Source organism: Marinobacterium sp. YM272, from assembly GCF_050908845.1.
In the GTDB taxonomy this organism is placed as follows: Bacteria; Pseudomonadota; Gammaproteobacteria; order Pseudomonadales; family Balneatricaceae; genus Marinobacterium_D.
This window is the reverse complement of record NZ_CP194171.1, coordinates 169606-225464: the sequence shown is the minus strand read 5'-3', so window position 1 is coordinate 225464 and position 55859 is coordinate 169606. Positions and strand designations below refer to the sequence as shown.

51 protein-coding genes, 1 tRNA gene, 3 other RNA genes and 1 pseudogene (2 of these 56 only partly in view) are annotated in these 55859 nt (G+C 58.7%); 32 read left to right on the top strand and 24 right to left on the bottom strand.

The window, feature by feature from the left end; translation table 11 throughout:
* The 5 genes from astA to glnK (ACQUQP_RS01105) form a co-directional block, all read right to left on the bottom strand.
* Positions 1 to 572, bottom strand: the 5' portion of a protein-coding gene (astA, locus tag ACQUQP_RS01125) for an arginine N-succinyltransferase (protein ID WP_432696987.1). The gene continues 451 nt to the left of window position 1, outside the view; only the first 572 of its 1023 coding nucleotides appear in the window; its start codon is at positions 570 to 572; its stop codon lies off the left edge, out of view.
* Positions 573 to 751: 179 nt separating this feature from the next.
* Positions 752 to 2827, bottom strand: coding sequence for a putative bifunctional diguanylate cyclase/phosphodiesterase (locus tag ACQUQP_RS01120; protein WP_432696986.1), 2076 nt, complete (start codon positions 2825 to 2827; stop codon positions 752 to 754).
* A 139-nt stretch (positions 2828 to 2966) separates the two neighbouring features.
* Positions 2967 to 3305, bottom strand: coding sequence for a P-II family nitrogen regulator (gene glnK / locus ACQUQP_RS01115; protein ID WP_432696985.1), 339 nt, complete (start codon positions 3303 to 3305; stop codon positions 2967 to 2969).
* Positions 3306 to 3482: 177 nt separating this feature from the next.
* Complete coding sequence (locus ACQUQP_RS01110) at positions 3483 to 4733, bottom strand: ammonium transporter (protein WP_432696984.1); 1251 nt, start codon at positions 4731 to 4733, stop codon at positions 3483 to 3485.
* Between the two features lie 52 nt (positions 4734 to 4785).
* Positions 4786 to 5124 carry a P-II family nitrogen regulator gene (gene glnK / locus ACQUQP_RS01105; protein WP_104004765.1) on the bottom strand — a complete coding sequence of 113 codons (339 nt, stop codon included), beginning with the start codon at positions 5122 to 5124 and terminating at the stop codon, positions 4786 to 4788.
* A 324-nt stretch (positions 5125 to 5448) separates the two neighbouring features.
* On the opposite strand from glnK (ACQUQP_RS01105), the gene ACQUQP_RS01100 reads away from it, so the two are divergent.
* Together ACQUQP_RS01100 and ACQUQP_RS01095 are read left to right on the top strand one after the other, a co-directional pair.
* The gene (locus ACQUQP_RS01100) at positions 5449 to 5718 is read left to right on the top strand and encodes an accessory factor UbiK family protein (RefSeq protein ID WP_432696983.1); all 270 of its coding nucleotides are present in this window, start codon (positions 5449 to 5451) and stop codon (positions 5716 to 5718) included.
* Between the two features lie 34 nt (positions 5719 to 5752).
* The gene (locus tag ACQUQP_RS01095; protein ID WP_432696982.1) at positions 5753 to 7258 is read left to right on the top strand and encodes a YifB family Mg chelatase-like AAA ATPase; all 1506 of its coding nucleotides are present in this window, start codon (positions 5753 to 5755) and stop codon (positions 7256 to 7258) included.
* Position 7259: 1 nt separating this feature from the next.
* Here the strand turns inward: ACQUQP_RS01095 and ACQUQP_RS01090 are convergent, their stop codons facing one another.
* Positions 7260 to 8969 carry a putative bifunctional diguanylate cyclase/phosphodiesterase gene (locus ACQUQP_RS01090; protein WP_432696981.1) on the bottom strand — a complete coding sequence of 570 codons (1710 nt, stop codon included), beginning with the start codon at positions 8967 to 8969 and terminating at the stop codon, positions 7260 to 7262.
* Between the two features lie 308 nt (positions 8970 to 9277).
* On the opposite strand from ACQUQP_RS01090, the gene rep reads away from it, so the two are divergent.
* Positions 9278 to 11293, top strand: coding sequence for a DNA helicase Rep (rep, locus tag ACQUQP_RS01085; protein WP_432696980.1), 2016 nt, complete (start codon positions 9278 to 9280; stop codon positions 11291 to 11293).
* Positions 11294 to 11366: 73 nt separating this feature from the next.
* Here the strand turns inward: rep and ACQUQP_RS01080 are convergent, their stop codons facing one another.
* Together ACQUQP_RS01080 and ACQUQP_RS01075 are read right to left on the bottom strand one after the other, a co-directional pair.
* The gene (locus tag ACQUQP_RS01080) at positions 11367 to 11798 is read right to left on the bottom strand and encodes a c-type cytochrome (RefSeq protein WP_432696979.1); all 432 of its coding nucleotides are present in this window, start codon (positions 11796 to 11798) and stop codon (positions 11367 to 11369) included.
* A 154-nt stretch (positions 11799 to 11952) separates the two neighbouring features.
* Positions 11953 to 12675, bottom strand: coding sequence for a peptidase (locus tag ACQUQP_RS01075; protein WP_432696978.1), 723 nt, complete (start codon positions 12673 to 12675; stop codon positions 11953 to 11955).
* 557 nt (positions 12676 to 13232) lie between these two features.
* On the opposite strand from ACQUQP_RS01075, the gene ACQUQP_RS01070 reads away from it, so the two are divergent.
* The 5 genes from ACQUQP_RS01070 to ACQUQP_RS01050 all read left to right on the top strand — a co-directional run bounded on the left by ACQUQP_RS01070 (position 13233) and on the right by ACQUQP_RS01050 (position 15025).
* A complete protein-coding gene (locus ACQUQP_RS01070; protein WP_432696977.1) occupies positions 13233 to 14114 on the top strand; it encodes a restriction endonuclease in 882 nt (293 codons plus the stop codon).
* Between the two features lie 304 nt (positions 14115 to 14418).
* A tRNA-Arg gene (locus tag ACQUQP_RS01065) sits at positions 14419 to 14495 on the top strand.
* A gap of 49 nt (positions 14496 to 14544) precedes the next feature.
* A non-coding RNA gene (locus tag ACQUQP_RS01060) (RtT sRNA) lies at positions 14545 to 14669 on the top strand.
* Positions 14670 to 14721: 52 nt separating this feature from the next.
* Positions 14722 to 14848, top strand: a non-coding RNA gene (locus ACQUQP_RS01055) — RtT sRNA.
* A gap of 52 nt (positions 14849 to 14900) precedes the next feature.
* Positions 14901 to 15025, top strand: a non-coding RNA gene (locus ACQUQP_RS01050) — RtT sRNA.
* 19 nt (positions 15026 to 15044) lie between these two features.
* On the opposite strand, the gene ACQUQP_RS01045 is transcribed toward ACQUQP_RS01050, so the two are convergent.
* Complete coding sequence (locus tag ACQUQP_RS01045) at positions 15045 to 15434, bottom strand: patatin-like phospholipase family protein (RefSeq protein ID WP_432696976.1); 390 nt, start codon at positions 15432 to 15434, stop codon at positions 15045 to 15047.
* A 178-nt stretch (positions 15435 to 15612) separates the two neighbouring features.
* Here ACQUQP_RS01045 and ACQUQP_RS01040 point away from each other — a divergent pair, with 178 nt between their 5' ends.
* From ACQUQP_RS01040 to ACQUQP_RS01025, 4 genes are all read left to right on the top strand, one after another.
* Positions 15613 to 15840 (top strand): hypothetical protein, encoded by a 228-nt coding sequence (locus ACQUQP_RS01040; RefSeq protein ID WP_432696975.1) that lies wholly within the window; start codon positions 15613 to 15615, stop codon positions 15838 to 15840.
* A 539-nt stretch (positions 15841 to 16379) separates the two neighbouring features.
* Positions 16380 to 18257: a TonB-dependent receptor gene (locus ACQUQP_RS01035; RefSeq protein WP_432696974.1), complete on the top strand. Its 1878-nt coding sequence runs from the start codon at positions 16380 to 16382 to the stop codon at positions 18255 to 18257.
* 65 nt (positions 18258 to 18322) lie between these two features.
* Positions 18323 to 18859 (top strand): YfiR family protein, encoded by a 537-nt coding sequence (locus ACQUQP_RS01030; RefSeq protein ID WP_432696973.1) that lies wholly within the window; start codon positions 18323 to 18325, stop codon positions 18857 to 18859.
* Positions 18859 to 20946 (top strand): putative bifunctional diguanylate cyclase/phosphodiesterase, encoded by a 2088-nt coding sequence (locus ACQUQP_RS01025; RefSeq protein WP_432696972.1) that lies wholly within the window; start codon positions 18859 to 18861, stop codon positions 20944 to 20946. Before ACQUQP_RS01030 ends, ACQUQP_RS01025 begins: the two co-directional genes overlap by 1 nt.
* Positions 20947 to 21008: 62 nt before the next feature.
* On the opposite strand, the pseudogene ACQUQP_RS01020 reads toward ACQUQP_RS01025, so the two are convergent.
* Positions 21009 to 21277: pseudogene (locus tag ACQUQP_RS01020) on the bottom strand (hypothetical protein); the annotation flags it as partial.
* Between the two features lie 128 nt (positions 21278 to 21405).
* Positions 21406 to 21687, bottom strand: a complete 282-nt coding sequence (locus ACQUQP_RS01015; RefSeq protein ID WP_432696971.1) for a hypothetical protein — start codon at positions 21685 to 21687, stop codon at positions 21406 to 21408.
* Between the two features lie 343 nt (positions 21688 to 22030).
* Between ACQUQP_RS01015 and ACQUQP_RS01010 the strand changes: the two genes are divergently transcribed.
* Together ACQUQP_RS01010 and ACQUQP_RS01005 are read left to right on the top strand one after the other, a co-directional pair.
* Positions 22031 to 22567 carry a hypothetical protein gene (locus ACQUQP_RS01010; protein ID WP_432696970.1) on the top strand — a complete coding sequence of 179 codons (537 nt, stop codon included), beginning with the start codon at positions 22031 to 22033 and terminating at the stop codon, positions 22565 to 22567.
* A gap of 204 nt (positions 22568 to 22771) precedes the next feature.
* Entirely contained in the window at positions 22772 to 23854 is a 1083-nt protein-coding gene (locus ACQUQP_RS01005; RefSeq protein WP_432696969.1) for a TRAP transporter substrate-binding protein, read from the top strand.
* Positions 23855 to 23936: 82 nt separating this feature from the next.
* On the opposite strand, the gene ACQUQP_RS01000 is transcribed toward ACQUQP_RS01005, so the two are convergent.
* The 3 genes from ACQUQP_RS01000 to ACQUQP_RS00990 form a co-directional block, all read right to left on the bottom strand.
* Entirely contained in the window at positions 23937 to 24557 is a 621-nt protein-coding gene (locus ACQUQP_RS01000) for a porin family protein (protein ID WP_432696968.1), read from the bottom strand.
* Positions 24558 to 24688: 131 nt separating this feature from the next.
* Positions 24689 to 25411, bottom strand: a complete 723-nt coding sequence (locus ACQUQP_RS00995) for an SIR2 family NAD-dependent protein deacylase (RefSeq protein WP_432696967.1) — start codon at positions 25409 to 25411, stop codon at positions 24689 to 24691.
* 23 nt (positions 25412 to 25434) lie between these two features.
* Positions 25435 to 26223, bottom strand: coding sequence for a TIGR00266 family protein (locus ACQUQP_RS00990; protein WP_432696966.1), 789 nt, complete (start codon positions 26221 to 26223; stop codon positions 25435 to 25437).
* A 210-nt stretch (positions 26224 to 26433) separates the two neighbouring features.
* On the opposite strand from ACQUQP_RS00990, the gene ACQUQP_RS00985 reads away from it, so the two are divergent.
* From ACQUQP_RS00985 to ACQUQP_RS00975, 3 genes are read left to right on the top strand one after another with little or no spacing between them, the layout of a single operon-like run.
* Entirely contained in the window at positions 26434 to 27390 is a 957-nt protein-coding gene (locus ACQUQP_RS00985; RefSeq protein ID WP_432696965.1) for an AAA family ATPase, read from the top strand.
* Positions 27387 to 28607 (top strand): DUF58 domain-containing protein, encoded by a 1221-nt coding sequence (locus ACQUQP_RS00980; RefSeq protein WP_432696964.1) that lies wholly within the window; start codon positions 27387 to 27389, stop codon positions 28605 to 28607. Before ACQUQP_RS00985 ends, ACQUQP_RS00980 begins: the two co-directional genes overlap by 4 nt.
* Positions 28604 to 30727 (top strand): transglutaminase TgpA family protein, encoded by a 2124-nt coding sequence (locus ACQUQP_RS00975; RefSeq protein ID WP_432696963.1) that lies wholly within the window; start codon positions 28604 to 28606, stop codon positions 30725 to 30727. Before ACQUQP_RS00980 ends, ACQUQP_RS00975 begins: the two co-directional genes overlap by 4 nt.
* 3 nt (positions 30728 to 30730) lie before the next feature.
* Here the strand turns inward: ACQUQP_RS00975 and efpL are convergent, their stop codons facing one another.
* From efpL to ACQUQP_RS00945, 6 genes are all read right to left on the bottom strand, one after another.
* On the bottom strand, positions 30731 to 31297 hold the full coding sequence (efpL, locus tag ACQUQP_RS00970; protein WP_432696962.1) for an elongation factor P-like protein EfpL: 567 nt from the start codon (positions 31295 to 31297) through the stop codon (positions 30731 to 30733).
* Positions 31298 to 31413: 116 nt separating this feature from the next.
* Complete coding sequence (locus ACQUQP_RS00965) at positions 31414 to 32355, bottom strand: 2-hydroxyacid dehydrogenase (protein WP_432696961.1); 942 nt, start codon at positions 32353 to 32355, stop codon at positions 31414 to 31416.
* 105 nt (positions 32356 to 32460) lie between these two features.
* Positions 32461 to 33831, bottom strand: a complete 1371-nt coding sequence (locus ACQUQP_RS00960) for an aspartate aminotransferase family protein (RefSeq protein WP_432696960.1) — start codon at positions 33829 to 33831, stop codon at positions 32461 to 32463.
* 24 nt (positions 33832 to 33855) lie between these two features.
* The gene (locus ACQUQP_RS00955; protein ID WP_432696959.1) at positions 33856 to 35343 is read right to left on the bottom strand and encodes an NAD-dependent succinate-semialdehyde dehydrogenase; all 1488 of its coding nucleotides are present in this window, start codon (positions 35341 to 35343) and stop codon (positions 33856 to 33858) included.
* A 176-nt stretch (positions 35344 to 35519) separates the two neighbouring features.
* Positions 35520 to 36518: a N(2)-acetyl-L-2,4-diaminobutanoate deacetylase DoeB gene (gene doeB, locus ACQUQP_RS00950; protein ID WP_432696958.1), complete on the bottom strand. Its 999-nt coding sequence runs from the start codon at positions 36516 to 36518 to the stop codon at positions 35520 to 35522.
* A 59-nt stretch (positions 36519 to 36577) separates the two neighbouring features.
* Positions 36578 to 37759 carry a M24 family metallopeptidase gene (locus tag ACQUQP_RS00945; RefSeq protein WP_432696957.1) on the bottom strand — a complete coding sequence of 394 codons (1182 nt, stop codon included), beginning with the start codon at positions 37757 to 37759 and terminating at the stop codon, positions 36578 to 36580.
* 253 nt (positions 37760 to 38012) lie between these two features.
* On the opposite strand from ACQUQP_RS00945, the gene dctP reads away from it, so the two are divergent.
* From dctP to ACQUQP_RS00885, 12 genes are all read left to right on the top strand, one after another.
* On the top strand, positions 38013 to 39029 hold the full coding sequence (gene dctP, locus ACQUQP_RS00940) for a TRAP transporter substrate-binding protein DctP (RefSeq protein ID WP_432696956.1): 1017 nt from the start codon (positions 38013 to 38015) through the stop codon (positions 39027 to 39029).
* 105 nt (positions 39030 to 39134) lie between these two features.
* A complete protein-coding gene (locus ACQUQP_RS00935) occupies positions 39135 to 39713 on the top strand; it encodes a TRAP transporter small permease (RefSeq protein ID WP_432696955.1) in 579 nt (192 codons plus the stop codon).
* A gap of 15 nt (positions 39714 to 39728) precedes the next feature.
* A complete protein-coding gene (locus ACQUQP_RS00930; RefSeq protein ID WP_432696954.1) occupies positions 39729 to 41015 on the top strand; it encodes a TRAP transporter large permease in 1287 nt (428 codons plus the stop codon).
* A gap of 12 nt (positions 41016 to 41027) precedes the next feature.
* Positions 41028 to 41465: a universal stress protein gene (locus ACQUQP_RS00925; protein ID WP_432696953.1), complete on the top strand. Its 438-nt coding sequence runs from the start codon at positions 41028 to 41030 to the stop codon at positions 41463 to 41465.
* Positions 41466 to 41553: 88 nt separating this feature from the next.
* On the top strand, positions 41554 to 42273 hold the full coding sequence (locus tag ACQUQP_RS00920; protein WP_432696952.1) for a GntR family transcriptional regulator: 720 nt from the start codon (positions 41554 to 41556) through the stop codon (positions 42271 to 42273).
* Positions 42270 to 43277: a hydroxyectoine utilization dehydratase EutB gene (gene eutB / locus ACQUQP_RS00915; protein WP_432696951.1), complete on the top strand. Its 1008-nt coding sequence runs from the start codon at positions 42270 to 42272 to the stop codon at positions 43275 to 43277. The genes ACQUQP_RS00920 and eutB overlap by 4 nt, the downstream gene beginning before the upstream one ends.
* A gap of 2 nt (positions 43278 to 43279) precedes the next feature.
* Positions 43280 to 44272: a cyclodeaminase gene (locus ACQUQP_RS00910; RefSeq protein WP_432696950.1), complete on the top strand. Its 993-nt coding sequence runs from the start codon at positions 43280 to 43282 to the stop codon at positions 44270 to 44272.
* A 46-nt stretch (positions 44273 to 44318) separates the two neighbouring features.
* Entirely contained in the window at positions 44319 to 44807 is a 489-nt protein-coding gene (locus ACQUQP_RS00905; protein ID WP_432696949.1) for an Lrp/AsnC family transcriptional regulator, read from the top strand.
* A 73-nt stretch (positions 44808 to 44880) separates the two neighbouring features.
* Positions 44881 to 45504, top strand: coding sequence for a guanylate kinase (gmk, locus tag ACQUQP_RS00900; RefSeq protein WP_432696948.1), 624 nt, complete (start codon positions 44881 to 44883; stop codon positions 45502 to 45504).
* A 62-nt stretch (positions 45505 to 45566) separates the two neighbouring features.
* Positions 45567 to 45779: a DNA-directed RNA polymerase subunit omega gene (gene rpoZ / locus ACQUQP_RS00895; RefSeq protein ID WP_432696947.1), complete on the top strand. Its 213-nt coding sequence runs from the start codon at positions 45567 to 45569 to the stop codon at positions 45777 to 45779.
* A gap of 99 nt (positions 45780 to 45878) precedes the next feature.
* On the top strand, positions 45879 to 48008 hold the full coding sequence (gene spoT, locus ACQUQP_RS00890; protein ID WP_432698654.1) for a bifunctional GTP diphosphokinase/guanosine-3',5'-bis pyrophosphate 3'-pyrophosphohydrolase: 2130 nt from the start codon (positions 45879 to 45881) through the stop codon (positions 48006 to 48008).
* A 158-nt stretch (positions 48009 to 48166) separates the two neighbouring features.
* Positions 48167 to 49504 carry an aminoacyl-tRNA deacylase and HDOD domain-containing protein gene (locus tag ACQUQP_RS00885; RefSeq protein WP_432696946.1) on the top strand — a complete coding sequence of 446 codons (1338 nt, stop codon included), beginning with the start codon at positions 48167 to 48169 and terminating at the stop codon, positions 49502 to 49504.
* Here ACQUQP_RS00885 and ACQUQP_RS00880 read toward each other — a convergent pair.
* Positions 49501 to 51426 carry an ATP-binding cassette domain-containing protein gene (locus ACQUQP_RS00880; RefSeq protein WP_432698653.1) on the bottom strand — a complete coding sequence of 642 codons (1926 nt, stop codon included), beginning with the start codon at positions 51424 to 51426 and terminating at the stop codon, positions 49501 to 49503. The genes ACQUQP_RS00885 and ACQUQP_RS00880 overlap by 4 nt on opposite strands.
* Positions 51427 to 51497: 71 nt before the next feature.
* Between ACQUQP_RS00880 and ACQUQP_RS00875 the strand changes: the two genes are divergently transcribed.
* Positions 51498 to 51998, top strand: coding sequence for a TIGR02444 family protein (locus ACQUQP_RS00875; protein ID WP_432696945.1), 501 nt, complete (start codon positions 51498 to 51500; stop codon positions 51996 to 51998).
* A 64-nt stretch (positions 51999 to 52062) separates the two neighbouring features.
* Positions 52063 to 52776: an FKBP-type peptidyl-prolyl cis-trans isomerase gene (locus ACQUQP_RS00870; protein ID WP_432696944.1), complete on the top strand. Its 714-nt coding sequence runs from the start codon at positions 52063 to 52065 to the stop codon at positions 52774 to 52776.
* 92 nt (positions 52777 to 52868) lie between these two features.
* Here ACQUQP_RS00870 and ACQUQP_RS00865 read toward each other — a convergent pair whose 3' ends face one another.
* Both ACQUQP_RS00865 and rsd read right to left on the bottom strand, forming a co-directional pair.
* Positions 52869 to 53840, bottom strand: a complete 972-nt coding sequence (locus tag ACQUQP_RS00865) for a WD40 repeat domain-containing protein (RefSeq protein ID WP_432696943.1) — start codon at positions 53838 to 53840, stop codon at positions 52869 to 52871.
* Entirely contained in the window at positions 53837 to 54310 is a 474-nt protein-coding gene (gene rsd / locus ACQUQP_RS00860; protein WP_432696942.1) for a sigma D regulator, read from the bottom strand. Before rsd ends, ACQUQP_RS00865 begins: the two co-directional genes overlap by 4 nt.
* 141 nt (positions 54311 to 54451) lie before the next feature.
* Between rsd and ACQUQP_RS00855 the strand changes: the two genes are divergently transcribed.
* Positions 54452 to 54853: a flagellar basal body-associated FliL family protein gene (locus tag ACQUQP_RS00855; RefSeq protein WP_432696941.1), complete on the top strand. Its 402-nt coding sequence runs from the start codon at positions 54452 to 54454 to the stop codon at positions 54851 to 54853.
* A 55-nt stretch (positions 54854 to 54908) separates the two neighbouring features.
* Here the strand turns inward: ACQUQP_RS00855 and gshA are convergent, their stop codons facing one another.
* Positions 54909 to 55859, bottom strand: partial view of a glutamate--cysteine ligase gene (gene gshA / locus ACQUQP_RS00850; protein ID WP_432696940.1) — the 3' portion only. Its footprint extends 615 nt past the window's final position; only the last 951 of its 1566 coding nucleotides appear in the window; the start codon falls outside the window, past its right edge — the gene reads right to left on this strand; it ends in the stop codon at positions 54909 to 54911.

Sequence of the window (55859 nt, the reverse complement as noted above, 5' to 3'; positions counted from 1 at the left end):
CGATCATAGTCCATGGAGAAAAAGTGCCGGCCCAGCCCCTCCCAGAACGGGTTGGTGTTCTGCTCGTCGGTAAAGCCCCGCATTTCAGCAATAACTCGGTCATCAAAGCGGGCGGGGTTTTCCGCCATGAACAGGAAACGCGACTTGGAGAGCAGAACGCCCTGGCCTTTTTGCCGGAAGTCCGGGCGGATGTAGAGGGTACAGAGCTCGGAACTGCCGGTGTAGTCGTTACACAGGTTAAGGGTTCTGAACTCGTTGTAGACGCCAAGCTCGCGGGAGGAGTGCACTAGCGTGCCAACATGATAATGGTAGAACGGCATATCGAGGCCCACCGCCGCCGTGATGCCGCAGGTGCCGGCTATTTCCCCGCTCTCGCTCTCCTCGAGCACGAACAGGTAAGTCTCTGGCCCGGGAACCGTATCTGAGCGGCGTAGGGTATCCACCGACAGACGGATCTTGGTTGCCAGAAAATCCGCGTCTGTGGGCAAGGAGGTGAATCCCGCCCCGGATTCCTTGGCTATCTGATAAAGAATCTCCAAATCGCGGTGTTCGATAGGACGGATGACAAACATGGCCGCCTCCAAGAGTCCCTGTTGTTACCAGTTTAGACGCTTGTAAAGGATTCTACCGCTTTGGATAAGTGTGTGGTTATTTTATGGAAATCGCAGGCATTATTAAAAATAACTGTTATTTAACAAGTAATTATATTTGTTGCGAGATTCTTCTGGCCTGTGGATAAATGCTGCGAAGGTTATTGGGGCTGGAGTTGGCCGGCAGGTTCGTGACTATAGCGTTCGATGACAGCCTGAACGGGCTGTGGACGATCGAACAGGAAGCCCTGTCCCATGCGACAGCCGGATGCGACCAGATACTGGCGCTGTTCTTCGCTTTCTATGCCCTCGGCCAGTACCTGCAGGCCCAGTTGGCGTGCCATCAGGATGATCGTTGAGGTGATGGCCAGGTCGTCACGATCCTCTGGCAGCCCCTGCACGAAAGAGCGGTCGATCTTGAGCACCTGTACCGGCATCTTCTTAAGATAGCTCAGCGAGGAGTAACCGGTGCCGAAGTCGTCGATGGCCAGGCTGATGCCGAGGCCTCTCAGCTTCTGCAGCAGTGTCAGCGAATGGCGGTAGTCCTCCATCATCAGTCCCTCGGTAATCTCAAGCTCCAGGGCATGGGGAGGCAGTCCGGTGTCAGCCAGTACCGATTCGATGCAGGACGCCAGCCCCTGATCGTCAAACTGACGTGCGGAAATGTTGACGGCGATATGGATATCCCGCTGCAGCTGATGGCGTACCCTGCAGCCATCACGGCAGGCCTGCCAGAGCGCCCAGCGTCCCATCTGAATGATAAGGCCGGTCTCTTCAGCCATGGGGATGAATTCGGCCGGTGAGATAGCGCCTTCCGTGGGGTGGTACCAGCGCATCAACGCTTCCATCCCGATCATCTCACCGCTCTGCAGATCGATCTGGGGCTGGTAGACCAGCTCCAGTTCGTTGCGGTCCAGCGCCCGGCGCAGGTCATGTTCCAGTGTCATCGCCCGGTGAGCAGCGGCGTTCATTTCGGCGGTGTAGAACTGGTAGGTGTTGCGGCCCACATGTTTGGCCCGGTACATCGCCAGATCGCCGTTTCGCAGCAGGCCACTGACGTCCATGGCATCGATTCCGACCAGCGTAATACCGACGCTGACGGTGACTCTGACCTGGTGCATGCGGATATCGAGCGGCTGGGCCAGGAGCTCGATGATATCGTCACAGTAGCGCCGAATGACGTCTAGGGAGCTGAGGTTGCGCAGCAGCACGGCAAACTCGTCACCGCCCAGACGGAAGACGGTATGGGGCGTGTTGATGCAGAAGCGCAGGCGATTGGCGACTGTACGCAGCAGTGTATCGCCCGCCTCATGACCCATGGTGTCGTTGATCTTCTTGAAATGGTCCAGATCGAGCAGCAGCAACGCGTTCAGCTTGTCGCCGGGACTGCCGATCAGCTCCTCGAGCTGATCCCGGAAATGGCGTCGATTGCCCAGGTCGGTCAGGGGGTCGAAGAACGCCAGGCGTTCCATCTGCTGCTGATGCTCTTTCAACTGGGTTATATCGTCGCTGACCGAGACGATATTGGTGAGTTTGCCATCCTCATCCACGATCGGAGAGATCGACTGGAAACTCCAGTAAAGCAGCCCGTCTTTCCGGCGGTTATGCAGGGTGCCGCGCCATTTGCGGTGACTCAGAACCGTCCCCCAGAGGTTGGCGTAGACCTCGTCGGGTGTATTACCGGATTTGAGGAAAGAGGGTTTGCGTCCGATCACCTCGTAGAGGTCGTAGCCGGTGATATCGCTAAAGCGCGGGTTTATATACTCGATATGCCCGCGGGCATCGGTGATGACGACTGCGCTGCCACTGTTCTCCACGGCGTTGGAAAACTGCTTGAGCTCCAGCTCACGCTTCCTGTGTATACGGTCGTCCTGAACAAGTACCAGTGCGGCGCAGACCTCTCCCTGCTGATTGTGGATCGCGGAGGCATGCAGTTGCAGATCAAGGGATTCATCACCGTAAAGGCGGTATTGGTTGAGAGAAAAGCTGGCTTGAGTACCGCTAAAAAGAACGTTCAGTTGGCTAAGAAGCTGGTTGGCGGAGGCGCTGTGTAGAAAGAAATCGTGCGTCTGGGGGAGGGATGGTGACAGTGAAATGAGGGAGGTCAGTGCCGGGTTACTGCCCTGGCATCGCCCATGGACGTCGAGGATACAGGCGCCCAGCGGAGACGATTGCAGGCTCTGCAGCGCCGCCTCTGCTTCAGCGCAAACAGTGCCTTGCTCAGGTACGTTTGCCACTTGATACTCTCATTGCTGCTTGCTGAAAGATTGAGCCCCAATCCTAACAAAGAGTCATCAAAGTGCAACAAAAATACCGTAACGAAATTAACCGTTTGCGGTAATCGGAGCCCCTGCCGGGGCCCGGCGGTCAGGACGCTCAGAGAGCGTCTGAACCGCTTTCGCCGGTACGGATACGGATAACCTGTTCCAGCGGAGATACGAAGATTTTACCGTCGCCAATCTTGCCGGTATTGGCGGTTTTGCTGATCGCCTCGATCACCTGGTCGACCATGGGGTCATCCACGGCAATCTCGATTTTTACCTTGGGGAGGAAATCGACCACATATTCGGCCCCACGATAGAGCTCAGTATGGCCTTTCTGACGACCGAAACCTTTAACTTCGGTGACCGTGACACCCTGAATGCCGATATCCGACAAAGCTTCGCGCACATCATCAAGTTTGAACGGCTTGATTACCGCTGAGACCAGTTTCATCGTCTAACTCCTAGTTAATCATTGGGTGCACCAATAAAGTGCCCGGACTCCAGTCCGGTAACTACCGAATAATTCAGTATACCTACAATAACCGGCTTTCGCATATCAGCGGGCCGGGCCGGAAACGCAAAAAAGGGAGCCCTTTCGGACTCCCTTTTCGGGTTCAGTTATCTGGCATCAGTTCTTGCTGGATGCGAACTCAGGATAAGCTTCCATACCACATTCGGAGAGGTCGACACCTTCGTACTCTTCCTCTTCGCTGACGCGGATGCCCATGACGGCTTTGATGATCAGCCATACGATCAGGCTGACAACGAAGACCCACAGGAAGATGGTCAGCGCGCCGATGATCTGGCCGGAGAAGCTGGAGCCATCGTTGGTAACCGGTACCAGCAGCAGGCCGAGCAGACCAACAACACCGTGCACGGAGATCGCACCGACAGGATCATCGATCTTCAGCTTGTCCAGGGTGATGATGGAGAACACAACCAGTACGCCACCCAGAGCACCGAAGATGGTAGCCTGCAGCGGAGTCGGGGTAGACGGCTCAGCAGTGATCGCAACCAGACCGGCCAGAGCGCCGTTCAGGGCCATGGTCAGGTCCGCTTTACCGAACAGGATGCGGGCAACGATCATGGCGGCAACCACACCACCGGCAGCGGCAGCGTTGGTGTTCATGAAGACAACGGCAACGGCGTTGGAGTTTTCAACATCGGAAGTCGCCAGAACGGAACCACCGTTGAAGCCGAACCAGCCCAGCCACAGGATGAAGGCACCCAGGGTAGCCATCGGCAGGTTACAACCCGGAATAGCGTTGATTTCGCCATTGCGGCCGTATTTGCCTTTACGAGCGCCCAGTACCAGCACACCAGCCAGGGCAGCAGAAGCACCAGCCATGTGTACGATGCCGGAGCCGGCGAAGTCAGAGAAGCCCAGATCGCCCAGGGTGTACATGCCGAAGACAGCGTTGCCGCCCCAGGTCCAGGCGCCTTCCATCGGGTAGATGAAGCCGGTCATGACGACGGCGAACAGCAGGAAAGCCCACAGCTTCATGCGCTCGGCAACGGCGCCGGATACGATGGACATGGCGGTTGCAACGAATACAACCTGGAAGAAGAAGTCTGCAGAGGGAGCATAAGTCCAGTCATCAGCAACACCGTCGCCAGTGATGCCGGTCAGGAAGTATTCGCCGCCGTACATGATGGCGTAGCCTGATACGAAGTACATGATGCAGGCGATCGCGAACAGGGACATGTTCTTCAGCAGGATTTCAGTGGTGTTCTTGGCGCGGACCAGACCGGCCTCAAGCATGGCGAAGCCAGCGGCCATCCACATAACCAAGGCACCGCATACCAGGAAGTAGAAGGTATCCAGTGCATATTTCAGCTGGGTCACGTCCCCGGCTGTTGAATTAAGAAGTTCTTCCATCTGTTTAGCCCTCCATCAGGCCGTACAACATCGTAAACAGTTAATGGATCGATCAGAGCGCGTCGTGACCGGTTTCGCCGGTACGGATACGTACGACCTCTTCGAGCGGCATGACAAACACCTTGCCATCACCGATCTTGCCGGTCTGAGCGGCTTTGCTGATCGCTTCGAGTACCTGGTCGACGATATCGTCTGCTACGGCCGCATCGATGCGCACCTTCGGCAGAAAGTCGACGACGTATTCAGCACCACGGTAGAGCTCCGTGTGGCCTTTCTGACGTCCGAAACCTTTGACCTCGGTCACCGTGATGCCCTGGACACCGATGTCGGAGAGCGCTTCACGTACATCATCCAGCTTGAACGGTTTGATGATTGCTGAAATCAGCTTCATTTCTGAATCCCCCTTGGAATATATGTAACAAGGTGTGCGCTGCTTAGGGGCGTTGCACGCCTCGGTTGTGGTCCAATTAAGCTAGATCTGTGCCACTAAGAAAAAATTCATAATAAACAATTAATTATCGGCAAAGACCCAAAACAAAACGGAGCTTTTAAGGTGCAGGTTGAAAAAATCTGGTCGATTTCTGTGCACCCTTTTTGTGCGTGCATTCTTCTGGTGCATGATAGCTCACGCCATTGCACCATGCCTGACAGGGGAGGGTTTCGCAGGTTATAGTGACGGCATGATTAAACCACTCAAAGGTAGGGTTGATTCCCGATGCATCAGAAACTGATCGACGGCCTCAATGCGCAGCTGGGGCAATTGTTTGAAGGGACCCGCGAGCTGCCGGGGCAAAAAGAGCTGCAGCAGCAGGTGCGTACCATCGTTCAGGGGACGTTCTCACGCCTGGATCTGGTCACGCGCGACGAGTTTGACGCTCAGAGCGCTGTTCTGGCACGTACCCGCGAGCTGGTTGAGAAGCTGGAAAAGCGCATCGCCGAGCTTGAGCAGGAAAAACAGTCAGGCAACGACAATCCGGCGGAGTGATCTGAGCTTCGCCCCATGACCCAGGGAAGGTGTCATGTCTTTATCCATTATTTACACCCGGGCACAGCTCGGCGTCGAAGCGCCGTCTGTTGCCGTGGAAGTTCATCTCTCCGGCGGTCTGCCGTCACTCTCCATCGTTGGCTTGCCGGAAACGGCGGTTAAGGAATCCCGCGAGCGGGTGCGCAGTGCGCTGATTACCGCCGGCTTCGATTTTCCGCAGCGTCGTATCACCATCAATCTTGCCCCGGCCGATCTGCCGAAAGAGGGCGGTCGCTACGATCTGGCGATCGCGCTGGGTATCCTCCAGGCCTCCGGCCAGCTGAAAAGTGACTGGCTCGATCAGTTTGAGGTAGTGGGCGAGCTGGCGCTCTCGGGCGCGGTGCGTCCGGTTACCGGTGTGCTGCCTGCAGCGGTGGCCTGTGCCGAGGCCGGACGAAAACTGATCGTACCTGCGGCCAATGCCGAAGAGGCGCTGATGACCGGACAGGTGCAGGTCCTGGCCACTGAGCACCTGTTGGCGCTGACCGCACAGCTCGGCGGCGACGAGGTACCGCCGCTGCGACTGGAAGCTAAACTGCCCCCGGTGACGCCGGATGTGCCCGATCTTGCCGATGTGCGCGGCCAGCTGCAGGCGCGCAGGGCGCTGGAGGTGGCGGCAGCGGGCGCTCACAATCTGTTGTTCAGCGGACCACCAGGTAGCGGTAAAAGCATGCTGGCATCGCGCCTGCCCGGTCTGCTGCCACCGATGAAACGGGATGAAGCGCTCAGTGTTGCTGCTATCCATTCGGTGGCCGGGTTGCCCGTGGAAACCGCCTGCGCCGGTATCCGGCCCTTCCGCGGGCCGCATCATACCGCCTCCGCGGTCGCACTGGTCGGTGGTGGCGGGCGACCGCGACCGGGGGAGATCTCCCTGGCGCACCAGGGCGTGCTGTTTCTCGATGAGCTGCCTGAATTTCCGCGTCGGGTGCTGGAGGTGATGCGGGAGCCGATGGAAAGCGGCGAGATTCTGATCTCCCGGGCGGCGCGCTCCACCCACTATCCGGCGCGTTTCCAGCTGGTGGCGGCGATGAATCCCTGTCCCTGCGGCTATTTCGGTGATGGTACCGACCGCTGCCAGTGCACTCCCGACCAGATAAAGCGCTATCAACAGAGGATCTCCGGCCCGCTGCTGGATCGCATCGATCTGCAGCTGCATGTGCCGGCACTGAGTCCCGAGGAACTGCTGCGCCCGGCCCGGCCGGGAGAGTCCAGTGCCGCGGTGCGTGAGCGGGTGCTGGAGGCGCGGGAGAGGCAGCTGGCGCGCCAGGGCAAGGTTAACCGGGATCTGGCGTCAGCTGAGCTGGATCAGCACTGTGCGTTGCCGGAGGAGGCACGCAGGCTGCTGGAACAGGTAATGGTGCGCCACCATGTGTCGGCGCGGGCCTGTCATCGCTTGCTGCGGGTTGCGAGGACCCTGGCGGATCTGGCCGGGGATGCGGCTATCACCAGCGAATACCTGCTGGAGGCGCTGGCGTACCGGGGAAAGCTGGTCGAGGTCTGACTCAGCCGCTCTGCATCTGGTTGGCACCCAGCATCTTGAGGAACACATCAAGGCTTACCGGCGGGCTGAAGAAGTAGCCCTGTACCTGGTCGCAGTCCTGCTTGATCAGGAACTCCAGCTGGTTCTTGGTCTCCACGCCCTCGGCGATCACGCTTTTCTGCAGGTTGTGGGCGAGGGTGACGATGGCACGGACGATCTCCTCGTCATCGGCGTTGCCGGGGACGCCGGCGATAAAGCTCTTGTCGATTTTCAGCGTGGTGATCGGCAGCTTCTGCAGCAGCGAGAACGACGAGTAGCCGGTGCCGAAGTCATCCAGAGAAAACGCGATACCGTGAGCACTGAGTGTCTTGATGCATTCCTTGACGTGCATCTCGTCACTGAACAGGGCGGTTTCGGTGAGCTCGAACTCCAGCATCGAGGTGTCGATATCAAACTGCTCGATCAGACGCTCGATGGTGCGTGCCAGGTAGGTGTCCTGGAACTGGCGGAACGACAGGTTCACGCCGATATGACCGTGCAGACCGGCGTCGCGGATCAGTTTCATATCGCGGCCGGCGCGTTGAATAACCCAGTAACCTATCGGCACGATCAGGCCTGACTTTTCACAGGCGGGAATGAACGCGTCTGGGGCGATCAGTCCGTGCACCGGGTGATCCCAGCGAATCAGCGCCTCGGCACCGGTGATACAGCCGGTACGCAGGTCGATCCGTGGCTGGTAGTAGAGCACGAACTCCTCATTCTGCAGCGCGCGCCAGAGCTCCGGCTCGAGGGTGATATCTTCGGTCTCGCTGCGATCCAGGCGGGCATCGTAGATGGCGTAGCTGAGTCCGCCCTTCTCTTTGGCGCGGATCCGCGCCAGGCCGGACTGCTTGATCAGGGTATCGAATTCGTTGCTGTGCTGCGGCGCATAGGCGATGCCGATACTGCAGCTGAGCGCTTTTTCGCCGTCGCCGATATTGTAGGCCGGCATCAGTGTCGCGACGAGATTGCCCAGCAGTGCCTTGGTGCGATGTTCGATGACATCAAGCGAATCCACCGGCAGGACAAAGGCGAACTCGTCACTGCCGATGCGGGAGATGTGGCGGATATCACTGAAGCTGCGCAGGCGGCGACTCAGTTCCAGCACAACTTCATCACCGGCATCGTGGCCGTATTCGTTGTTAAAACGGCTGAAACCGTCGAAGTCGACGGTGATCAGGGCCAGCTGCTGCTGTTCCTGCAGATCATTAACCAGGGCCTGATAAAAATACTGGCGGTTACCTACACCGGTCAGCGGATCGGTAATCTTCAGTTGTGCCAGGGCATCCTGGTTGCGGCGGGTGCACTGGGCGTAGCGCAGCGAGCGCAGCAGCAGCTCACGGTTAAGCTGTTTCAGGCTGAGCTGGTCGATCAACGGCTGGCGCACCAGCAGAGCGGGATCAGCTTCGGTCAGGTGGTCATTGAAAACGATGATCGGCGTGCCGGGATGGGCCAGCTGGATCCGCTTGATCAAGGCCTGGAGGGCGGGTCTGTCGTTGGTATAGCAGAGCAGCAGCGCTCCGCCGGTCAACTTCTTTTCGATATCCTCCGGGTCGGCACTCTGGAGATGGAAGCCATCCGCCGGTGTCAGCACCGATTGCAGCAGCGGCTTCAGCCGTGCTGTCGGATCCAGCAGCAACAGGAGCTGCTGCTCGTTATCACCGTCTTGTATTGCCTGGTCATATGCCAGCATCTGCCGGTCCTTCTGAAACTGCGATAGGTACGGCGCCAGAGTGCTCTGAGTTTTGCCACTCTCGTGCGATAATGGCGGGCCCGCAAGGGGCTTGCCAGATTAACACGTACAAATCAGGCTTAAAACAACTGTTTAAATCGTTCTTAATCAGTCTCTTAGGATAATCCGTCCCGGATGATACATGAGGCGGCTCCTGAGAACACTGCAATTGATTATGGCGTAATGTCTGAATATACCGCCATTTTTTTGCAGGTTCCTTAAGGGTCTTCGGCCGCGAATCCAGAACATTTAGTTTTTATTGAGGTGTCATGAGCAAACTGAACCCCCGTCAGCAGGAGGCCGTCCACTATATAGGTGGCCCGTTACTCGTGCTCGCCGGTGCGGGGTCGGGCAAAACCAGCGTGATTACACGCAAGATTGCCTACCTGGTTCAGAGCTGTGGTATCGAAGCCCGTTACATCGCCGCGGTGACCTTTACCAACAAGGCGGCCCGCGAGATGAAAGAGCGTGTGGGCAACCTGATCCAGGGGAAAGCGAGCCGAGGTCTCACCGTCTCCACCTTTCATAACCTGGGGTTGAACATCATCCGCCGGGAGCATAAGGCGCTCGGTTTCAAACCCGGTTTTTCCATCTTTGATGATCAGGACAGCAAGGCGCTGCTGCGCGACCTGCTGCTGCATCACGACGAAGATGCCGATCATGTGCAGATGGTGCAGCATCAGATCTCGACCTGGAAAAACGATATGGTCGAGCCGCAGCAGGCACTGGAAATCGCCCAGGGGCCGCATGAGATTCTGGCGGCTCGCGCCTACGAGGCCTACAACCGGCACCTGCGTGCCTACAATGCGGTCGATTTCGATGATCTGATCCTGGTGCCGGTGCGCCTGTTTACCGAGAAACCGGATGTCCTTGAACGCTGGCAGCACCGCATCCGTTACCTGCTGGTGGACGAGTATCAGGATACCAACCTGTCGCAGTATCGCCTGGTGCGCCAGTTGGTGGGTCATCGCGCCGCGCTGACCGTGGTGGGTGATGATGACCAGTCGATCTACGCCTGGCGCGGTGCCAGGCCGGAGAACCTGGCCCAGCTGCAGGAAGATTTCCCGAGCCTCAAAGTGGTCAAGCTGGAGCAGAACTACCGCTCCACCAGCCGCATCCTGAAATCGGCCAACACCCTGATCGCCAATAACCCCCATGTGTTCGACAAAACCCTGTGGAGCGAGATGGGCTATGGCGAGCCGATCCGGGTTATCCACACCCGTAATGAGGATGCGGAGTGCGACCGTATCGCCACCGAAATCCTCGACCGCCACCTGCGCGAGAAGATCCCGTTTCGCGATTTCGCTGTGCTTTATCGCGGCAACTTTCAGTCCCGTATCCTGGAAGTGAAGCTGCAGAGCTACCAGGTACCCTACAAGATCAATGGCGGCACCTCCTTTTTTGCCCGCGCCGAGATCAAGGACCTGATGTGCTACCTTAAGGTGCTGGTCAACCGTGAGGATGACAACGCCTTCCTGCGCATCGTTAACCTGCCGCGCCGCGAGATCGGGCCGTCGACGCTGGAAAAACTGGGGCAGTATGCCTCGGAGCGTAACGTCAGCCTGTTCGATGCCTGCGATGAAATCGGGGTGGAGCAGGTGTTGCCGGAGAAGGCCGTCGAAAGGCTGCGCCGGTTCTGTGACCTGTTGCAGCGGATGTATGAAAACTGCAGCCGTGGCGACCCGATTGCCGCCATTCGTGATCTGATCTACGAGATCGAGTATGAGGACTGGATCCGCCAGAACAGCTCCAGCGACGGCGTCGCCGACAAGCGCATTCAGAATGTCTGGTTCCTGGTCGATTCCCTGCGTTCAACCCTGGAGCGGCTGCAGGAAGAGGATCCGGATGCAGGCATTGAAGAGGCGATAGCGCGTCTTATCCTGCTCGACCTGATGGACCGGCAGGAAGAGGAAGATGACTCCGACCGGGTCCAGCTGCTGACCCTGCACGCGAGCAAGGGGCTGGAGTTTCCCCATGTCTTCCTGATGGGCATGGAGGAGGAGCTGCTACCGCACCGTAACAGCATTGAGATGGATACCATCGAAGAGGAACGCCGTCTCGCCTATGTGGGTATCACCCGCGCGAAACAGACGCTGACCATGACACTGGCCAAGAAACGCCGCCAGTTCGGCGAAGAGGTGGAGTGCGCCCCCAGCCGTTTTCTTGAGGAGCTACCGGGCGATGATCTGGAGGTGGAAGGACTGGGACAGGCCAGCCCGGAGCAGAACCGCAAACGCGGTAATGCCACGCTCAACAGCCTGAAGGGGATGTTCGACGATCTCTGATCCGGCGTATTTCATTACCCCGAAAACGAACAAGGCCACCCGAGGGTGGCCTTGTTGTTGCTGCGCCTGAGAATCAGGAACCGGACAGCATGTACTCGATGGCAGACTTGATCTCGTCATCGGAACAATCTGCACAGGTACCTTTCGGCGGCATGGCGTTGAAGCCGTTGAGGGCGTGGTTCATCAGAGTCTCCATGCCTTTCTCATCCAGACGGGCGGTCATTTCGTCGGTGCCGAACTTCGGTGCGCCCAGTACGCCAGTGCCGTGACAGGCTGCGCACTTGCCGGTGTAGATGCTTTCGCCAGAGCGAGCACCACCGGCCGCGACCGGAGCTGCAGCAGCACCACCGCAGCTTTCGTCACCTTCGATGCAGACGCTGCCGATCGGCTTGATACGTTCGGCAATAGCTTCGTTATCGGTAGCTGCCTGAACGGAATTGGCCAGGGCAAAACCCAGACCCAGTGCGCAGAGTGCTTTAACAGCTTTCGCAGCGAATTTGTTCACAGTCACAACCTCTATGTCAGGAAATGGTTTTGGCAGCTTGTCAAAGCGCTGTTCCGGGCTAGACGAACAAGACTGCACCAAAAATCTGGTCAGGGATTATACCGGCAAAAAAGTCCCTACGAAAAGACGGACCTTAGTCGGGCTGATCCAGGCCTTAAAGCTGGGTACGTGGGAGCTGGTTAAACAGTTCCTTGATCCCTTCGCCCCAGGCTTTGCGCAGTGCCAGAAACTCCTCGTTTTCGCTGCCCAGCTGACGGGTGCGCTCCAGGCTGAAGCTGTCCTTGTTATACAGCAGCACATCAACCGGTAGATCCACTGTCAGGTTACTCTTGATGGTCGAGTCCATCGAGATCAGGCCACAGGTCATGGCGGTTTCCAGCGGTGTGTTGAAATCGATGATGCGATCGAGAATCGGCTTGCCGTACTTGAACTCACCGATCTGCAAGAACGGCGTTTCCACGCTTGCTTCGATAAAGTTGCCCTGGGGGTAAATCAGGAACAGACGCGGCTCCTCACCGCGAATCTGGCCACCGAGCAGCAGCGAACAGCCCAGGTCCACGCCCTGCCCCTGCTGATTGTGGGTATCGCGCTCGATAATCTCGCGCATCAGCTTGCCGATATACGCCGCCTCGTCGTACATCGACGGCAGCGTCATCAGGTTTTCTTCCGCTTCATTGATACGCCGCTTGAGCAGCTCGACAATACTCTGCGTCGTCGCCAGATTGCCCGCGCTGAGTAGCACCAGCGCATGGTCCTGGCCATTACCAAAGGTGAACAGTTTGCGGAAGGTTGAAATGTTATCCACACCCGCATTGGTGCGGGAGTCCGCCACAAAAACCAGCCCTTCGGCCAGTCGCATCGCCACGCAGTAGGTCATCGCTCTCAGGCACCGTAGTTGAGTTGCGCTTAGTAAGTTAGGCCTATAGTAGGGCCGCTAATACGCGGCCGTCTACCGTACTGAAGAAGTAAATCTCGCTTGCAAAGCACACTGCCGCAAAGTTGCTGTCGCCACTCTGCCTGCGCTTGCGGTGCGCGCCTGCAACCCACAGGGTTATCCTTTTCCTCAGCTCTTTTATTAGTCTTAAGCTCACATAGATTACCCCTCGGACCAGAGCCCGAAGTGATGCCTCGTCGGTCCTATAAAACAAGCCAGATAGTCTGAGGGCCAAGGTATTTCCATCACCCTGTCATCGATCGTTGTTTAGGGAGCTAGATCCCGGTCTTGTCAGTCACCGCATCTGTTTCAGTCGTGGTGGTTGCTGAATCTCTGACCGATCCTTTAGTACGCTGTAATCAGATTGTTTTATTCCTCGGATGCTAATGTCACTGCGCGGCGAGTGCTTAAAGAGCGGTTTCAGATAGGTGAAGTGCTCCTCTAAGCCTTGGATACTGATATCCTCCAGCTTCCGGATTTTCAGCTTAAGGACGTATTGAATGGCACGGAAACGCCGCTCCACTCCCCTCGATGACCTCACTGAACTAGCCTCCAAATTGCCGTATTGGCTCAGCCTCGGGCTGGCGCTGATTATCTTCCTGGTGCTTGATCACTACACTTCGCAACCAGTGACTATGCAGACTCAGGTTGGGTCAGCTCTTCCAACCAATATGACTTCGTTGATGTTCCGCCCACTGCTCTTGGCTGCCCAATATTTGGTGCCGTTGGCCCTTGTGCTAGGTGCAGCTATCTCGGCTTTTAAAGCCTTCACAGGACGAAAGCTGGCTAAGCAATACATCTCGACTCCCGATGAAGGCATCAGCTCCAACGAGCGCGCAGGACGCTCTAGGCCCTCAGATTCTATGAGTTGGCAGCAGTTTGAATTGTTGGTAGGTGAGGCGTTCCGGCAGTCAGGCTATCGCGTCATTGACGGTGGGGATATTGGGCCGGATGGTGGGGTGGATGTTCACCTTAAGAAAGACGGACAAACCTACCTGGTGCAATGTAAGCACTGGAAGACTCAGCGGGTTGGTGTCGCTGTGATCCGAGAGCTATTTGGCATCATGGTTGATCGTGGTGCGAAAGGGGGATTCATCGTTACATCTGGAGACTTTACAGAAGAGGCTCGGTCATTCGCTTCTGGAAAGGCTATTGGTCTGATCGATGGGCAAAAGCTCGACAAGATGTTGCGCAAGGCAGGACAGCCGGCTCCAGAAGATAATCTTAAAGCGACGGAGAATGCGTCCGAAACTATATATTGCCCCAAGTGCAGTTCCACCATGGTAAAGCGTATTGCTCGAAGAGGAGCAAATACGGGCCAAGAGTTTTGGGGTTGTTCTCGGTATCCGAAATGCCGTGGAGTTAGGCCGTTAACTGAGTAAGTCTTTGTGGGCGGCTCGGGATCCAATGTGTAGGCGTTTTAGCCAGATGCTCGTAGATGTTCCATCGGGGAGCAGTTCACAGCTATTAAGTGGTCAAACTGTGAAGAAAGGCACTTGTCGGTCATAGTGCTACTCAGGGAAAGCATTGCGGGAATACTTATCTCATAAGCGCTGTCACTTCGGAGTGTGCCGCGGGTGTGATGGCACGCCTGGAGGGGAACTAAGCGCCGACCCTTGGATCATAAGGAGTGCTTGCAAAGCGCTGTCGAATCGGTAACATTGCGCTCCGCAAACCTTCCTATGCGCGCCTGTAGCTCAGCTGGATAGAGTAGCAGGTTCCGATCCTGTTGGTCGGGGGTTCGAATCCCTCCAGGCGCGCCATTTTTCCAAAATTATCTCAGCCCTTTCAGCATACCGCCCAAGCTCGGAATGCGTCCGTACGCCTGGAGGGTGAGAATCCCCGATGGGGTTCGAGCCGAGCGAAGCGAGACAGCGTTGCCGTAGGCAACGACCCGAAGGGCGAGGCGAAGCCGAGTAATCCCTCCAGTTCCGTCTGCTCCATTTTCCCGACTACACCTTATCTTCCAGTTCGCACTAAAGCTCAGAAAGCATCCGTACGCCTGGAGGGTGAGAATCCCCGATTGGGGGTTCGGGCCGAGCGAAGCGAGACAGCGTTGCCGTAGGCAACGACCCGAAGGGCGAGGCGCAGCCGAGTAATCCCTCCAGTTCCATCTGCACCATTTTCCCGATTCCACCTTATCTTCCAGTTCGCACTAACGCTCAGAAAGCATCCGTACGCCTGCAGGGTAAGAATCCCCGATGGGGTTCGAGCCGAGCGAAGCGAGACAGCGTCGCCGCAGGCAACGACCCGAAGGGCGAGGGGAAGCCGAGTCATCTCTCCAGGCGCGCCATTTTTCCTGTTTCCCTACCTTATTGATTCGACTCGTAAGTGCTAATCCATCCAACCGAGCTACTGACCTGCCCCTGGTATTTAATCCAACCGGCTTCTAATAATGTCGTTGGTTTCAGGTTGAGGATATTCATTGCCTGATTGCAGGGCATCGCCATCATAAACTGCAGTTTTTTCTGGGTGAATGGCAGCCCGGGAATCCTGAGCCTGTCGCAGAGCTTGGCCAGTTCCTCGACCGGGCCTGCTTTGGCACCGACCAGAACCGATGCCGAAATCGCGCCGATCGGCACTCCGGTTACCACGTCCGGTGCAAAACCTTCCTGCTCATAAAGTGCCTTTACGATACTTAACTCGAAAGCGCCGAGTGCCCCTCCGCCTTGGAGAGCGGGCGCGGTAAACTTGCCTGACATCTTGCTTGCCTTATCCGTATTGGATAGCGGATTGCTGCCATGCAAAAACAGGTTTGCCTGAGATAAGGCGTCCTTAAGACCCAGCTATAATGTAAGCTGCAATTGGATCAATCCAATGAAAGACAGGGTCTTTCGGTCAAATAATTTTGCGTCGCAAAATGGCGGCTAAGGAGTCGTGATGATTGAGCTGATGCGGCGGATTGCCGAGAACCCCTACCTTGGGCTGCTGGCTGGTGTAGTGTTGCTGGCAACCTCAGGTTACGAGATTGTGGACCGCTTCGATGAGCATCGACTCGGCGCCCACCACGGCCTGTTCGTATTCTCTATGATTCATATCCTGCGTGCCCTGCCGGAGGTGGTCGAGGGAGCGGAAGAGGTCTCCAAGCTGGATCGAACTCGAGGCTGATGCCACCTTTCTCCCATACTGCTTCGTCGAGACCAATTGGTGGCTGGCTTAGCGGATATTGCTGCGGGCTGCTCGCACCCTTCGTTTTGTGTTCATACCCTGAAATTACTCTTCCTTTTCTTTGATATAACCATTCTGCCGTCGGTTAAGGGTAAATCTGTTAGAAATGTAAACTGTTTGTAGTCTTCCCGAATTAGTCTGGTAGATTGGGTTTCGCCTGACAAGCAAGCTAATGAGACCAACGGCTGTTTGAAGTTATTGGTGAATACGTAGCTCATTAGTATCAATGTTTCTGCGCAAAAAACGTGCTATCAATGCAGTTTTTAGCGCGCTGGAAGGAAAGAGGGAAGGCCGCCTTGGCTAAGGATCAAAGCTTGCGTGGATGTATGCGCAGAACATGTCACAGTGGCACTGAGCCAACACTCCCTTCTACCCCTGCCAAATGGCTGCTTCCCGTGGCGTTTGCGGTCTTTTGTCCATTTATTTCAGGTGTTTCGGTAGCAAATGCGTCCACTGAGCTGGACGACGAACTGGCAACGATGTCACTGAAAGAGTTGATGTCGTTGGAAGTATTTACCTCTGCATCGCTGCTTCCCACCGAGATCCGAAAGGCACCGGGGACCGTTTACACCTTCGATCGTAATGACTTCACCCGCTTTGGTGTGCGGCGACTGGATGACCTGCTCGCGCTGGTGCCCGGATTGCAGTTGAACCAGTATCGTAAGCGCCACCAGTCGATCTGGTCTCGGGGCATGCTGGATCGTTACAACGACAAAATGGTGCTTATGGTCGATGGCGTCCGGATGCGCCACCTGTACTACGGACATTTCTCGCTGGGCGATAATCTGCCGCTGGAGTCGGTGGAAAAGATCGAGGTTATTCTTGGCCCGGCATCAAGCCTCTATGGTGCCAATGCATTGAGCGGAATTATCTCGATCACTACTCGCGCCTTTAGTGACGAACCTGCGATAAGCACCTCGGTGGAAGTGGCTGATAACGACCGTACGAAAGGTACACTGCTTTACAACAGCTCCAGGTTTCAGGCGTTTGGCAGCTACCTTGACCAGGACGCGCCATTTCGAGACTCCCGCGCAAGCTTCATCGGCGGTGATACGGTCCAGCCGTTGGACGAAGATTTTTCCAACCTGATGATCAAGGGTAAGCCCCTGCCCGGACTTACCCTGTCGCTGAGTTACGCCGAAGATAAAACGCCGTTCCTGTACATCCCCGACACCCAGGATGCCTATGTGGATTCGGAGTCCCTGGTGCTATCGGCTAAATATGAAAAGGGCGATCTGGATGGCGGGCGCATCGAGGCCACGGCGTATTATCATCTGGACAAGGCGCGGGAATACGAGATCGAGAATATCCGCGATACGCTGGGCTATGAAGAGTACCAGAATGCCTGGATGGCAGGTGCGAAGCTGACCGGATTCCAGCGTTTTGGCGATCATGTTCTGGCCGTTGGAGGCAGCTGGGAGCATGAGAGTGCCGAGAACACCCGTTACGAGCGCTGGTTTAGCTACTCGGATGGGTTTCTGATGCCATCGGAAACCGGTGATCTGCTTTCAACACCCGGTATCAGCAACGATGATTTTGCCCTCTACGTTCAGGATGTCTGGTCGCTGTCACCCAATCTGAACCTTACGCTGGGTGCGCGTTATGATGACTTCGAACGCTTTGGTGGTCACCTCAACTACCGGTCTGCACTGGCCTATTCACCGGACAGCGAGCAAACCTGGAAGCTGCAATACGGTACCGCCATTCGCACACCGACGCTGCGTGAATATCTGAAGGTCATGGAGGGTACAACCTTCGTTCCGCCGCAGCTGGATCCGGAAGAGATCGAACAGTTGGAGCTGGGTTATCTCTACCAGTGGGATAACGCCAACCTGAATCTAAACCTCTATCGCAGTGAGCTGACCAACTTTATTCTCGAAGCACCAACACCGGATGACAGGGACGAATATTTCGCCAACATCGATGAGGTTGTAACCCTCAACGGCATGGAGGCGCTGCTAAATATTCGGCCGACCGATCGCATTAATATGAGGGCGGGGCTTGCCTACATTGCCCCGGTCAGTGATAGCGATGACTTGCCGTATCTCTCGACATGGACTGCAAGTCTGCAAATGGATTACCGCTACCACCTGTCCCATACCCTGGGCCTTTCGTTTGTGTATAACCAGCCCCAGGACGACGACAACAGCTTCAGTGCGGACGATGGCGGCGGCTCCACCCTTACCAACCTGTACGGGCATGGTCAGCTGGCGCCGGGTTGGTCGTATTCGGTGGGGGTAGATAACCTGTTTGACACACGTATCTATGACCCGGCAGCGGATTTCGGTAATCGATACAGTAGCGAGCGCAGTGAAAGAGAGGTTTGGCTGCGCCTGAGCTGGGATATGTCGCTTTGATAAAGGCCGGTCGAGAGTTGTTTACTAAGAACGCTCGTGCGCTAGGGATAGCTGGCTTAGTTGTTATGCTCGCTGGGTTTGGTGAGGGGCGCGCTTATGCAGGCGCTGAGAGTGACAGGGTCGGTCAGGTAAAAGCCGCCGTTATCCTGAATATCGCCAAGTTCGTTGGCTGGCCGAGCGGTAGTGCGGCCCTGTCGCAGCGCAACTTCATGCTCTGCTACTACCGGGCAGATGTGTTGGGGCCTGGTGTCGACATTATCTTGAACAAACGGGTGATGGGGCGCCCTCTGGTCAAAAAACTGATCGAAAACCTGGAGCAGAGTGAAAGTTGTGGGGTCCTGCTTATCCCTGAGAGCGAACTCGATCACTTTATTGCTGAGTCGAGCGAGCAGCCCGAAGCGACCAGCGTTCTGACGATTGCCGACCTGACCTCCAAGGGGAGCAAAGGCGTTGCCTATCCTGGGGTGATCATGAACTTTGTAAGACGGGATACCAGTATCGGCTTCGAGGTCAATCCCGGCGAACTTGAGGAACGTGGGCTTAGCATGAGTTCAGAGCTTCTGAAGTTGGCGCATATCGTAAAAGCATCTGAGGAACGATGATGGCAAAACGTCGGCGCTCCTTGAAACGTAAACTCACCATCGTCCTTGTGCTGGTCAGCAGCACAGTGCTGGCGCTCGCGACCCTGGGATTCGCCGCAAACGATTGGTTCAGTCTGCGCGGTAACATTTTGGATCGCTTGAGCGCTCAAGCCGATGTGATCGGGGCCAGCAGTGCTTCGGCATTGCTGTTTGACGATGAGCAGGCGGCAACCCGAACGCTTGCCACGCTGCAGGTAGAGGAAGAGATCATCGCGTCGATGCTATTCGACGAGAACAAGGAGCTGTTTGCCAGTTATACCCGGAACGGGCTGGCCATGGACCTGGCCTTGCCGCCGGGAGGGGAAGGGCGCTATCAGGGCTATTTTTACGTTAATCGCCCCGTCACTTTCGATGCTGAACGTCTCGGGCAGGTCGTGCTGCTGCTGGAGCCAAAGCGCTTCGAAAAGCTGCAGCTGGAGCGTCTGAGCCTGGTCGCCATACTGTTTATGACTTCGCTACTTGTGGCCGTGGGGCTTTCCAATCTTACGCAACGGCTGATTACCGCACCGGTGCTTCAGCTGGCGGTCACCGCGCGTCGGATCACGGAAACCCGAAACTACAAACTGCGGGCGATGTGTGGTTCACGGGATGAAATTGGCGAGCTCGCAGATGATTTCAACGCGATGCTGCGAGAGATTGAGCGACGCGATCAGGAGTTACAGCAGGCACAATCCGAGCTTGAAGCCAAGGTGAGCGAGCGGACCGATGAGCTGCTTGAACTTACACGCCAGTTTGAACATCAGGCGTTCCATGATGCGCTCACGGGACTGCCCAACCGCATGACCTTCGACCGGGATCTGGAAAAAAGTATCTCTATAGCCCGGCGTGCAGGTCATCAGCTGGCGGTTATGTTTCTGGATCTGGATCGCTTTAAAGCGGTCAACGATACCCTCGGACATGCCATCGGTGACCGGTTGCTGATCACCTTGGCGAAGCGGCTCAAGGGACAACTGCGCGCCTCCGATACCCTGGCCCGTCTGGGCGGTGATGAGTTCGCTTTACTGCTGATAGAGACCAGCCCCGACGCCGCCGTCGAAGTGGCAGGGAAACTGATCCGCGTGATCAATCAGCCCGTTGAGATAGACAGTTACAGCCTGCGTGTGACCACCAGTATCGGTATCAGCATCTATCCGGACGATTCGACGGACGCAGGCACCCTGCTCAAGAATGCAGATACGGCGATGTACTTCTCGAAAGATGTGGGCCGCAATCGATTCAGTTTCTACTCCCGTGAGATGAACAGTCGCTCGGAACGGCGGATGCAGCTGGAGAACATGTTGCGCGCGGCCATCGCTGAGCAGCAGCTGCAGGTCTATTACCAACCCAAATACAGTGCACAAACCCGTCAGCTCGTGGGTGTCGAGGCGCTGGTGCGCTGGTATGACCCCGAAGAAGGCTTCATTTCACCGGAGGAGTTTATTCCGCTGGCGGAGGAGTGTGGCCTGATCGGGGAAATCGATGACTGGGTTACGTTGCGGGCCTGCAGGGATCTGATGACCTTGGCTGAGCGGGATCTCCCGGCCATTACTCTCGCGGTTAACTTTTCCCCGGCGCATTTCGTGCACCGGGGGCTGAGTGACCGCATCGAGTTCGCGCTCAAAAGCACGGGCTTTCCCGGCTCACGGCTTGAGATCGAAGTCACCGAAGCGGTTGTTGCCTCTGAAGCAGAGCACCTGCATGAGTACCTGAATAAGATTCGGGACCTGGGTGTCAGTTTGGCGATCGACGATTTCGGTATCGCGTACTCCTCGTTAAGCCGCCTGAAACAACTACCGATCAATACACTGAAGATTGATCGCTCGTTTATCCAGGATATCGGTAACGACAGCGATGACGAGGTGATCGTACGCACGATTATCGATATGGCGCACAACCTTAACCTGAAGGTTATCGCTGAAGGAGTGGAGACCGAGGCGCAATTTGAGTTTGTGCGTCTGCACGGCTGTGACCAGATTCAGGGTTTCCTGTTCGGCAAGCCCATGCCGCTGGACGAGCTAGCCACAAGGCTGGAAAGTGCCAGCGGCAGTTGCGTCTCGCTGGCGGAATAAAAGGCCCTACCTTGTTCTGTACGCCACCTGTTTGCTCACCCCTTAGGGTTGCGCCAAACGATTCGGGCAGGTGTTGTCGCGATGGGCTGGTTCTTTCGGTAGTAGAGGATGCAGTCTTCGCGGCGTCGTTCGCCACGGGTGTGTAGCTGCCGCGAACGATGATCCGACCATCGGTGAAGGAGACCTCTTCGCGTCCCCGGGTTTGGATATCCTACCTAGCTTTCTGGATAGCGGTTGTGATGAACCTGGTACAGATGTTTCTTCCCGAGAGAGCAAAGCGGGAGCTTGGATAATAACCAGCGAGCCTAAACGAGTACCAGTCAGCCTTAATAAGGGCGAGGCAAAGCCGGGTAATTCCTGCAGGCGTGGCAACTGGTCCGCCTGCACCCGGTGATCGGGGCTCAGTTGAGCCCCGAATAATCTGTCCGTCCGGCGATCGTTTCTACTGAGTGGTGGGCCTCAATCCATCGCTTTCTTAACTGCCTTTTTCACCGAGGGCTCGTCCTTATGATCGAGCTTGTCCATCACCTTGCCATCGCCATCCGGCAGCTTATCCTCAACCTTTTCAGTGGCCATATCCTTGGCCGCCTCCGCGGGGGTGCAACGACCGCCAACACCGATGGTGGATTTGGCGATGGCGCCCTTGGCGACCTTCTCTGCGTTGCAGTCCGGGTCAACCAGGCCTGCCGATGCGGACGAGGCCGCGAGGGTCAGCGCGAAAGCCAGTGCAATCTTTTTCATAATGTTCTCCTTAACTGCCGGTGCTGAACCGCTGATCGCGTCCTGACGCGGCCATCAGCTGGTGAATAGTCCGCAGGTTCATCGCTCTCTGCGGGAGCAGAATCTCTGCATGGCACTGCGTCAGTGCAGCCCAGATGTAGAATAGTCGATCTGCGTTTCCTGGCCATGACTTGGCCGATCACTCAGCGCCGCTAAGCGAAAGGCTCTATCTAGCGTTACTGATCTCCCAGGGCTTTGCCAATCGACTAGTTCAGTATCGTCTAAACTAAAAGACCTACTGGTTGGCTCGGATATGTCCCCAGCCGGTAACAGACATTCCCAGTAAATAAAAAAGGCGACGCAGATGAACAGGTTAACCGGCAAGTTACTGGTGGTAACTGGCCTGATCCTGTCTCCGGTGTTAGCACAAGCTGAAGATAATCAGGCTCTTATTGAACTGGCGCGCTCGGCAGCGCCATCCAGCGTAAGCGACGGTGCAACGGTGATGTATCGGGGCGAGGTATTGGCGGAGGGCAGCAACGGCTGGGTCTGCCTGCCCGAGACGCTCCCGGATGATGGTTCGCCGTTGTGTAATGACGCCGTCTGGATGGAGATGATGCAGGCGGTGGGCGGTCAGGCCCCATATGAGGCGAAACAGGTCGGCTTCTCTTACATGCTGCAGGGAGACGGTCCAGAGGGAGGCGTCAGTAATTCCGATCCCTATCATCCGGACCGCTTCAATGCGGACGACTTTATTCGGGAGGGGCCGCATATGATGGTTATCCTGCCCGCGGAGCTGCTTGAGGGCATCCCCAGTGATCCGGATAACGGCGGTCCCTATGTGATGTGGAAAGGTACACCCTATGCCCACGTTATGGTTCCGCTCGGCGGACGGGACTAACGATCCCGCTCGTTGTATAAGGGGAAGCGGACACTGAGCGGCTTCCCCTTTTTTATCTCTAGCCCCAGCCTTCTGGGTCGCACAGCCCGGGCTATAAATCGCTCAAATTCTGACCTGAACCCTTCAGAACTTTGCCCGCAAAAGGTAGTATCCTTCGGCTCCTTTCGACATAAAAACGACACATACGCACACGGATAGACGACAATGAGAATTCGCTTTGCCTCGTTCAAGTTGGCGGCGGCGCTTGCCGCGCTGCTGTCGCTGGCCAGTACCTCGGCGCTGGCTGAAACGACCTACCGGCTGAATCTGGCCGAAACCTGGGGACCCAACACGCCGATCCTCGGTGAGACCACCCGCCATATGGCGGCGATGGCCGAGAAGATGTCCGGCGGTCGCCTGCAGATCCGTATCGACTCCTCCAACAAGCACAAGGCGCCGTTCGGCATCTTCGATATGGTGAAGGCGGGGCAGTATGACATGGGTCACACCGCGTCCTATTACTACAAGGGCAAGGTACCTAACACCATGTACTTCACCACCGTACCCTTCGGCATGACCACGCCGGAACAGTACGCCTGGTTCTACTACGGTGGCGGCATGGAGCTGATGGAGAAGGTCTATGCGCCGCATAACCTGCTCTCTTTCCCCGGCGGTAACACCGGTAACCAGATGGGTGGCTGGTTCCGCAAGGAGATCAACTCCATCGATGACCTGCAGGGTCTAAAAATGCGCACGCCGGGCTTTGCCGGCGAGGTAATGTCTGAAGTCGGCGTTGCCGTTACCAACATCCCGCCGGGTGAGCTGTTCACCTCGCTGGAGCGCGGCACCATTGATGCGCTGGAGTGGGTCGGACCCGCGCTGGACCTGCCGATGGGCTTCCACCGTATCGCCAAGTACTACTACTCCGGCTGGCAGGAGCCTTCCGCCGAGGTGCAGTTCCTGATCAACAAGCGTACCTGGGAGGGCCTGCCGGAAGATCTGCAGGAGATCCTGCGCGTGGCGATGCGCACCGCGGCCTACGACATGTACAGCCAGAGCACGCACCTGAACTCCCTGGCCTGGGAAAAGATGAAGGACGAGTACCCGGATGTGACTCACAAGGTGTTCCCGCCGGAAGTGATCGACGCGCTGCGTGCAGCCACCGAAAAACTGCTCAAGCAGGAAGCCGCCAAGGATCCTCTGACCGCCGAGATCGTGGAAAGCCAGAACTCCTATCTGCAGCAGGTTCGCAAGTGGACCAATATCTCTGACAAGGCCTACCTGGACAGTCAGTCGACTGTGGAGTGATCCAGCCTTCGGGATGCAGTTAAGAAAACCCCCGCCGGTTAGCCGGCGGGGGTTTTTGCTTTATAGAGGGTGTCCGTACGGATCAGAAGTGGAAGGCGACACCGAGGCTCAGCGTATCGATATCCACGTCTTCATTAGCCACGTCCAGCATGTAACGGTTCCACTGCGCATTGACCGAAATGCTGTCGTTGAAGAAGTAGTCAGCGCCCAGGCCTACGTACGGGTCGGTACCGTTATCCAGCTCCGCACTGCCGTTGATGTTTGTACCATCAACGGTGAGATCAACGTCAGCGTCAGACTGCCAGTGCAGCATGCCGAGACGGGCAAACAGGTTGAATGATTCGGTTACCGGCAGGTTACCGCGAACACCGTACAGGAAGCCGGTGGCGTCTGCGGAAATATCGCCGTTGAGGGTTCCATTAATGCCGAGAACGTCACCGCTGGTCGGTCCGTCGGTAGAAACAGACGCGGCGCCCAGGTCGGCGTAGCCGATCTCCGCGGAAAAATAGTCGTTAAAGCGGTAGCCGAGACCCAGGGTGTAAGAGGTGTCGGTATCATCGACCGAAAAACCTGAACCACCACTACCAAGGTCAAAATCGGATCGACCCACATCACCAAAAATGTAGCCGCCAGCGGCATTAGCGGAGGCGGCGAAGCCGGTTGCTGTCATGGCCAGCGCCAGAATGCCAATGTTCTTTTTCATCTATCTAATCCTTCATCTAGATCCGATTTTCATCTATTAAACGGCGCAGGTAGGGGCTGCGTCCGCGGCGAGGATGGTACCAATATCCGTTGACCTGATGCCATATCTCTTAGGCAAAAGTCGGAGCTGCATCAATCCAGCCAGCGCTTGATCCTATCCATCAGGTGGCCGCCTTCTGCGAAGGCCTCGGTAGCGCTGGTGCGGAAGTGCCGCTCATAAGGGATCAGCGACCTGCCGTCGTAGACGCTTTTCTCGCAGGGATCCACGTAGAGGATGCGTGCCGCACCCTGGCTGCCCATGTAGGCTTCTGCGCAGAAGGCGATAACGCTTTCGCTGCTGCCGACCACAACCACCAGATCCTCTTCGCTCAGGTTGTCCATCAGCGCGAACAGCTCCTGGTAGACCGGTGCCATCTCACCGAAGAACACCACGTTGGGTTTGAACTTGGGTGGTTGGCTGGCGTAATCGAACGCTTCGTAGCCCAGCGGAAATATCTCGCGGGATTCCAGGTCGACCATCTCCAGCAGGTTGCCGTGGATATGGCGCACGTTGCGGCTGCCGGCGCGCTCGTGCAGATCGTCCACATTGGAGGTCATCAGGATCACCCGGTCGGGGTGGGCCTGCTGGATCGCCGCGATGGCATGGTGCGCCGGGTTGGGTTTAACGCCAGCCAGCGCGGTGCGGCGCTGGTTATAGAACTGGTGCACCAGCGCGTAGTTACGCTCGAAGGTGTCGATGTTACAGACATCGTTGATCGAGTGGTTTTCCCATACCGCATCGGAGCCGGTGCGGAAGGTGGGGACGCCGGACTCGGCGGAGATGCCGGCCCCGGTAAAAAAGATGACTCGTCTCATCCGGATTCTCCTTGCAGCTTTGTTCAACGACCGTCGATCATCCGGCCCAGGCCGCCGAGCAGCGAACCCTCGCCCTTGTCGCTGCCACCGGCACTGGGTGCGCTGGCGATGATGCGATCCGCCATACGGGAGAACGGCAGGCTCTGCAGCCAGACCGTGCCTGTGCCCTGCAGGGTGGCCAGGAACAGGCCTTCACCACCGAACACCATCGATTTCAGGTTGCCGGCACGCTGGATGTCGTAGTTTATCCCTTCGGTAAAGCCGACCAGGCAGCCGGTATCCACGCGCAGGGTTTCTCCGTTCAGCTCTTTTTTGACCACGGTGCCGCCGGCCTGGATAAAGGCCATGCCGTCGCCTTCCAGTGTCTGCAGGATAAAGCCTTCGCCACCGAACAGGCCGGTTCCCAGTCGGCGGTTGAAGGCGATGCTGATCCGGGTGCCCAGCGCGGCGCAGAGAAAGGCATCTTTCTGGCAGGTGATCTTCTCGCCGTATTGCGCCATGTTGAGCGGGACGATATTGCCCGGGTAGGGGGCGGAAAAGGCGACCCGCTGCTTGCCGCTGCCGCGATTGGTAAAGTGGGTGGTGAAGATCGATTCGCCGGTGAACATCCGCTTGCCGGCGGAGAACAGCTTGCCCATCAGGCCTTCGTCGGGGCAGGAACCGTCGCCCATTCGGGTTTCGAAATCGATCTGCTGCTCCATGTAGGTCATGGCACCGGCTTCGGCAACCACGGTTTCGCCCGGGTCCAGCTCCACTTCGACCAGTTGCATTTCCGAGCCGATAATTTCGTAGTCCACTTCGTGGCAGCGCATCGTCTTAACCTCTTCGTCCGGATATGAGTTGTGGCAACAGTCTAACCAATTTTGCCGCATTGACTGCCCGGCTGATTATTTTAGAATCCAAGGCTGGAACAGGAAGTTCTTAATCGTTTGAGCACAGGGATCGTTGCTCAGTCCAGCCTCGGGGTTTTCCCTGCCCGCGTGCAAGCTTCCTGTGTTACCTGTTGGTAGAGGGAGCTCACCATGCACGATCACCTGACCTGCTTTAAAGCGTTACACAGCAACATGGCGCAGGCCATCGTCGGCAAACACCGTACGCTGACCCTGGGCCTGATCACTCTGATCTGTCGGGGTCATCTGTTACTGGAAGATGTGCCGGGCCTGGGCAAAACCATGCTGGCGCGGGCGCTGACGCGCAGTATCGATCTGGATTTTAACCGCATTCAGTGCACACCGGATCTGATGCCCTCAGACATTACCGGTGTCTCCATTTTCAATCAGCAGGAACACCGGTTCGAGTTCATGCCGGGGCCGGTGTTCACCAATGTGCTGTTGGCCGATGAAATCAACCGTACCTCCCCGCGCACCCAGTCCAGCCTGTTGGAGTGTATGGCCGAGTCCCAGGTCACCACCGAAGGCGTCACCCGCACCCTGCCGGAGGTGTTTATGGTGATAGCCACGCAGAACCCGGTGGAATACCACGGCACCTATCCGCTGCCGGAAGCACAGCTGGACAGGTTTTTCATGCGCCTCTCCATGGGGTATCCGGACCGTAAATCGGAGATTGAGATTCTCAAGCAGCAGTCTTCCGGGCACCCCATCGACAGGTTGAAACCGGTGATCTCCATGGCCCAGCTGACGGCACTGCAAAAAGCGGTGGAGCAGGTGCATATCGCCGATCCGGTGCTGGGCTATATCGCCGATATCGTGCGTGCCAGCCGCGAACATCCGGATCTGGAGCTTGGTGCCAGTCCCCGGGGGGCGCTGGCGTTGATGAAGGCGGCACGGGCCGCGGCGCTGATCGACGGACTGGATTATGTGACGCCGGATCAGGTGATCAAGGTCGCCGAACCGGTGCTGGCGCATCGTTTGATTCTGACCCAGCCGGCACGGATGAAAAAACTCCGCGAGGCGGATCTGGTGCGGGCGATTCTGAAACAGGTCGAGCCACCGGTTCTGAACGCGGCGCAGAAACTATGAGCCCGGTGGCGTTGAGAGGGATCTGGCGCCACGCCGGTTTTTGGCTGGGCAGTTTATCCCTGCTTATCATGCTGGCGGCCTGGAACAGCGGCGAAAGTCGGCTTTATCAGCTCGGCGTGTTGCTCGGCGCAACCCTGATCGCCGGCTACTGGTTGCCGCGACGTAACGTGCGCGGTATCAGCGTCAGTCGGCAGTTGCCGGCAGAAAGCCATGAGGGTGATGAGATCGAGGTCGCGCTGCGGCTGCAGGCCAAAGGGTTTTTTGCCCGCTATATGCTGCAGGTCCGCGACCGTCTGCCGTTTCTGGAGCAGCCCGACTACCCGGTACTCATCGCCCGGCTGAGTGGTCAGCAGCAGTTCAACTACCGCATTACCTGTGAGCGTCGCGGTGTGCACAGCCTCGGTCCGCTGCAGGTGAGCTCCGAGTTTCCGCTGGCGCTGATGCGGGTCAGTCTGCCACTCAGCGACAGCCAAACCGAAATCCGGGTATTGCCGGCCACCTTTCCTATCGAGGGGCTGACACTTGCCGGGCGCACCGGTTACCCGACCGACAGCCATCAGGTGGGGCCATCGAGCCGGGGGCAGGACACCTTTGCCGGGGTGCGTGACTACCGGCGCGGCGACAGTATGCGTCATATCCACTGGCGCGCGTCGGCACGGCGGGGCGAGTGGGTGGTGCGCGAGTACGAGCAGATCGAGAATGCGGAACTGGTGGTCGTGCTCGATGCCAACCCTGACGCCAATCTGGGGCACGGGCGTGAGAGCTGCTTTGAATATGCCGTGCGGATTACCGCATCCTTGGCACGCTATGCCACCGAAAACGGTCACAAGATCGGTGTTTTCTGCCAGCAGTCCGATGGTGTGCGCTGGCTGGCGCCGGACAGCGGCTGGCACCACTATCGTCATCTGCTCGAGTTCCTGGCCGGCGTGGAGGCAGACAGCCCCGGCGACTACCGCGAGGCGGTGGAACAGGCGGCGGTACTGGCCGGGCGCCAGGGTCGTCTCTGGCTGTTTCATACGGCTGAGTCCCCCTCGGCCATTCCCGCCGTAGCGGCACAGGGGTCACATATCGACCAGGTACCGGTTCGGGTCGCGTTCGATGCGCCGAGCTTTCGCCAGCGCGCCGACACCCGGGCTTCGGCGCCACGACCCACGGCAATGCCGGATCTTTACTGGATCAGCCGTGGTACCAATCTGTCGGAGGTGTTTACGTCATGAACGCTGGATTGAGCGGTGGTGTCTTCGTGGCACTCTGGCTGATGCTGACGGTGGCGACGTCGGGATGGGTGACAAACCCGGCGGCGGCGTTCCTGGTCTCTCTGCTGGCGGCGGTGGCGCTGTTGATCGGTTACAGGTTCAACCACTCACCGGCGCGCTGGGTGCGGGTGCTCAAGGGAGTCATCGTCGGGGTGGGTTGCCTGTTGGCGCTGCCCGTCTTGATGCGGGGTGATCTGCTCAACGGCATGTTGCTGTTCGTCCTTTTTGTGATGCTGGGCCTGAGTTGCACGTTAACCAGTCGCCGCGAGCTATTCATGCTGATTCTGGCGTCCATCGGCCTGATCCTCTACGCCTCGACCTATTCCCGCCACTTTGAGCTGTTGCTGTCGCTCTATCTGCTCAGTGTGGTGGGAGTGCTGATGCAAATGCAGCAGGCCCGGGTACGTCAGCAGGCGGCGCAATACCGGGGGCGGGGCAGTGCGCTGGCCGTGCTACCGGTGACACTGTCGATTCTCATCTTATCGGCGCTGATCTACTGGCTGCTGCCGCAGCCGGAACCCACCTATAAGTCGCTGATACCCCAGGACGCTGAATTCACCTACAGCAACCGCAGCTGGGAAACGATGGCCGATCAGCAGGAACGTGGAGCAGGCGGACAAAGTGGTTCAGGGACGGGCTCGGGAAGCGGTCAGGGAACCGGTCGTGGCGGTCAGTCTCCGTCACCAGCGCTGGCCAGTGAACCGGTCCTGGGCGCGGTTGGTCAGCAGGACGACCAGCCGCCCAGGTTGTTGCTAAGGGTGGATAGCGAGTCGCGACCGTTGCTGCAGACGCTGGTGTTCGATCATTTCAATGGCCAGATCTGGAGTCGCGGCAGCGCCGCGGGCGATCGATTCTATCGTCTGCATAATGGGGTGTTTGAACGGCCCGGGCCTTCGGGTTTCACGGCCCAGGTGCAGAGCATCGAGGTTATCGAGGAGATGCCCGCTGTGCTGCCGGTCTCGCCGGTGGCTTTGAGAGTCGAGCTGCCGGCGCGGGTTATCCGTGCAGACGGGCAGAGTAATCTGTATCTGCCGGGCGCACTGCAGCCCGGGCTGCACTACCGGGTTGAATCTGTCCTGGGCCGAGTCGATGGCCACAGGCTGACACCGGATGCACTGGGTACGGCCCAGTGGCTGCAGCTGCCGGACTCCGCCCTGGGGCTCTGCCCGCTGAGCGATCAGCTGGTCGCTGGTCGTACGCCCCTGGCGGCCGGGAGGGAGATCGAGCGCTACCTGCTCGAACAGCGGCCCGCATCGACAGGCGCTGGCAATCGGGCGGCGACGCTCAGCCTGCAACCGGAGCAGTTACAGAGTGGCGGCCTGACAGCGATGCAGCGGATAACGGCCTTTGCCCTGATGTTGCGCTGTCAGAGTATTCCCTCCCGGGTGGTCAGCGGATTTCGTGGTGATACCCAACACCCGATCAGCGGTACCTGGGAGATCAGCAGCGACGACGCTGTGGTCTGGGCAGAGCTGTACCTGCCGGAGCGGGGCTGGCTGCAGTTTGCGGTTAATGATGAACCGGGCACACTGGCCAGATCCTGGCTGGAGCAGACGCTTGAGTATGTTGAGCAGCGCCTGCAGCGGGCGGATACAGGTCTGATGGAGACCCTGTTACTGTCCATGATCGCCGTTCTGCTGGCGGGACTGATTCTGCTTGCGCAGCTGCCGCTGTGGATAAAACTGATCCTGGGGCTGGTTGTGCTGCTGGTGCTGGGGCTGTTGCTCTGGGCCTGGTGGCAGCGGGAAAGTCTGCGTGATCACTGGCTCGAGCGACGCTTTCGGCGGCGCCTGCGGCAATCGCCGGAGCTGGCCGCGACCCATCTGCTGGCAGCCCTGGAAAGCTGGCTGTCTCGCCGTGGGCAGGGGCGCGTGCGGCATGAAACGGCCAGCCTCTGGCTGCGCAGGGTGTGCAGTGACCACCCCTGGCTGGCGGAGGCACTGGCGCCGGTGGAAGCGGGCTTTAACCGTGACCGCTATGCCGCCTGCGGCACGAGCATGAGCCCCGCCCAGGCGCAAACCTGCTGGCGTGCCTTCCGTAAGTGCATCGCGCAGCAGGGCTGGCAACTGGGGGAGAGTTAGGGGTCAGGCGCGGGAGCTGAACTTGCCCGTTTCGGTGTTGATTTTCACCTTCTCGCCAGCTTCCAGGTATTCCGGTACCTGGATCTCCAGGCCGTTGGCAAATTTGGCGGCCTTGGTACGGCCCGTGGCGCTGGCAGCCTTCATGCCCGGTACGGTTTCAACGATTTCCATGACCACCACGGCGGGGAGCTGGATCGAGATCGCCTGGCCATCTACCAGGGAAACCATGATCCCTTCCATGTTTTCGCTCAGGAAGGGGACCTGGCTTTCGATCGCATCCGCATCGATACCGTACTGGCTGTAATCCTCGGCATCCATGAAGTAGTAGAGGTTGTCTTCACGGTACAGGTAAGACGCGGTGCGTCGCTCCAGTGCCACGTCCTTGAGGATATCGTCGCCGGTGTAGGTGGCTTCATGCTTGCCGCCGCCGGGCAGCTGGCTGAAACGTACGCGGTACAGGGTAGAGGCGCCACGGGCAGTGGGGCTACGGACGTCGATCTGCTGCACGACCATCAGTTTGCCGTCGATATCGACGACCTGGTTACGCTTGAGTTCGGATGCCTTGGGCATACATACCTCGAAAAAACGAATGCGGTTAAGTTGGAAGTGGCGCTTATTCTAGCGCCGTTCCCGCCCGGCCGTGAGCGCTATTTGGCGGCGGCGATTAAAGACCCTGGCGGACCTGATTAATAGCCGCGCCGGTAATCCACGGCGTCGGGAAGGGTGCCGTGCTGCAGATAGCGCTGCACGTTTTGCTGCACGATCAGGCTTGCACTGCCGATATCGGTGGGGCCGGAAATATGCGGCAGAACGCTGACGGCGGGATGACTCCAGAGCGGGCTCTTGTCCGGCAGAGGTTCCTGGTTGAAAACATCGAGAACGGCGTGATCCAGATGACCTTCGTCCAGCTTTCTGCACAGGGCGTCGTAGTCGAAAATCGGCGCACGGGCGAAGTTGATGATGCTGGCGCCGGGCTTGAGACGCGACAACTTGTGCTCATCCATCAGGTTGTGGGTTTCAGCGGTCAGCGGCAGCAGGGCGATCAGGATATCGCAGTGCGGCAGCATCCTATCCAGGCCATCGCTGCCGGCAAAATGGTCCACCCTGTCGATCTGTTTCGGGCTGCGGCTCCAGGCAGATACGTTGAAGCCGCTGGTTAGCAGTGTAGCTATGGCGGCACGGCCCAGCTTGCCGGTGCCAAGCACGCCCACGCGCTTTTGCGAGGGTGGCAGGTATATATGCTGCTTCCAGGTGTGTTGGGCCTGCTGGCGCTGGTAGGTGGGGATCTGCCGGTGCAGGTACAGCGTCCAGGTCAGCACCGCTTCCGCCATGATGCGTGCCAGCTCCGGGTCTTTCATCCGTACGATCGGGATCTCGGCCAGCTCCGCCATGGAGACCATCTTCTCCACACCGGCCCAGAGGCTCTGCACCCATTTCAGGTTCGGGAAGCGGCGCAGCTCCGCAGGAGTCGGGTTGGCAACGATGGCGAACTCTATGCTCTCTGCCTGCTTATCGTCGATCGCTTCCGACGCGACAACCTGCTGATCGGGCAGTACCCGGTTCAGGCTCTCCAGCCAGAGCTGGTGCTCGTCGGTATCGATATCGGCGATCAACGGAATGGGGTGCATGAAATCTCCTGATTAACCTTGTTTAGACGGCAGCTATGTCGACCCGGTATCGAACGAAAAAAGGGAGCACATCGTGCCCCCCTTGGGTAACGGTTGTGAGACAGCTTAACCGAGAACTTCCTCGATCGCTCCATGCAGGGCGGTAACGACCTTGTCGCACTCCTCCTTGCTGATGCACAGCGGCGGCGCGAAGCCGAGGATATCGCCCTGCGGCATGGCGCGGGCGATCACGCCGCGGGCCAGCAGTGCTGCAGCCAGTTTGCCGCCGACGGCGCCGACGTTGTCCCAGCGCTTGCGGCTGGCCTTGTCTTCGACGAACTCCACGGCGACCAGCAGGCCTTCGCCGCGCACCTGGCCCACGTTTTTGTGGCTGCCGACCGCTTCGGTCAGTGCCTGCTTGAAGTAGGCGCCGGTTTCAGCGGCGTTGCCGACCAGATTCAGTTCGTCCACCAGTTCCAGGTTGGCGACACCGGCGGCGGCGCCGATCGGGTGCGCAGAATAGGTCCAGCCGTGGCCGAATACGCCGAACTCGTCGGTACCCTGCTCCAGTACTTTCCACACCTTGTCGGAGATGATGGAGCCGGACAGCGGCGCATAGGCGGAGGTCAGACCCTTGGCGATGGTGATGATGTCGGCCTTCATGCCGTAGTGCTCGGAACCGAACATGCTGCCCAGGCGGCCAAAACCGGTCACCACCTCGTCCGCGATCAGCAGGATGTCGTACTTGTTCAGCACCTTCTGGATCGCATCCCAGTAACCCTTGGGCGGCGGAATCAGGCCACCGGTACCCAGGGCCGGTTCACCGATGAAGGCGGCGATAGTGTCGGCACCCTCTTTTTCGATCAGCTTTTCCAGCTCGTTGGCGCAATGGGCGGAGAACTCCTCCTCGCTCATATTGTCGTCCTGGCGGCCGTAATAGTAGGGCGCCTCGGTGTGGACAACCTGGCTCAGCGGCAGGTCGAACTGCTTGTGGAACAGGTGCAGGCCGGTCAGCGAGCCGCTCATCAGGCCGGAGCCGTGGTAGCCGCGCCAGCGGGAGATAATCTTTTTCTTCTGCGGGCGGCCCAGCACGTTGTTGTAGTACCAGACCACCTTGATATTGGTCTCGTTGGCGTCGGAGCCGGACAGGCCGTAGTAGACCTTGGACATATGATCCGGCGCGCGGTCGAGGATCATCTTCGACAGGGTGATCGACGCTTCGGTGCCGTGGCCCACATAGGCGTGGTAGTACGCCAGTTCGTTGGCCTGCTTGCTGATCGCATCGATCACCTTCTGCTGACCGTAGCCGACGTTGACGCAGTAGAGGCCGGCAAAGGCGTCGAGCAGGGTGTTGCCCTTCATGTCATCGATGTAGACGCCCTTGCCTCCGGTGATGACACGGTTGGGCGCATCGCCCCGCGCGAAGCTGGCCAGATGCGTGGAGGGGTGGAAGAAGTTTTCGCGATCCCAGCTTTCCAGTGTGTTGATATCAGTCATAGCTACCTCCTCAGTGTCCGGCCCTTAAAAGTCCCGGCAGACATATTTAATTTCAGTAAATGCTTCGATGCCCTGGCGCGCGCCTTCACGGCCGATCCCGGACTGTTTCATCCCGCCAAAGGGGATGGGCGCACCGGTTACCTTGGTGCGGTTTACTGCGACCATGCCGTACTGCAGCGCCCGGGTGAGGCGATAGATGCGATGGGCGCTTTCGGTATGAACGTAGCTGACCAGACCGTACTCGGTGTCGTTGGCGCGAGCGATCGCTTCCGCTTCGGAATCGAACGGGGCGATGGCGGCCACGGGGCCAAAGGTTTCCTCGTGGAAAATCTTCGCGCCGGTGGGCACGTCGGCCAGCACGGTGGGTTCAAAAAACAGCGGGCCGGCCTTGTGGATATTGCCGCCGGTGAGCACGCGGGCGCCTTTCTCCAGCGCATCGCTGACGTGCTCCTGCTGTTTCGCCACCGCCTTCTCGTTCATCAGCGGACCGATCACCGGATCCTCGATACCGGGGCCGACGCTGAGCGCGGCGGTTTTCTCGGCGAAGCGCTGGCAGAACTCCTCGTACACCGGGCGTTCCACCAGGATGCGGTTGGCGGCCAGGCAGTCCTGCCCGGAGGTCGCGAACTTGGCGTCAATGGCGCACTCCACGGCGTGATCCAGATCCGCATCGGCAAACACCAGGAAAGGCGCATGGCCGCCCAGTTCCAGCACCAGGCGTTTCACCGTGTCGGCGCTCTGGCGATAGAGCAGCTTGCCGATCTCGGTGGAGCCGGTGAACGACAGGGCGCGTACCTCAGGCATCTCGGTCCAGGGTTTGACCACGGTGGGCGCTTCGCCGGTGATGACGTTGAAAACACCGGCGGGCACGCCGGCGCGCTCCGCCAGCTCTGCCAGGGCCAGCGCCGAGAACGGGGTTTCCCAGGACGGATGGGCGACTACGGTACAACCGGCCGCCATCGCAGCGCCCGCCTTGCGGGTCAGCATGGCGGAGGGGAAGTTCCAGGGTGTGATCAGCGCGGCGACGCCCACCGGTTCGCGCCAGAGCTCTACCTCGGCGTGAACCAGATGGGACATCACGCTCTCGATATTGAGACGCTTGCCCTCTTCGGCGTAGTACTCCAGGAAGCCGGCGGCGTAGTTGATTTCACCACGGGATTCAGACAGCGGCTTGCCCTGCTCCAGGGTCATCAGCAGCGCCAGGTCCTCCTTGTTCTCCAGCATCAGGTCGTACCAGCGACGCAGAATGCGGCTGCGATCCTGGGGCAGCATCATCGACCAGTCGGCAAAGGCCTTGTGTGCCACCTGCACGGCGGTGCGGCTCTGCTCGGCACTGAGACTGGCCACGGAACCGAGCCAACTGCCGTCGGCGGGGTTGGATACGTCGATCTTGGCGTCGCCATCGCCGGAGCGCCACTCGCCGTCCACGTAGGCGAACTCACGGAACAGCGTCGGATCGTTCAGCCGGTCGAGCAGGTTGTCGCGTTCATGGCGTTTTTTTACTGACAGCATAGTCATGCCCTCCTGTTTGCGTTGTTGCGCTGGAGACTGCGATGAACTCATTGTGGGTCAGAAAATGGCGAGAGGTTTTCTGAAATCCGCCGGTCTGGGGGAGAAACTCTCTTTTTTGCACTTCCCCCGGGAGAGACTTTCGCCCGGGGGCTTAACTGGTTGAAATAAAAGGTCTCTTAAAGCACTTCGGCGATCACGTTCAGGCAGTCGCCGATCTTGATCAGCGATGGTACGTGGCGGCAGATCACCATACCCTCGCGCGGTGCCCGGTATTCCGCCGGCGGTTCTGGCGAGGTGCGCTCGATGCTGTGGATGCGCGCCACCAGGTCGCCCTCGCGGATCACATCGCCGAGGGCGACGCAGGGCTCAACCAGACCGGCGTGCTCGCTGAAGATGAAGGAGCGGAAGTCCGGCATATCCAGGCTGACGCTATCGTGCTTCGGCATAGTCGGATCAGCGTTGAGAATCCCCGCATGGATCAGAAAGTTATCCACACCACGGCGGGCGATCTCCACGGTGTACGGGGTGCTGGTGCCGCCCCCGCCGAGTTCCGTGGTGACGAACACCTTGCCGGCTTCCTCCACCATGGTGTCGTAGAGGCCGGCGGCGTCGATTTCAAGCATCTGCAGATAATGCGGGGCGCCGAACGCCTTGGCCGCTGCCTCGCAGGCGCTCTGCTGCTCTTTGTTATCGAGAATATGGGAGGCGGCGAACGGCACAAAGTCCAGCGTCTTGCCGCCGGAGTGGATATCCAGCACATAGTCCGCCATCGGTACCAGGGTGCGAGAGAAGTAGTCCGCGATTACCTGGGACAGGCTGCCATCCGGGCGGCCGGGGAAGATGCGGTTCAGATTCAACTGGTCCACCGGGGAGGTGCGGGTGGCGGCCTGAAACGCCGGGAAGTTCATCGCGGGAATGACGATGACGCGGCCGTGGAAGTTGTCGATATCGGTACGGCTGGCAAAGTTGTAGAGGGCGATGGGGCCCTCGTACTCATCGCCGTGGTTGCCGCCGGTCATCAGCGCGGTGGGACCCTCGCCGTTCTTGAACTGGGTGACCGGAATCATCACCGCGCCCCAGGCGGAGTCATCCCGGGAGTGGGGCAGGCGCAGGTAGCCGTGCTGGATCCCATCCTTGTCGAAATCGATAGTTGGTGAGATCGGATTGTGTCGCATAAATCAGCTCCAGGTATTTCTCTTGGGTGGAACGGGTCAGGCGGTACTCCTGTGCGCCGTCACTCTTTGACGAACAGCTCCCGCGGCACGTGCGACAGCACCAGGCCGCCGTCGGGGGTCACCGTCATGCTCTCGGTGATCTCGAAGCCCCAGTCGTCGAACCACATGCCGGGCATGAAGTGGAAGCACATCCCCTCTTCAAGCTCGGTGTCGTCGATATCACGCAGGCTCATTGTGCGTTCGCCCCAGTCCGGTGGATAACTCAGGCCGATGGAGTACCCGCAGCGGTTGTCCTTTTCATAGCCGTGTTTGTGGATATGGTTGGTAAACGCGGTGGCCACTTCGCCACAGGTGACGCCAGGCCTGAACATATCCAGCACGATCTCGACCGCATCCAGGATCACCGCTTCGATGTCGCGATACTTTTTCGGCGGCTTGCCGAAGTGGAGCGTGCGGCTGACCGGGCAGTGATAGCGGTTATGCACACCGGCCAGCTCCAGGCACATGCCGGTGTTGTTCTCGATCGGCTGATCATCCCAGGTCAGGTGACAGGCGCTGGCCTCGGCGCCGGACGCCAGCAGGGGCTGGATCGCCGCGTAGTCGCCGTACACCTCAGCCGTGCCCTTGGTGCCGGCATGAAGAATCTCCGCCACCAGGTCGTTCTTGCGCAGGCCCGGCTCGGCCACGTCGAGTACCCGCTTGTAGACCTCTTCGATCACCGCGCCGGCGCGGCGCATGTATTCGATCTCCATGGGCGATTTGACCGCCCGCTGCCAGTTCACCAGCGCGGTGGCATCGGTAAATTCGGCGTCCGGCAGGCACTCAATCAACCGCTGCATACCACGGTAGGTCTGGTAATAGTTGTCCATCTCGCCGCCGATGACGCCGGTATCGAGCTGACGATGCTTGAGTACCTGGGCCAGGTACTCGGTGGGATGAACCTCCGAGGACTGAACGTAATGGTCCGGGTAGTAGATGATGTCCTCTTCCGGCAGGTTGGTGGTGATATGAGCCGCCGGGGCGTCGATACCACGGCCGAACCAGAACAGTTCGCTGTCGGCGCTGATCACCACGCACTGATACACATAGAACGACCAGGCGTCATAGCCGGTCAGCCAGCAGATGTTGGATGGATCGGCGATCACAAGCACGTCGATGCCATGGTCTAACATTGATTTACGGGTCTTTGCCTGGCGAACCAGGTATTCACTCGCTTCAAAACGACGACGACTAGGTTCCACGTGGTGCCCCCATAAACGTTGCAAAGGGTTGAGATGTACACAAGTGGGGTGTTTTGTGCATGGTTTAGCGGTTTTTTTGCTATATGTGTAGTACGAATTTAGGCAAATGTATACATCTGCCTTGAAAAACCGAAGTCAGGTTGTATGTTGAATAGAAGCGTGCGGATCAGGAGACGGGTGTCTTCACAGCGTAGACAGACGCTGTTTGATGCGCAACAGATTGAATAAGCCACTTCCAGTAGAGGGATATCAGATGAAGAAAACACTCACTCCGAAATATTTGGCCGGCGTGATAGCGGGTCTGGTGATGACCACCGGCGCCGCGCAGGCAGATACCTGGCGCTATGCCTTCGAGGAGGCGCTTACCGATGTACAGGGTGTCTATGCGACCAAGTTCAAGGAGGAGATCGAGAAGAATTCAGATCACGAGATCGAGCTGTTCCCGTACGGTACCCTGGGTGAGTCTGCGGACATCATGGAACAGGCCCAGGCCGGTATTCTGCAGTTTGTCGACCAGTCACCGGGGTTCACCGGTGCTGTAATCCCGGAAGCTCAGGTATTCTTCGTACCCTACCTGCTGCCCAACGATGCCGAGCATCTGGGCGAATTCTTCAAAACCAGCAAGGCGATCAACGAGGACTTCAAGGCGCTTTACGCCGATCACGGTCTTGAACTGCTGACCATGTTCCCGGAAGGCAAGGTCGCCATGACCACCCAGGAGCCGGTGACCAGCCCGGCTGATCTCGACGGCGTCAAAGTTCGCGTGATGAGTAACCCGCTGCTGGTGGAAACCTACAAGGCCTTTGGCGCCACGCCGACCCCGCTGCCCTGGGGTGAGGTGTACGGCGGCCTGCAGACCAACATCATCCAGGGCCAGGAAAACCCGGCCTTCTTTATCGAGTCCACCAAGATGTACGAGGTGACCGACTACATCACCTACACCGGGCACAGCAACTTCACCACCGCGGTGATGGCCAACAAGGATTTCTACGATGGCCTCAGCGATGAGGACAAGGCGGTGATCCAGAGCGCTACCGATGTGGCCTTCGATTACATCCTCGATTACCAGGATGGGCTGGATGAGGAATCGATCGCCAAGGTGAAGGAAGCCAAGCCGGAAATGAGCGTAACGGTTCTGACCGAAGAGCAGCGCGCGCCGTTCAAGGCTGCGGCCAAGCAGGTTGAGGCCAAGTTCATCGAGATGACCGGTGACAGCGGCAAGGCGATTCTCGAGCAGATGAAAGCCGACCTTGAAGCAGTCATGCAGTAAATCCGGGGTCGTGTGAAAAGACGACGGGCCGGCCAGACTGGCCGGCCCTTTTCGTTAACGGGAGCAATGCAATGTCCACTGTACTGACTACCAAGGAGGGCTGGCATGGCTGACAAGTCTCAGGATAACGAGCATTCGTCGGACCTGCCCGGCATTCTCGGTATCATCGATTCCATCATCAGCCGCCTGGAGGCGGTCGGCCTGGCGCTGAGTGTGCTGCTGATGGCGTTGAATACCATCGCCAACGTTGTCGGGCGCTTTCTCTTCGGTGAGAGCCTGTTCTTCAGCGAAGAGGTCAACCGCATCCTGATCGTGCTGATCACCTTTGCCGGTGTCGGTTATGCCGCCCGCCACGGGCGCCATATCCGCATGTCGGCTATTTACGATGCCCTGCCGACCACGCTGCGCAAAGTGTTCATGGTGGGCATCGCCGTGATTTCATCGCTGTGCATGTTCGCGCTCTGTTACTTCTCGGTGAAGTACATCGGCAAGGTGGCGGATTCGGGACGTATCCTGCCGGCGCTGCAGATACCGGTTTACTGGATCTACCTCTGGGTGCCCGTGGGCTTCTTCGTGACCGGGGTGCAGTATGCGCTGACCGCGATCAAGAACCTGGTGGAGAAGGATATCTATCTCTCGACCAAGGTGCTCGAGGGATACGACGACACCGAAGTTGAGCTCTAGGGAGGAGGCGCGATCATGGCAGCTACCATTTTCCTGGCAATGATCATTCTGTTGTTGCTGGGCTTTCCGATGATGATCCCGCTGATTATCGGGGCGTTTATCGGTTTTTACGATCTGTTTAACGGCATCGGCAAGATGGATTTCATGGTGCAGCAGTTTATGGCCGGTATCCGGCCGGCTTCGCTGATTGCTGTACCTATGTTTATTTTTGCTGCGGATATCATGACCCGCGGGCATTCCGCCAACCGACTGATCGACATGGTGATGAGCTTCGTCGGTCACATCAAGGGTGGTCTGGCAGTCAGTACCGCCACGGCCTGTACCCTGTTCGGTGCGGTATCCGGCTCCACCCAGGCCACGGTGGTGGCGGTGGGGTCACCGCTGCGCCCGCGCATGCTCAAGGCGGGTTACAAGGATAACTTTGTGCTGGCGTTGATCGTCAATGCCAGTGATATTGCCTTCCTGATCCCGCCGAGTATCGGCATGATCATTTATGGTGTGGTTTCCAACACCTCGATCTCCGAGCTGTTTATCGCCGGTATCGGCCCGGGTCTGCTGATTCTGGTGCTGTTTTCGATCTACAGCATGATCTACGCCACGGTCCACAATGTACCCGCCGAGCCGAAAGCGAGCTGGGGTGAGCGTTTCAGTGCCGTGAAACAGGCGGTCTGGCCGCTGGGTTTCCCGGTGATCATCGTTGGCGGTATCTATGGCGGTATCTTCAGCCCCACCGAAGCGGCGGCGGTCTGTGTGCTCTATGCGCTGATTCTTGAGGTTATCGTCTTCCGCGCCATCAAGGTCCGCGATGTCTGGGATACTGCCAAGTCCACCGGCCTGATAACCGGCGTGGTGTTCATCCTGGTCGGTGCCGGTGCGGCGTTCTCCTGGGTGATCTCCTTCGCGCGGATTCCGCAGGAACTGCTTGGTGCGGTAGGTGTATCGGAGATGGGCGCCATCGGGGTGCTGTTCGTTATCTCGATCTCCTTCTTTGTCGGCTGCATGTTTGTCGACCCGATCGTCGTGATTCTGATCCTGGTGCCGATCTTTGCGCCGGTGGTTGAGTCCGTGGGTCTTGATCCGGTACTGGTCGGTACGATCATCACCCTGCAGGTGGCGATAGGCTCGGCAACGCCACCCTTCGGTTGCGACATCTTCACCGCCATGGCGGTGTTCAAACGCCCCTATATCGAGGTAATTCGCGGTACACCGCCGTTCGTTATTATTCTGCTGGCGGTGGCTGTTGCGCTGATCTTCTTCCCGGATATCGCGCTCTTCCTGAGGGATCTGGCGTTCGAGAAATAAAAGGAGGCGAGGGTGTTTAAACGTATACTTCTGCCGGTCGATGGATCGGAAGGCGCCTTCGAAGCGCTTAAAGTGGCAGTGGAAATGCAGAAGATACATGGCTCCGAGCTGATGATTCTGTCCGTCTACCGTCACCACAGCCTGCGCGAAGCCTCCATGTCGATGGTGCGCCCCAGGGAGCCGGAACATATGGATGACCTGATGCAGAGCTACTCCAAGGAGGTGGCGGAAAGCTTTCGCAAATACGCCATCGAACACGGATCCCAGGGGGTGCGGGCGTTCGTCAAAAGCGGCCACACCGCGAAGACGATTGTGGAGTTTGCCGAGAAGAACAAGGTTGATCTGATTATTATCGGCAGCCACGGTCTCGGTGATGCCGAGACCTTCCTCGTCGGCGGTGTATCCCAGAAAGTGGTAGGCATGGCCAAATCCCCCGTGATGGTTGTCTGACCTGTGTTTATCCGCGCAGGTCGGCCGTCATCCTGTGGCTGTCGGCCTGCCGTATGAATAAAGATTCTTTTTACGGGCGAGAATAACAATGAATGCTTTACCGGAGCGCTCCGGTTCTGAACCGGACGGAGATCTGCCGCGCACTGCAGAGCAGCGCTTTGAGCATATCTACTCCACGTTGCGCAGTCGCATCTGTCTGCTGGATTACAAACCGGGCACCCGACTGTCCGAGGTGGCGCTGGCGCATGAGTTTGACGTCAGTCGAACGCCGGTTCGCCGGGTGCTGGGCCGACTGGAGCTGGAGGGGCTGCTGGAGATCCGCCATGGTGTTGGCACGCTGGTCACCGATATTGATTTCGCCTATCTGACCGAGGTGTACCAGGTGCGTATGGAGCTGGTCTGCCACCTGGGCATTATGACGCCGGTACAGCCGACGCCGGAGCTGATTGCAGCAATTCGCAAAACCCTGGAGCGGGCGCGCAGTATCCACAAGGCCGACAAGCCCAAGCGTCTGTTCGCGCAGGTCAATATCGAGTTTTTCGAGCAGCTGATGCACCTGGTCGGAAACCGGGCCCTGCGTGAAGTGGCCACGGAGCTGTTTTACCGGTCATCGCGCATGTGGCCCTTCCTGATGCGTGACGAATCCGTGGCGATGGAGGCAGACATGTTCGCCAATGAAATACGGGAAACCCTGCAGCTGCTGGAAACGGGCCAGATGGTGGCCGTGGGTAATCTGCGTCGCCGCCATATCGCCATGGCGCTGCAGCGTCTCAAACTGATGTCATCCGAGAATGGTCTGGTCGCATGAAACTGATAGATCTGGCGGCTGTTTACCGAGCTCGGCGGGCGATAGCGGGTCAGGTCACCCGCACACCGCTGATTCCGGCATTCAGCCTCAGCGATGAACACACCGAGGTACGCCTGAAGCTGGAGACCACCCAGCCCACCGGTGCCTTCAAGTTGCGTGGTGCCGTTAACGCCCTGGCCAACCTGAGCGAAGCACAGCTCGCGCGGGGCGTGGTCTGCGCATCCACCGGTAATCATGGTCGCGCGCTTGCCTGGGCCGCGTCACAGCGCGGTGCCCGCGCCACCATCTGCATGTCATCGCTGGTGCCGGGCAACAAGGTGGAGGCGATCCGCGCCCTGGGCGCCGAGATCCGTATCCATGGCCGCAGCCAGGACGAGGCGCAGGAACTGGTGGACAAGCTGGTCGCCGAACAGGGCATGAGCGAGATTCCGCCCTTTGATCATGCCGATGTGATTGCCGGGCAGGGCACCATCGGCCTGGAGATTCTTGAAGACTGGCCGGAGGTGGATACCCTGATCATCGGGCTGTCCGGCGGCGGTCTGCTCAGTGGTATCGCGCTGGCCGCCAAGGCGATCAAGCCCGATATCCACATTATCGGCGTAAGTCCGGAGCGCGGTGCTGCCATGGCGGCAAGCCTGCAAGCCGGAGAACCGGTGGAGGTGGAGGAGCTGGAAACCCTGGCTGACTCCCTCGGTGGGGGCATAGGTCTCGCCAACCGCTACACCTTCGATCATGTGCGGACCCTGATGGACCACTACGTTTTGCTTAACGAGCAGGAGATCGCCCGCAGCCAGTGTCATATCTACCGCCAGGAGCAGCTCGTTGCCGAGGGCGCCAGTACCCTGGGGGCAGCACTGCTGCTTGAACCCGAGCGGCGCCAGGCGCTGGGAGATCTGCTGGGTAAACGGGTGGCGATTATCCTGTCCGGGCGCAACGTGGATATGGATGACTTCACCGCCATCGTCAATGGCAGCCATCGGGTCTGGGAAAAGACAGAGAGGTAGTCATGGCCAAGATCAAGATCCTGACGGAAGCGGAGCTGCGTCAGTGCGTTTCGCTCAGCAAAGAGGTTCACGACGTGATTGCCGCCGCTTTTGCGCGACTGGCGCAGGGCGGCGTGGTGATGCCGCCGGTGCTGAGCATGGAGCTGCCGCAGGTGAACGGCGAGGTGGATGTGAAAACCGCCTTCGTGCCCGGCATGGAAAACTTCGCCATCAAGGTCAGCCCCGGCTTTTTCGATAACCCGCTAAAGGGGCTGCCCAGCCTGAACGGTCTGATGGTGGTGCTCTCGGCCGAAACCGGCATTGTTTCTGCGGTGCTGCTCGACAACGGCTACCTGACCGATATCCGCACAGCCGCCGCGGGTGGTGTGGCGGCGCGCTTCATGGCGCCGCGGCAGGTCACTACTGCCGGTGTGATAGGTACCGGACTGCAGGCGCGTTTGCAGGCGCAGGCGCTGCTGCTGGAGCGGCAGGTGGAGAGGCTCCAGGTCTGGGGCCGGGATCGGGCCAAGGCGGAGCAGTATGCCAGAGAGCAGACGGGTGTGCTGGGTATACCGGTCAGCGTGGCCGATAGTGCCGAGGCACTGGTGAAGTCATCGCAGGTGGTGATTACCACCACGCCGGCGAAGGAACCGGTGATCAGCGCCGACTGGCTGCATCCGGGGCTACATATCACGGCCATGGGTACGGATTCACCGGAAAAGAACGAGATCGATCCGGCGGTGTTTGCCAAAGCGGACCTGGTGGCGGTGGATCGTGTCAGTCAGTCGCTGGAACGGGGCGAGATGCGCTCGGCGGTGAAGGCCGGACTGATCAGTGCCGATACCGTACTGCCGGAGCTGCCCGGCATCAGTGCCGGACTGGTTCCGGGACGGGTAGCGGAGGATCAGATTACCCTGTGTGACCTGACCGGCACCGGTGTGCAGGATACCGCGATTGCCGACCTGGCGTTGCATCGCGCCACGGCAAAAGGCCTGGGCACCCTGATCGACAGTTGAGCGGACATGAAAACGGACCTGGATTATAGGGAGTCATAAACGCTGCATGCGTGTAAAACTGGATGATCGTGATATTCAGATGCTGTCGATTCTGCAACAGGAGGGACGCATCACCAAAACCGAGCTGGCCCGGCGCGTGAACCTGTCTCCCACGCCCTGCTGGGAACGTCTTCAGCATCTGGAAAAGCTGGGGCTGATCGAGGGCTACGGCGCACGTATCGCCTGGTCGGCGTTCAGCCGCCAGACCATCGTGTTCATGGAGGCGGAGCTGAGCAGTCACCTGGCGGCGGACTTTTCCCGCTTTGAGCGCACCATGCAGGAGCAGCCCGAGGTGCTGGAGTGCTATGCCCTGGGTGGCGGTATCGATTACCTGCTGAAGGTGATTGCGCCTTCGGTGGATGAATACCAGCGTTTTGTCGATCGCATGCTCAATGCCGATATCGGTCTGCGCCGCTATTACACCTATATCGTCACCAAGCGGGTGAAGGATACCGAGTTTGTCCCCGACAGCCTGCTGGAAACATTGAAAGGATAACGCCGGCGAGAGTCGGCGATCGGGCCGCTTTCTGCTAGACTGCCGCCTTTGCGAACAGAGGGCAGCTAGCGACATGAAACATCTGGGTCATCTTTACATCGTCTCGGCACCATCGGGCGCCGGCAAGACCAGCCTGGTGAAGGCGCTTCTTGAACGAGATTCCCAAGTGGTGGTGTCGGTTTCGCACACCACGCGTCCATGTCGTGAAGGTGAAATAGAGGGTGTGGATTACAACTTCGTCACCCCCGAGCAGTTTGAGACCAAGATCGAAAACGGACAGTTCCTCGAGTATGCCGAGGTGTTCGGCAACAAGTACGGCACCTCACAGGTCTGGGTTCAGGAGCAGCTCAACAAGGGGCTGGATGTGATCCTTGAGATCGACTGGCAGGGCGCGGAGCAGGTTCGCCGTCTGATGCCACAGGCGCGCTCGGTGTTTATTCTGCCGCCGAGCCGCGAAGTGCTGGAGCGCCGCCTGCGCGGTCGGGGTACCGATACCGAAGAGGTGATCCAGAAGCGCCTGTCGAAAACGGTTTCCGAGATCAGCCACTACAGCGAATTCGATTATCTGGTTATCAATGACGACTTTGAAACGGCGCTGGCGGACCTGGTCTCGATCTTCAGAAGCGCACGCCTGACACAGGATAGACAGCAGCAGCGCCATGAGGCTTTGCTTACTGCACTCTTGTCTAAGCTTTGATCGAATCGTAAACTAGCCGACTGTTTTTATTTTTATCACCCAATTTCCCGCCGAGGACCGCAATGGCACGAGTAACAGTTGAAGATTGCCTGGATAATCTCGATAACCGCTTTGAGCTGGTGATGGTCGCATCCCGCCGTGCACGTCAGATTGCCACCGGTGGCAAAGACCCGATGGTTGAGTGGGAAAACGACAAGCCCACCGTCGTTGCCCTGCGTGAAATCGCTGAAGGCCACGTCGACCGTACCATCCTCGACGAGCGCGAAGAGGCCTGATCTTTCCCTCCGCGTTCCGATACGGCATCATCATCCCATAGAGCTTTCGCCGGTGAGTCGAGCAATTGATGCCGGCGGGTTTGAGGTTCCAGAGATATGATGCCGACCATAGACGCCCTTTCAGACAGCCTGACCGAATACCTGGATCTGGAACAGATCCGGCAGGTTCGTCGCGCCTATTTCTACGCTGAACAGGCCCATGACGGCCAGCGCCGTAAAAGCGGCGAACCCTACGTGACCCATCCGCTGGCGGTGGCCGGTGTGCTCTCCGAAATGCACATGGATCATCAGAGTCTGATGGCCGCCATGCTGCATGACGTGATCGAAGATACCGAAATCAGCTACGAGGGGATCGAGACCCAGTTCGGCAAGCCGGTGGCGGATATCGTCGACGGTGTCTCCAAGCTGACCCATCTGGAATTTGAAACCAAGGCCGAAGCCCAGGCTGAGAACTTCCAGAAGATGGTCCTGGCCATGGCCGAGGATATCCGCGTTATCCTCGTCAAACTGGCGGACCGCCTGCATAACATGCGCACCCTCGGTGCCATGCCGCCGGTTAAACAGCGTCGTATCGCCCGTGAAACCCTGGATATCTATTCGCCGATCGCCGCGCGCCTCGGTATGCGTGATCTGCAGGTGGAGCTTGAGGATCTGGCGTTCCAGGCGTTCTACCCGATGCGGGCGCGCTATATTCGCCGTGCGGTGGTCAAGGCGCGGGGGCAGCGACGCGATGTGATCACCCAGATCGAGCAGGCGATCCAGGGCCGGATCGACAAGGAACATCTGCCCGGTATCGTCACCGGTCGCGAGAAACATCTCTACAGCATCTACCGCAAGATGAAGACGCAGCGTAAGGCGTTTTCCGAGATCATGGATGTATTCGCCTTCCGCGTGGTCACCGATACGGTGGATGACTGCTACCGTATCCTCGGTGCGGTACATAACCTGTATAAGCCGGTACCGGGGCGGTTCAAGGATTACATCGCTATTCCCAAGGCGAACGGCTACCAGTCGCTGCACACCGCGCTGTTCGGCGCCCGGGGTATCACTATTGAGGTGCAGATCCGCACCCGCGAGATGGATGCCGTGGCCAGCCAGGGGATCGCCGAGCACTCCCACTACAAGGTTTATGGTGACTCCGACAGTGCCGTCGGCTCCTATAACCGGGCACGCAAATGGGTGCAGGGACTGCTGGAGATGCAGCGCCGTGCCGGCGACTCCATGGAGTTCATCGAGCACGTCAAGAAAGACCTCTTCCCCGACGAGGTTTACGTATTCACGCCCAAGGGGCGCATTCTGGAGTTGCCGCGTGGCGCCACTCCGGTGGATTTCGCCTACGCGGTGCACACCGATGTGGGTAACTCCTGCGTCTCCTGCCGCATCAACCGCCGCCTGGCCCCTCTATCTGAGCCTTTGGATAGCGGCCAGACCGTGGAGATCATCACCACGCCCCGGGCCCAGCCTAACATGGCCTGGCTTAACTTCGTGGTCACCGGCAAGGCCCGTTCCAGCATCCGTCACTTCCTGAAAAACCAGCAGCGTCATGAATCGGTGGAGCTGGGAAGGCGTCTGCTTAACCAGTTCATGGCGAACTATGGCGCCGGCATCGATGATATCAACCCGGAAAAACTCCAGGCGTTGCTTGATGAAGCGGAGCTGAAAGACCTGGATGCGCTGCTGGAAGATATCGGTATGGGTAACCGCATGGCCTACGTGGTGGCCCGCCGGCTGCGGCCGGAAGCGCCGATAGAGGGCGGCGAGCAGACAACCCTAGTGTCTTCAACCCAGGGCAAACCGCTGGCGATTCACGGCACCGAGGGAATGGTGATGCACTATGCCAAGTGCTGCCACCCGATTCCCGGCGATACCATTCTTGGTCATATCAGCACCGGGCGTGGCCTGGTGGTGCACCGCACCGACTGCCGCAATATCCGCTATCTGCGTGAAGATGCAGAAAAGTGTGTCTATCTCGAATGGTCCAACGCGGCCGAAGATGAATATCCCGTCGCCCTGTCACTGGCGGTGGAGTCACAGCGCGGCATTATCGCTCATCTCGCCATGGCAGTAGCCTCTGCGGGCGCCAACCTGCTCAAGATCGACAGCGGTGAACGCGAAGGGCAGCTGTACAGCGTGCAGATGGAGCTGATGGTGTTTAACCGTGTCCATCTCGCCAAAGTGATCAAGCAGCTGCGCCGCCAGATCGGCGTCAACCACATCGCCCGTCTCTGAGCGGGCCTCTCCTCAGTACCGGAATAAGTGCCAGAATACTTATGCGTTGAAAGCAAAAGGCTTTTGCGATCGGCGGAGATGCACACATATAATCTAGGGTATTCGCTGGGAGCGTATGGGCAGATACGTTGTTCCCCTTCCTGATCCGGAGATTTTTTGTGACCGTAGGTGTGCAGATTCCCGCATGTGACGACCCTGAGAAGCCCTGTGTAAGGCTGGTGCTGATGCACGATGCCGAAGGCAAGGTGCTGGTCCTGGTGCCCTCCAATGTACTGCTTAATATGGCCACCCTGTGGTCGCTGTCCGGGCGCAAGCTGCGAACAGCGCGGGGCGAGGATGCGCAGCGCTTTTTCTCGCAAAATGGCCTGCAAACTGAGCAGGGGCAGCAGCGTCTGATGGAGTCCTTTCCGCTGCTGGTGGATGGATCTCTGCAGGCGCAGGACGATATCGAACTCTGTGAACTGAACAGCGGTTTGTGTTTCCGCTGGCGCTTTTCCTCTGCAGCAAGGCAGCAGGCTCAGTTCGGTGAGCTGGGTGTGGCGCTGGCCAACATACCGCTGCAGACAGCCTCCGATGGCGCTCAGGATGTAGTTGCGATAACCCGAGCCGTGGAGCGCTTCACCGCGCTGCGTATTCAGCAGCGGCTGGAAGATACCCTGGGGCTGCCGGCACTGGCGCCCACGGCGCAGAAAATTATTATGCTGCGCTCCGATCCGGACGCGGAAGTTTCTGATCTGGTAAAGGTGGTGCGGCTCGACCCGAGTATCTCGGCCCAGGTGATGAGCTGGTCGGCATCACCTTACTATGCCGCACCCGGCGAGGTGAATTCCATCGAAGACGCCATCATCCGCGTTCTCGGGTTTGACCTGGTGGTGAACCTGGCGCTGGGTATCAGCATGGGACAGGTGCTGAACCTGCCGGAGGATACGCCGCGCGGCTCCATGCCCTACTGGAAACAGTCGGTTTATACCGCCACCCTTTGCGAGCTGCTGGCGCGTCGCACGCCGGTGGATAAGCGGCCAAAAATCGGTATCGCCTATCTGTCGGGTCTGTTGAACAACTTCGGCTACCTGGTGCTGGCCCATCTGTTCCAGCCCCAGTTCTCGATTCTGTCCCGCTATATCGAAGCCAACCCCCATCTGGAACCCCAGAGGGTGGAGCAGCATGTGCTCAGGGTTACCCGGGATCAGGTCGGTGGCTGGCTGCTGGATAGCTGGAACCTGCCGGAAGAGGTGTCTTCAGCCATTCGTCAGCAGCAGCTCGCCTCGCCGGGTGGCGAGGCTGAGGTGTATGCCCGTCTGCTGCGTCTGACGCAGGTGCTGTTGCGAAAGGAAGGTCTGGCCGACGGTCCTGTCCAGGCGCTGGAGCCGGCTTTATACCAGTCGCTGGGGCTTGAACTGGACAGTGTCGAGGCGGCGATGGACACCCTCAGGGAGCGTCGTGAGGATCTGGACAGTCTGACCCAGACGCTGAGTTCAGGCAGCCGGGTGGCTTAATCGCCCGGCTGATCCAGTTCCGCCTGGAGCTGCTCGAGCGCTTCGAGCTGCTCCAGCCACTGCTCCTCGATCTGTTGCTGTTCCCGGGTCAACCGGGCCTGATCGGCGAGCAGGGTTTTCAGCTGCTCTTTCGCCGCATCCTCGTAGATCGCGGGATCCGAAAGCGCCTGTTCCACCTTGCCTAGCGCATCGCCGGTTTTCTCCAGCGCTATCTCCAGCCTATCCACTTCCTTCTTCAGCGGGCGCAGCTGTGCGCGACGTTCCGCTTCGAGGCGTTTCTGCTCCTTGCGCTCGGCGGCGCTCAGGGAGCGGCTTTCACGTGGCGCCTGTGGGGCTGAGCCCTGACCGTTGCGCCGCTGTTGAGCCAGCCACTGGTGGTAGTCGTCCAGGTCTCCATTGAATTCACTGACACCGCCGTCGGCGACCAGCAGGAAACGGTCCACGCTGTTGCGGATCAGGTGGCGGTCGTGGGAGACCAGAATCAGTGCACCGTCGAAAGATTGCAGGGCCAATGTAAGCGCGTGACGGACCTCCAGGTCCAGGTGGTTGGTGGGTTCGTCGAGAAGCAGCAGGTTGGGCTTGCGCCAGGCGATAAGCGCCAGGGCCACCCGGGCTTTCTCGCCGCCGGAAAAGCTCCCCACCGGATCCAGCGCCTGGTCGCCGATAAAGCCGAAGCTGCCGAGAAAGTTACGCAACTCCTGGTCGCTACTCTTGGGTGAAATACGTTGCAGGTGCAATAGCGGCGATGCCTGCAGATCCAGGGCTTCCAGCTGATGCTGGGCAAAGTAGCCGATCTCCAGGTGTTCGCCCTCGTGGCGCTCGCCGTTGAGCAGATCCACGGAGCCGACCAGGCTCTTGATCAGGGTCGATTTACCGGCGCCGTTATGGCCCAGCAGGCCGATTCGCTCGCCCGGGGTCAGGGTTAGGGCGATATCCTTGAGTACGGTACGGCCGGGGTAACCCAGATCGGCGTCATAGAGCGTCAACAGTGGTGATGACAGCTTGTCCGAGCAGTCGAAGGTGAAACTGAACGGACTGTCGATGTGCGCCGGTGACAGCTGCTCCATCCGCTCCAGCTCTTTCACCCGGCTCTGTGCCTGCTTGGCCTTGGAGGCCTTGGCCTTGAAGCGGCGCACGAAGCTCTCGATCTGTTCGATACGCGCCTGCTGTTTCTCGTAGGCCGCCTGCTGCTGCGAGAGCTTTTCCGCGCGCAGGCGTTCAAAGGCGGAGTAGCCGCCCTTATAGAGGGTCAGCTGGCGGTTGTGCATATGTGCGACCTGGCCGACCACGGCGTCGATAAAATCCCGGTCGTGGGAGATCAGCAGCAGCGTACCCGGGTAGAGCTTGAGCCACTGCTCGAGCCAGATGGTGGCATCCAGATCCAGGTGGTTGGTGGGCTCGTCGAGCAGCAGCAGGTCGGAGCGGCACATCAGTGCCTGGGCCAGGTTAAGGCGGATGCGCCAGCCACCGGAGAAACTGCTCACCGGACGCTCGCCATCGCCGGGCATGAAACCGAGGCCATCGAGCAGCTGATGGGCACGGGATTCGGCCCGGTAACCATCGATCGCCTCCAGTTCGGCATGAAGTTCGCCGATCCGGCCGGCCTGGTGGGCTGCTTCCGCCTCTGCCAGTTGCTGCTGCACTTCGCGCAGGCGGGCATCGCCGTCCAGCACGTAGTCCAGTGCCGAACGGTCCGTGGCCGAGACCTCCTGCGCCATATGGGCGATGGAAAGCCCTGCAGGTATCTGCAGTTCACCGGCATCCGGGTGCAACTCGCCAAGCAGCAGCTTGAACAGGCTGGATTTACCGACACCGTTGTTGCCGACGATGCCGACTTTCCAGCCGGCGTGCAGCGTCAGGTTGGCCTGCTCCAGCAGAGGCAGGGCACCGCGGTTTAAGCTGAGGTTCTGGATCTGTATCATGGCGGCGAATGTTACAGCGCGCATGGCCTTCAGCGCTAGTGCCGCGCATCCAAAGGAGTGCCGCCGGAACCATGTCTCTGGATAATCCTCTCTGGCAATATGCCCTCGATCTTTACTCACGCCCCGGTGTCGAGTCGACAGCACTGGATCTGCAGACCGTCGGTTGCAGCGTCAACCGGCTGATTCTGGCCTGTTATCTGGCCGAACAGGGCCGGCTGCTGCCGGCGGAACTGCTGGCGGGCGAAGCGCTCAGCTGGCAGCGGGAACTGACCCATCCACTGCGGGTGCTGAGATACCAGGTGCGCAGCCTGAAAGCCGGGCGGCCGGAACTGGAAAACTGTTATCGAAAAATGCGGCAAGCTGAGCTGGCCTGTGAACAGGTGGAGATCATGCTGCTCTGGGAGATGCTTTCAGAGACAGTCCTGCCAGTGGCCGAGGCGGGACCTGCCCTGGCCCGCGCCAATATTGAACGGGTTGTGGCTGAAGTGGGCGCTGAGGCGGTGGTGCAAGCGTCGGTTCAGATCGACGCTTTTATTGATGCGGCATGCCCCGATCCTCTGGCCAGTGGTTGAACTTTCGCGTTTAATGGGCACCTAACCCCAGCACAACCCGCGTTAAATAGTTAAGGAATCGAGCATGAAGAAAACCTTAATCGCTGTGGCACTGAGTGGTGCGCTTCTATCTGCACCGGCTCTTCAGGCTGAAGAGCTGAGCACCCAGCAGCAGAAGCTGAGCTACAGCCTGGGTCTGATCCTCGGCCAGAAGCTGAAAATGGATATTGAAGACCTGGATTTCGATGCCTTCAGTAACGGGGTGGAAACTGTCTACTCCGGAGAAGATCCGCTGCTGACCGATGAAGAGATCGGTGCTGTAATGCAGTCATTCCAGCAGCAGAAGATGCAGGAACAGCAGGAAATGATGGCCCAGCTTGCCGAGAAGAACAAAGAAGCTGGCGTCATGTACATGTCCGAAAACGGTGACAAGGACGGTGTCGTGACGACAGACACCGGTCTGCAGTACGAAGAGCTGACCGCCGGTGAAGGTACAAGCCCGACCGCTGAAGATACTGTCAAGGTTCATTACCGCGGCACCCTGATCGACGGCACCGAATTCGACAGCTCCTACTCCCGCAACCAGCCGGTCTCCTTCCCGCTGAACGGTGTTATTCCGGGCTGGACCGAAGGCCTGCAGCTGATGAAAGAGGGCGGCAAGGCGCGCCTGGTGATCCCGTCTGACCTGGCTTACGGCCCGGGCGGCATGGGTAACGCCATCGGCCCGAACGAAACCCTGGTGTTTGAAGTGGAGCTGCTGGAAGTGAATCCGGAATCGGATTCCGCAGCTGCCCAGTAAAACTCTCAGTGTTGATTGAAAACGGCCGCATCTGCGGCCGTTTTTGTTTCCAGCATTCGGGGCTCAGGTTGACATAGGGAAGGTGAAGCGTTTTACCGCAGTACGTTCAGCAACCCGTTGGAACCGATGGCGTAGTAGCTGCCATCACTGCCAAACCCCACCGCTTCTATGCTGGTGCTAGTCGGCCCGTAGGCTTCACGCTTGTGGGTTTTCCAGTGCCGCAGCTCCGCCCCGGAGCTGACGTCCCAGAGCTGAACGCTGCCGGAGGCGGTGCCGGTGAGAAGTTGCTGGCCGTCGGCAGAGAAACGCGCGCTGATATAGCTGATACGTTTTTTCCACAGCATCTCATCACCGCTGAGCGTGTGCAGAATCTCGCCGCTCCGGGTATCCCAGATATAGGCCTTGTCCAGGGTGGCCGAGCTGAAGGCGAAACGCCCATCATCCGATAGCTCCACGGTATCCACTGTGTTTTCAAACTGGATGCTGTGCAGCTCCTCCCCGGTTTTGATATCCCAGAGCCTGGTGCTGTAGTCGTCGGCGCCGGTCAGTGCCAGGCTGCCGATGTTATCGAGCGCAACGGCGCTGACTCTGGCCGGATGCAGCAGGGTACGGCGGATACCGCCGTTCTGGATATCGAAATAGACCGCTTGATGGTTGCCCTGTCCCAGCAGCGCATAGTTACCATTGGCGGACAGTGCGATCGACAGCACCTCGGAGGGCGCAATCCAGTACCAGACCGGTTTGCCGTCGTCGGTGTTCCAGAGTACCAGGTCGATACTGCTGGCTGTGGCCGCGAAACGGCCATCGGAGGAGAAGCTGCTGTCGACGATATTGGTGTAGCCGTCGGCCTTGTGGTTCCAGTCGTAGAGGCGCTCGTTCAGGCGGGTATCCCAGTAGCTGCCACCGTGCTGGGTGGAGCCGATGATCGCGTGGCGACCATCAGGTGACAGGGTGGCACTGTAGGCCCCCTGTGCGGTGTATGCTTCCCAGCTTTCGGGAGGATCGCCACTACCGCAGGCACTCAGCAGCAGGGCGCTGCACAGGAGAGCTGCGGCTCGTTTCACGCTTCGGCGGCCGCCGGGCGATGGGCGTTATGGAGTATTTCGATCAGCTGGTCTTCCAGTTCAAACCGGTCTTCCAGCGTTTCGCACAGGCGCGACAGGTCTTCTGCAAAGTCCCGGATCTCACGCAGCGTGGGGTTGTCGAACGCGCCATAGCGGTCATTGAAGTCAAGCGCCAGATCGGTGGTGGGTTGGATGCGGGGGAACAGGTCCTGCACTTTTTCCACACTACCGTCGTTGTAGTCACTGCCTTCGCGCAGCAGCTGCTCGTAGACTTCGAAGTGGCCGGAGGAGAGGTAGTCCATCAGCAGATCGCAGAACTGCTCGAGCTGCTCGTTGAGGGGCTTTCCGATCTCGCAATCCGACAGGGAAAACAGAACGCGGATCAGGTGCTGGCGTTGTTCCAGCCACTGGTCGATGATATCGCTGACACCGCCCCAACGTTCTTTGGCATCACGGCATTTTTCCAGCATTGTCGCCCCTCCCATTTATTATGCGTCAATAGTAATGCCAAGCTTGTCGGTGGTGCAACAGCCGACGCAATGGTGTCCGTCAGGCCGGGTGCTGGGTATACTTTTGCCGCAGTAGAGGTCTGCAAATAAAGAGGAAAAAGCATGTTCAGGGCATATTCACGGCTGCTCGCATTACTGCTTGTGCTCGTGGCACCGCTGGCACAGTCGGCAGAAGACAAGGGCTCAACCTATATCAGTTATATCGAGCTGAAACCCTTCGTGACCAATTTCGGTACGGCTGATGATATGCACTTCCTGAAAGCGGAAGTGACCCTGCAGGTGGATTCCGAAGCGGCGCACCACGCGGTCAACGCGCACAAGGCGCAGATCCGCAATGATCTAGTGTTTCTGTTCAGTGCGCAGACCGAAGAGAGTGTCGGCACGGTTGCCGCACAGCAGCTGCTGTCCGGCGAAGCGCTGAAGCTGGTGCAGGATATGCTGATGGAAGAAGAGGGCGAGACCTACGTGGCCGACCTCTTCTTCACCAGCCTTGTCGTTCAATAAACGCTGCAGTAGATAGGCGCATAAACTGCGCCATAAAAGGCTCGGTAAGGCCCGCTCAGCTGGCCATGTAATGTGCCAGGAAGGCGTCGAAACTCTGCGTATCGGCGGCTTCTATCGCCTGCTGTTCGGCCAGGGAGTCGGCAGCCATCTTGTCGAACAGCTGCTCGCGCTCCGCCGACAGCGGCTGGCTGCTCAGGCTTTCGCGATGTTCGCGGCTCTGTTCCAGCGCCCACTCGTTGTAGCTCGCGCCGCTCTTGCGAATGGAATCCAGTACCTGGGCTGACGGGGTCTGCTGCGGATCTTCTAGTTTTGCGTACTGCGCATCCACTGCCCGGGTGTAGCTGTCGCCACCGGCGATGCTGTCCATCACCTGGGCGGTGAGTCTCACCTGATTCAGCATGCTGCGGCCACGCTGTTCCACGCTCTGGCCCCCGTTGCTGCAGGCCAGCTCCAGACCCGGCTCGCGACCGCGGGTCACCACCAGCTGGTGGTTGATGCTGATCTGCTCGCATTCCTGTTCGCTGATCGGCTCGTTGGAACAGATCAGACAGGTGATCAGGAAGGTATCCATGAACAGGGACTGCTCAAGATCGATACCCAGCGGCTTGAGCGGGTCGATATCGGTGCTGCGCACCTCGATATATTCGACGCCGCGGTCACGCAGTGCCTGGATCGGTTTCTCGCCGGAGCGGGTAACGCGCTTGGGACGTACGTCACTGTAGTATTCATTTTCGATCTGCAGCACGTTGGCGTTGAGCTGGTTGTACTCACCGTTCTGCTTGATGCCCAGCTGTTCGTAGGCCGGATGTGGCGTACGGATCGCATCGCTCAGGGACGCCGTGTAGCTATCCAGATGGTTGTAGCAGATATTCAGTGCTGACTGGGCCTTGTTGGAGTAACCCAGGTCGCTCATGCGCAGGGACGTCGCCCAGGGCAGGTACAGGGTGTGATCGCCGATCGTTTCCAGCTTGTGCGGGCGGTTCTGCATGAAGCTGGATGACAGTGC

What these genes read in the sequence shown, in the direction of transcription:
- rsd (WP_432696942.1), bottom strand. Translation starts at nt 54,310, where the DNA reads ATGCTGGAAAAATGCCGTGATGCCAAAGAACGTTGGGGCGGTGTCAGC.
- ACQUQP_RS01100 (WP_432696983.1), top strand. Translation starts at nt 5,449, where the DNA reads ATGCATCAGAAACTGATCGACGGCCTCAATGCGCAGCTGGGGCAATTG.
- ACQUQP_RS00990 (WP_432696966.1), bottom strand. Translation starts at nt 26,223, where the DNA reads ATGCGCTGCCACGAAGTGGACTACGAAATTATCGGCTCGGAAATGCAA.
- glnK (WP_432696985.1), bottom strand. Translation starts at nt 3,305, where the DNA reads ATGAAACTGGTCTCAGCGGTAATCAAGCCGTTCAAACTTGATGATGTG.
- rep (WP_432696980.1), top strand. Translation starts at nt 9,278, where the DNA reads ATGAGCAAACTGAACCCCCGTCAGCAGGAGGCCGTCCACTATATAGGT.
- ACQUQP_RS00955 (WP_432696959.1), bottom strand. Translation starts at nt 35,343, where the DNA reads ATGCTGTCAGTAAAAAAACGCCATGAACGCGACAACCTGCTCGACCGG.
- ACQUQP_RS00965 (WP_432696961.1), bottom strand. Translation starts at nt 32,355, where the DNA reads ATGCACCCCATTCCGTTGATCGCCGATATCGATACCGACGAGCACCAG.
- ACQUQP_RS01005 (WP_432696969.1), top strand. Translation starts at nt 22,772, where the DNA reads ATGAGAATTCGCTTTGCCTCGTTCAAGTTGGCGGCGGCGCTTGCCGCG.
- eutB (WP_432696951.1), top strand. Translation starts at nt 42,270, where the DNA reads ATGAAACTGATAGATCTGGCGGCTGTTTACCGAGCTCGGCGGGCGATA.
- ACQUQP_RS00930 (WP_432696954.1), top strand. Translation starts at nt 39,729, where the DNA reads ATGGCAGCTACCATTTTCCTGGCAATGATCATTCTGTTGTTGCTGGGC.
- gmk (WP_432696948.1), top strand. Translation starts at nt 44,881, where the DNA reads ATGAAACATCTGGGTCATCTTTACATCGTCTCGGCACCATCGGGCGCC.
- ACQUQP_RS01010 (WP_432696970.1), top strand. Translation starts at nt 22,031, where the DNA reads ATGAACAGGTTAACCGGCAAGTTACTGGTGGTAACTGGCCTGATCCTG.
- ACQUQP_RS01090 (WP_432696981.1), bottom strand. Translation starts at nt 8,969, where the DNA reads ATGCTGGCATATGACCAGGCAATACAAGACGGTGATAACGAGCAGCAG.
- ACQUQP_RS01025 (WP_432696972.1), top strand. Translation starts at nt 18,859, where the DNA reads ATGGCAAAACGTCGGCGCTCCTTGAAACGTAAACTCACCATCGTCCTT.
- ACQUQP_RS00875 (WP_432696945.1), top strand. Translation starts at nt 51,498, where the DNA reads ATGTCTCTGGATAATCCTCTCTGGCAATATGCCCTCGATCTTTACTCA.
- ACQUQP_RS01035 (WP_432696974.1), top strand. Translation starts at nt 16,380, where the DNA reads ATGTCACTGAAAGAGTTGATGTCGTTGGAAGTATTTACCTCTGCATCG.
- ACQUQP_RS01045 (WP_432696976.1), bottom strand. Translation starts at nt 15,434, where the DNA reads ATGTCAGGCAAGTTTACCGCGCCCGCTCTCCAAGGCGGAGGGGCACTC.
- ACQUQP_RS01095 (WP_432696982.1), top strand. Translation starts at nt 5,753, where the DNA reads ATGTCTTTATCCATTATTTACACCCGGGCACAGCTCGGCGTCGAAGCG.
- ACQUQP_RS00920 (WP_432696952.1), top strand. Translation starts at nt 41,554, where the DNA reads ATGAATGCTTTACCGGAGCGCTCCGGTTCTGAACCGGACGGAGATCTG.
- ACQUQP_RS01110 (WP_432696984.1), bottom strand. Translation starts at nt 4,733, where the DNA reads ATGGAAGAACTTCTTAATTCAACAGCCGGGGACGTGACCCAGCTGAAA.
- ACQUQP_RS00960 (WP_432696960.1), bottom strand. Translation starts at nt 33,831, where the DNA reads ATGACTGATATCAACACACTGGAAAGCTGGGATCGCGAAAACTTCTTC.
- ACQUQP_RS00855 (WP_432696941.1), top strand. Translation starts at nt 54,452, where the DNA reads ATGTTCAGGGCATATTCACGGCTGCTCGCATTACTGCTTGTGCTCGTG.
- ACQUQP_RS01075 (WP_432696978.1), bottom strand. Translation starts at nt 12,675, where the DNA reads ATGACCTACTGCGTGGCGATGCGACTGGCCGAAGGGCTGGTTTTTGTG.
- ACQUQP_RS01015 (WP_432696971.1), bottom strand. Translation starts at nt 21,687, where the DNA reads ATGAAAAAGATTGCACTGGCTTTCGCGCTGACCCTCGCGGCCTCGTCC.
- ACQUQP_RS00985 (WP_432696965.1), top strand. Translation starts at nt 26,434, where the DNA reads ATGCACGATCACCTGACCTGCTTTAAAGCGTTACACAGCAACATGGCG.
- ACQUQP_RS00880 (WP_432698653.1), bottom strand. Translation starts at nt 51,426, where the DNA reads ATGATACAGATCCAGAACCTCAGCTTAAACCGCGGTGCCCTGCCTCTG.
- ACQUQP_RS01000 (WP_432696968.1), bottom strand. Translation starts at nt 24,557, where the DNA reads ATGAAAAAGAACATTGGCATTCTGGCGCTGGCCATGACAGCAACCGGC.
- spoT (WP_432698654.1), top strand. Translation starts at nt 45,879, where the DNA reads ATGCCGACCATAGACGCCCTTTCAGACAGCCTGACCGAATACCTGGAT.
- efpL (WP_432696962.1), bottom strand. Translation starts at nt 31,297, where the DNA reads ATGCCCAAGGCATCCGAACTCAAGCGTAACCAGGTCGTCGATATCGAC.
- ACQUQP_RS00975 (WP_432696963.1), top strand. Translation starts at nt 28,604, where the DNA reads ATGAACGCTGGATTGAGCGGTGGTGTCTTCGTGGCACTCTGGCTGATG.
- ACQUQP_RS00995 (WP_432696967.1), bottom strand. Translation starts at nt 25,411, where the DNA reads ATGAGACGAGTCATCTTTTTTACCGGGGCCGGCATCTCCGCCGAGTCC.
- glnK (WP_104004765.1), bottom strand. Translation starts at nt 5,124, where the DNA reads ATGAAGCTGATTTCAGCAATCATCAAACCGTTCAAGCTGGATGATGTA.
- dctP (WP_432696956.1), top strand. Translation starts at nt 38,013, where the DNA reads ATGAAGAAAACACTCACTCCGAAATATTTGGCCGGCGTGATAGCGGGT.
- ACQUQP_RS01070 (WP_432696977.1), top strand. Translation starts at nt 13,233, where the DNA reads ATGGCACGGAAACGCCGCTCCACTCCCCTCGATGACCTCACTGAACTA.
- ACQUQP_RS00905 (WP_432696949.1), top strand. Translation starts at nt 44,319, where the DNA reads ATGCGTGTAAAACTGGATGATCGTGATATTCAGATGCTGTCGATTCTG.
- ACQUQP_RS00910 (WP_432696950.1), top strand. Translation starts at nt 43,280, where the DNA reads ATGGCCAAGATCAAGATCCTGACGGAAGCGGAGCTGCGTCAGTGCGTT.
- ACQUQP_RS00980 (WP_432696964.1), top strand. Translation starts at nt 27,387, where the DNA reads ATGAGCCCGGTGGCGTTGAGAGGGATCTGGCGCCACGCCGGTTTTTGG.
- ACQUQP_RS00935 (WP_432696955.1), top strand. Translation starts at nt 39,135, where the DNA reads ATGGCTGACAAGTCTCAGGATAACGAGCATTCGTCGGACCTGCCCGGC.
- ACQUQP_RS01030 (WP_432696973.1), top strand. Translation starts at nt 18,323, where the DNA reads ATGCTCGCTGGGTTTGGTGAGGGGCGCGCTTATGCAGGCGCTGAGAGT.
- ACQUQP_RS01040 (WP_432696975.1), top strand. Translation starts at nt 15,613, where the DNA reads ATGATTGAGCTGATGCGGCGGATTGCCGAGAACCCCTACCTTGGGCTG.
- rpoZ (WP_432696947.1), top strand. Translation starts at nt 45,567, where the DNA reads ATGGCACGAGTAACAGTTGAAGATTGCCTGGATAATCTCGATAACCGC.
- ACQUQP_RS00870 (WP_432696944.1), top strand. Translation starts at nt 52,063, where the DNA reads ATGAAGAAAACCTTAATCGCTGTGGCACTGAGTGGTGCGCTTCTATCT.
- doeB (WP_432696958.1), bottom strand. Translation starts at nt 36,518, where the DNA reads ATGCGACACAATCCGATCTCACCAACTATCGATTTCGACAAGGATGGG.